Raw genomic sequence first — 56,175 nt, forward strand, 5'->3', positions numbered from 1 at the left:
CGACAGCTGGCCGCTGCCCTTAAAACGCTCCTTCTTCGAATATCATGCGCTGACCCGGCAGGAGCGCCGTGCGCCGGGCTCGGTACCGGCGATCTACCATTTCGACGAGACCCAGGCGCTGATCGTGATGGAGTATCTGGCGCCGCCGCACATCATCCTCAGGCGGGCGCTGATCGACGGCCGCGAGCTGCCGAACATCGCACGCGACATCGGCCTGTTCATGGCGCGCACGCTGTTCCGCGGCTCCGACCTGTCGATGGCAGCCAAGGAGCGCAAGGCCGATCTTGCGCTGTTCGCCGACAATGTCGAGCTGTGCGACATCACCGAGAACCTGGTGTTCTCCGACCCCTATTTCGACGCCAAGATGAACCGGCATACCTCGCCGCAGCTCGACGGCCTGGTCGCCGAGCTGCGCGCCGACCGCGATCTCAAGGTCGAGGCGCAGCGGCTGAAGCATCTATTCGCCGCCAATGCCGAGACGCTGCTGCATGGCGACCTGCATTCAGGCTCGATCATGGTGACAGACAGCGAAACCCGGATGATCGATCCGGAATTCGCCTTCTACGGCCCGATCGCCTTCGACGTCGGGATGCTGCTTGCCAATTTCTGGATGGCCTTCTTCTCGCAGCGCGGCCACGAGGAGAAAGGTAGCCGCGACTCCATGCGCGCCTATCTGCTCGGCGTCACGGCTGAGACCTGGGCGACCTTCCGCGCCGAGTTCTCGCATCTGTGGCGGACCGAGCGCAGCGGCATGCTCTACCAGCGGAGCCTGTTCGAGGATCAGGGCGACCTGCTCGGGTCCGAGCAGGCGCTCGACCATACGCTGCATTTGATCTGGACCGACCTGCTGGGCTTTGCCGGCATCGAGGTGCACCGGCGCATCCTGGGTCTCGCCCACAATGCCGATTTCGAGACCATTGCCGATCAAGACCTGCGCGCCAGATGTGAAGCCAAGGCTTTGCGCTTCGGCCGCCATATCGCCGTCAACCGCCGCCAGATCCACAGCATCGACGAGGTCAACAAGCTGGCCGCGCTGATCGAACAGGAGAAGAGCCTTTGAACGTCGGCGAACGCCACTATCGCACCATCTGGCTCAGCGACGACAAGCGCTCGGTCGAGATCATCGACCAGCGCTGGCTGCCGCATGAGTTCCGCATCGAAAAGATCGGAAGTGTCGCCGGCATCGCCACCGCGATCCGCGACATGTGGGTGCGCGGCGCGCCGCTGATCGGCGTCACCGCCGCCTATGGCGTCGCCATCCAGATGATGGACGACCCGTCGGACGAAGCGCTCGACGCGGTGTGGGAGACGCTGCACAGGACACGGCCGACGGCCATCAATCTGCGCTGGGCGTTGGACGAGATGCGCCGGCACCTCAAGCCGTTCGCGCCTGCAGAGCGTGCCGAAGCGGCCTACAGGCGGGCCGCGGAGATCGCCGATGAGGATGTCGGGCTGAACCGCGCCATCGGCGAGAACGGGCTTGCGATCATCAGGCAGATCGCGGCGAAGAAGAAGCCGGGCGAGAGCGTCAACATACTCACCCACTGCAATGCCGGTTGGCTGGCGACGGTCGATTACGGCACCGCCACCGCGCCGATCTACCTGGCGACCGAGGCCGGCATTCCGGTGCATGTCTATGTCGACGAGACGAGGCCGCGCAACCAGGGCGCCCAGCTCACCGCCTGGGAAATGGCGGGACACGGTGTACCGCACACGCTGATCGTCGACAATGCCGGAGGCCACCTGATGCAGCGCGGCGACATCGACATGGTGATCGTCGGCACCGACCGCACCACGGCCAATGGCGACGTCTGCAACAAGATCGGCACCTATCTGAAGGCTTTGGCCGCCGCCGACAATGACGTGCCCTTCTATGTCGCGCTCCCCTCGCCCACCATCGACTGGACAGTGGCCGACGGGCTGAAGGAAATCCCGATCGAGGAGCGCTCGGGCGACGAGGTTTCGCTGGTCTGGGGGAAGACGGCCGACGGAAAGGTCGCGCAGGTGCGCGTCTCACCGGATGCGACACCGGCGGCCAATCCGGCATTCGACGTGACGCCGGCGCGGCTGGTGACCGGGCTGATCACCGAGCGCGGCGTGGCGAAGGCCTCGCGCGAGGGGCTGAAGGCGATGTTTCCGGAACGGGGGTGATTAGCTGATCTCCCCAGCACGTCGTCATTCTCGGGCTTGACCCGAGAATCCATGCCGTGACCTCCGTCATCGAGCGCAACGGTGCAGAATTCTGTAACCGTTGCAACGCCTTAGCGCCACGGCATGGATCCTAGGGTCTGCGCGCGTCGCTTCGCTCCTTGCTCCGCCCTAGGATGACGACCGCGATGTCATCGCCAGTTGACACTATTGCCCTGCTCTCTCATAAAACCTGCGTTAATGTTCTCAGGGCGGGGTGAAAGTCCCCACCGGCGGTAAGGGCGATTTCGATCGCTCAAGCCCGCGAGCGCCTTCCAACCTATCGGAAGGGTCAGCAGATCCGGTGTGATTCCGGAGCCGACGGTTAAAGTCCGGATGGAAGAGAACGTACGCAAGATGGCTCGCTGGCGCGGGCCGTGGTTTTTGCGTCGTGCGTCCTGATTCTGGTTCGAAACAGAGGAAGGACCCCATGAATCAGCATTTCCCCAAAGGCCATACTGCCCGTCGTGTCGCCGTCATCCGGGCGCGCTGGCATGCCGATATCGTCGACCAATGCGTGACGGCCTTCGAGACGGAGCTTGCCGCGCTCGGCGGCTTTGCCGTCGAGGTCTTCGACGTACCGGGCGCCTATGAGATCCCGCTGCACGCCAAGACGCTTGCCGAGACCGGCCGCTACGCCGCGATCCTCGGCACCGCCTTCGTCGTCAATGGCGGCATCTACCGGCACGACTTCGTGGCGAGCGCCGTCATTGACGGCATGATGAATGTGCAGCTTGCGACCGGCGTGCCGGTGCTTTCGGCGGTGCTGACGCCGCACAACTACCATGACAGCGCCGAGCAGCATCGCTTCTTCCACGAGCATTTCGCCGTGAAGGGCAAGGAAGCGGCGAAGGCCTGCGTCGAGATCCTCGCCGCGCGCTCACGCATCGCCGCATGAAAGCAAAAACCTAAAGCGTGGGGCCTGAATCCGTTTCAGCGCAACGCGCTTTAGGCCCGGCCGCGGCCGGATTTCAGCCCTGCAACAAGAATTGCGGCCGAAAAGGCTCCGAAAGGTTGCGGTAGCTCCGAAATCCGGCCAGAAGCAACGGGGCCGCCCGACGCCCGGACGGCCTTTTCAAACACGGGCTCGAACCAGATACGGGAGACTATTCGTTGGCTCGCATCACACTGAGACAATTGCTCGACCATGCCGCCGAACATGGCTATGGCGTGCCTGCCTTCAACATGAACAATATGGAACAGGGCCTCGCCATCATGGAGGCGGCGGAGGAGACCAAGTCGCCGGTCATCCTGCAGGCCAGCCGCGGCGCGCGCGCCTATGCCAATGACGTGGTGCTGGCCAAGCTGATCGACGCGCTGGTCGAGATCCATCCCGACATCCCGGTCTGCATGCATCTCGACCACGGCAACAACGAAGCGACCTGCGTCACCGCGATCCAGTACGGCTTCACCTCGGTGATGATGGACGGCTCCCTGAAGGAGGACGGCAAGTCGCCGGCCGACTACGCCTATAATTCCGGCATCACGCGGCGCGTCGTCGACATGGCGCATTGGGGCGGCGTCTCGGTGGAAGGCGAGATCGGCGTGCTTGGCTCTCTGGAGAGCGGCGGCGGCGAGCAGGAAGACGGCCACGGCGTCGAGGGCGCGATCAGCCACGACCAGTTGCTGACCGATCCGGTGCAGGCCGAGCAGTTCGTGCGCGACACGCATGTCGACGCGCTGGCCGTCGCCATGGGCACCAGCCACGGCGCCTATAAATTCTCGCGCAAGCCGGACGGCGCGGTGCTGGCGATGAACGTGATCGAGGAGATCCATCGCCGCCTGCCCAACATGCATCTGGTCATGCACGGCTCGTCGTCGGTGCCGGAGGAACTGCAGGAGATCATCAACAAATATGGCGGCCAGATGAAGCCGACCTGGGGCGTGCCGGTGGAGGAGATCCAGCGCGGCATCAAGCATGGCGTGCGCAAGATCAACATCGACACCGACAACCGCATGGCGCTGACCGGCGCGATCCGCAAGGTGCTGACCGAGAACCCCAGCGAGTTCGATCCGCGCAAATATCTGACGCCGGCCATGGCCGCGATGAAGAAGCTCTGCAAGGAGCGCTTCGAGCAGTTCGGCACCGCCGGCAACGCCTCGAAGATCAAGCCGATCCCGCTGGCCGACATGGCCAAGCGCTACAAATCGGGCAGCCTCGACCCGAAATTCGGCTGAGCCAACTTTCCCGCGGCCGGTTTTCGGCCGGTCGCGGTAGCCGGCCCTGCCCTCGCCTCAGCATCCGCGTGGCGGAACTTCATGCCGGCCAAAACGGTTCCTGCTCTGACGCCTCCCGTGCCCGCTCACAGGGAAGGAGACAACCATGAGCAAGGACCGCGACAGCGAAGGTCCGGTGTTTCGGGGCAGGACGCGCGACAGGGCGAAATCATCCTGCGCACGCGCGCCCGTCGCATCATCTTCATCGCCGGACTGGTCGGTATCGTCGTGCTGGCGCTGGTGCTGAGCATTGCCGTCCGGTGAGGGCGATTCGCGCATGATGGAGTAGCGGCCAGGGAACCATCCGCGGCCAAGCCTAGTTGAGCATTCCAGACGCAACGGAGGGCGCGCTTAGGCTGCCCCGACGGACCATGCTCACGCCGCTTTGCTGCGACATGCCGCTTCATCCGACCTGGCCGGACCTCGTCGCGCGGCTGCTGGTCACGGTGCTTGCAGGCTTCCTCATTGGCCTGAACCGCGAGGCCCGCGGTCATTCCGCCGGGTTGCGGACGACCATCCTGGTCGGCCTTGCGGCCTGCGTCGCAATGGTCCAGGCCAACATGCTGCTCGGTGTCTCGGGCAAAGGACCGGACTCCTTCGTGCGCATGGATGTGATGCGTCTTGCCCTCGGCGTGCTCACCGGTGTCGGCTTCATCGGCGGCGGCGCTATCTTGCGGCGCGGCGATCTGGTCACCGGCGTCACCACCGCCGCCACGATGTGGATCATGACCATGATCGGCCTTGCCTTCGGCGGCGGTCAGTACGGCCTCGGCGCGATCGCAACCGTGCTGACGCTGGTGACACTGCAGGCGCTGAAATGGGTCGACCTCAAGATCCGGCGCGATCACAAGGCAATCCTTTCGGTCTCCTGGCCGAAAAACGCGCCGCCCGACCTCCAGGAAATGGTACGGCCGCTTGGCTACAGTGCCCGCTTCGTCGGCATGGAGCACGACGCAGACCGTGAGCGCTTTGTTTATTCCTTCAATATTCTGTGGAAGCAGCCGGACGCTATTCCACCTTCGACCGACGTGCTGACGCTTGTCGGCGAGCATTGCGCGGTCGAGCGCTTCGAGGTGATCAGCGAGAAGCCGTTCTAGTGTCGTAACGGAGGATGCTTGAAATCGTCCCGGACATGAAACTTTCCCGCCCGCAGATGGTTCTGGGCAAGATGGTACTTGTCCATGATCGGTAGGCATTGATGGCCGAACTTTCTCTGACGCGCGGCCGGATGGTCGATGTCCAGATCGCCCAGCGTGGAATTCATGACCGCCGGGTCCTGGAGGCCATGCGGGAGGTTCCACGCGAGGTCTTTGTCGACCCCGATTTCGAGGAATTCGCCTATGAGGACACCCCTCTGCCGATCGGCAAGGGTCAGACGATCTCGCAACCCTTCATGGTCGCCTACATGATCGAAGCCGCTGAGATCGATCCTGGCGACCGCGTTCTCGAGGTTGGGACGGGCTCGGGCTACGCGGCGGCGGTGATGAGTCGTGTTGCGGCCCGCGTTTACACGATAGAGCGCCATGCGATGCTCGCCGAAATCGCCCGGCAGCGGTTCGAACGCCTCGGTTACGACAATATCGAGGTTCGCGCCGGCGACGGCACCAAGGGATGGAGCGACGCCGCTCCGTTCGATGCCATATTGGTGGCCGCAGCCGGTCCCGGCGCGCCGCTGGCGCTTCAGGAACAGCTCGATGTCGGTGGCCGTCTGGTGATCCCCGTCGGCAAGGAGGTCGACGACCAGCGGCTGCTGAAGGTCACCCGAACCGGCGCAACGACCTACGAGGAGGAAGACCTCGGTGGCGTGCAGTTCGTTCCGCTCATCGGCGAACAAGGCTGGGCGGAACGGCCTCGATATGGAGCCGATCGACCGGCTGTGGTCACGCCGCAGCCGCGCGAAAGAAGCCTGCCGGAGATGATCGCGGCCGCCGCCGAGCCGCTGCGGGATTTCGAAGACCCGGCCTTCGGCGATCTGTTCGACCGCTTCGCGGACCGGCGTGTTGTCCTTCTCGGCGAGGCCAGTCACGGCACCTCCGAATTCTACAAGGCGCGCGGCGCGATCACGCGTCGGCTCATCGAAAAGCATGGCTTCAGCATCGTCGCGGTTGAAGCGGACTGGCCGGATGCTGCGGCCATTGACCGCCATGTACGCCATCGGCCGCCGCGCGCGGCCGCAGAGCCGCCGTTCCAGCGCTTTCCCACATGGATGTGGCGCAACACCGATGTCGACGCATTCGTCGGCTGGATGCGGGATCACAATGGAGGCCTCGACGATGTAAACCGCCGGGCCGGCTTTTACGGTCTCGACATCTACAATATGAGCGCGTCGATTGCGGCCGTCCTGCGCTATCTCGACCAGGTCGATCCGGAAGCCGCCGCCGCTGCGCGGCAACGCTATGGCTGCCTGACCCCGTGGCAGAAAGAGCCTTCCACATACGGGCGCGCCGTGCTCACCGCCGGCTATCGCAAATGCGAACAAGCCGTGCTGGAGCAATGTCAGGAGCTGCTTGCAAGACAGCTCGACTACGCTCGACAAGACGGCGCCGACTTTCTCGATGCCACGCAGAACGCAAGGCTGATCGCAGCCGCTGAACGCTACTATCGCATCATGTATTACGGCGGGGCGGAATCCTGGAATCTCCGCGACACGCACATGTTCGAGACGCTGGAGCATCTACTGGATGCGCGCGGCTCGGAGTCAAAGGCCGTCGTCTGGGCCCACAACTCGCATATCGGCGATGCCCGTTTCACCGAGATGGGAACGATCAGGCAGGAGTTGAACATCGGCCAGCTCTGCCGCGAGCGCTTCGGCGACCAAGTGGCGCTGATCGGCTTCGGCACCCATTCCGGAACCGTGGCCGCCGCTTCCGATTGGGACGATCCGATGCAGGTCATGCGGGTGCGCCCTTCGCATGTGGACAGCTACGAACGGCTCTGCCACGACAGCGGGGTGTCGCGGTTCCTGCTCGATATGGACCGCGACGCCGCACTGAGACATCGCCTGCTGGAGCGGCGGCTGGAGCGCTTCATCGGCGTGATCTACAGGCCGGAAACCGAACTGCGCAGCCACTATGCCGATGCCTCGCTGCCGAGGCAGTTCGACGCCTTCGTCTGGTTCGACAAGACGAAAGCGGTGACGCCGCTTGGGCCGGAGCATGCCAGGACCGGTGTACCCGAAACCTATCCGTTCGGACTTTGACGAAGTCGGAGTCTCGGAACGGGGCGGCGGCCAAACGCGCTCGGAACATTCGCTTCGGCCAATCAGTTCCTCATCCAGCAAATCTTGGAAGGAGCCTGTTATGAGCACCAAGCATCTCAAATCGCGCAAACCGAGCGACGCCGATCTGGAAAACAATCCAGGCATCGGAACGTCAAAGGGCAGTATCAAGGAAGGCGATGATCTCGAACTCGGCGAGAACACGACCGAAGGCGACGTCGAGAACGACACAACGGCCAGCGGCGGCATCAATCCGCGGCAAAAAATGCGCACGAACAAATAGAGTCTAAAGCCAGGCGAGTGCCTCACGCATCCGTTTTTGGCTCTTCCGCGTCGGCGCGAACGAGCTTGATGTCGACCCCTGCTGCCCAGGCGCCGATGTCCTCGCGGCGCAGCGCCGCCGCCATCATGTCGGGGAAGTGATCCGGCGTGCAGGCAAAGACCGGAATGCCCAGCGCCGCGACCGAGCCGGCCATGGAAGGGTCGTAGCCGGGACGGCCCTGGTCGGTGAGCGCGAGCAGCACGACCACGTTGACGCCCGACCGCACCAGCGTCGCCAGCCTTTGCAGAAGCTCCTTGCCGTTGCCGCCCTCGTAGAGATCGGTGATCAAGACGAAATGCGCCTTGGTCGGCCGCTCGATGCGCTCGGCGCAATAGGCGACGGCCTGGTTGATATCGGTGCCGCCGCCGAGCTGGACGCCGAACGGCACCTCAACCGGATCGCTGAGCTCTTCCGTCAGATCGACGATGGCGGTGTCGAAACATACGAGCTTGGTGCGCACGACCGGCAGTGACGCCATCACGGCGGCAAAAATCGAGGCGTAGATGACCGAGCTTGCCATCGAGCCGGACTGGTCAACGCAGAGCGTTACCTCGTCGAGATCGACCAGCCGCCGCTGGCGGCGCATGAAGCCGACCAGCTTTTCCGGCACGACGGTCTTGTGGTCCGGCTGGTAGTGGCGAAGGTTCGCCGTAATAGTGCGCGGCCAGTCTATGTCGCGCTGGCGCGGGCGGTTGGTGCGCCGCGACTTATCGAGCGCGCCACGGATCGCCTCCGCGGTCTTCTGCTCCAGACGTTGCATCAGCTTCGCGACAATATCGGTAATGATCGAGCGCGCGATGTCCTTGGTCTTGTCCGGCATAGCCGAGCGCAGCGAGATCAGGTCGGCGACGAGATTGACGTCGGCCTCGATCGCCTTGAGGAATTCCGGCTCCATCAGCATCTGCTTCAGGTTCAGCCGCTCGAAGGCGTCCTTCTGCACGACCTGCACGACCTGCTCGGGGAAGAAGGAGCGGATGTCGCCCATCCATTGAGCGACGCGCGGCGCCGAGCGGCCAAGCCCGCCACGCCGCTTACGCGGATCGCCGGCGGTGTCGCCGCTGCCGTCGCCATAGAGCGCGTCGAGCGCCGCAGACAGCCGCCGATCCTCGGCCGAGAGCGCCGACGATGTCTCCTCGTCGGCGCCGATCGCCAGCCGCCAGCGACGCTCCCGATTGTCCAGCGTCTGATCGAGCTCCGGCCCAGTCACTTCGTCAGCCATGGCGGGGCTCCCCTGCGAGCAGCTTTCCAAGAAGGGCAAAATGCCGGCGCCAAGCCTCGCCGCCGTCCGGTGCCGGCGTCCGCCCCGTGGGCAGGCTCGCTCTCTTGCCAAGCACGGCCTCGATCAGGCGCCGGCGTTCCATGCTGTCGAGGTTGGAAAAGACGCGGCGCAGCAGCGGCAGATGCGCCACGAAAGCTTCCTCTTCCAGCGAGGCCAACCAGGCATCGACGGCGCCGCGCAACCCCTCGTCATATATCAGCCTCTGGCCGGCGCCGCTGAAAAAGCCTTCGAAGAATGTCGCGGCATCGGCAACGGGCGTTCCCGGCGACAGACGCTTTGCGAGCAGATTGGCGGTTGCTTCGGCGGAGAGCCGGCCGTGCTCATAGAGCAGATGCGCGGCGCAACCGGCGACGAGCGCCGTCGAGCGCGATGAATCGAGCACGGCAGCCAGACCGTTGCGCCAGGCCTCCAGGACATGCTCGTCCGGTTCGACCAGCCTGATCGCCTCGTCGGCCTTGCGCAACGCGGCCATCAACGCCGCGGCGGCCTGCGCGTCGAGGTCGCGCGCCGCATAAGGCAGCGCGATCGATCCTTCGATGATCAACCGTTCCAAGAGGCCGGCGAGGCGTTCGGTCTCGGTTTTGCGCGCCTCGCCGTAGCGGATGATGTCGGCCAGCGGCGGCACCGAGGCCAGCAGCTCCAGGCACTCGCTGCTGTGCGCCGCCTTTTCCTCCAGCGTCGCGAGCCCGACGACGGACGCCTCGCTCAGCCCCGCCGTGATCGCGTTTTGCACCAGTGTGGCAAGCGTATCCAGTGTCGCGGCCGCGCCGATCATCTGGATCAGGCGGCCATTGGCGGCCTTCTCGATGGTCGGTCCATAGACCAGGTTCTCGACCAAGCGAACCGCATATTCCGGTTGCCAGGCCAACATCCAGCGCTCGCGGAACGTGCCGCGACTGCGGCCGACATCCGTCAGCCTGCCCCAGTTGACGCCAAGCACATTCAGCCGGTGCAGCAATGTCGAGCGGAAGAGCCCGCTCTCGCTGCGCAGGTCTACGGAAAGTTCCCGCTCAAGGGCCTCGGGCTTCAGCCGGGCCGCCTTCTGGTTGCGCTGCAGATCATCGATCAGTGGGGCAAGCGGCGTGTCTGGCGGAATCTCGCCGACATCGGCGCCGAGCAGCAGCTCGGCCTCGACCATCTTCCACAGCAAAGCCTCGCCGTTGAAGAGCGCTGAGACCGAGGCGTCGCGCAGTTCCTCGAAGCCGGGCTTCGGCCTGTCGCGGATGGCGGCGAGCGCGCGAGCCAAGCGTTCTGCCTCGATCAGAGAGGCCGTGGACACCATATGGCCCTTGCCCCTGAGCACCGCGGCGATCCGCGCCAGCCAAAGGACCGAGGCATCATCGCGCCCGCGCGTCGCCCACAGATGCTTACACCAACCGGGAGCGACGACGCCGGCGCCATAGCCATAGCCCAGCGCCAGGCGCGGTCCGGTCCATGGCGCGAAGGTCATCGTGGTCTTGCGTCGGCCGATGCCCTTGAGCAGCGCCTGGTCGCTCTTTTGCGTGTGCGCCGCCCGAAGGGCCGGCACGTGCCAGGCACCGCAGACGACGGCCAATGGTCCGTCGAATTCCTTTCGCACGGCGGCGATCTCGAGACGCATATGCGCCTCGCGCATCGCCTCGAAGTTGCCGATCGCGCCCCCGCCGTCGCGCAGCGTCGTCATCGCGTCGGCAATGGCCGCGAAGATCGGGCCGGGTGCAGGATTCTGCTCGATGATATCCGACCACCAGCTCTCGCCGTCCTCGTAGCCGGCGGCGCGCGCCAGGGTGCCGATCGGATCTCGGATGCGTTCGGCCTCCTCGCCCTGCTCTTCCGTCGCCTCCGCTTCGGCCCCATCGGCGTCCGTCGCACTTTCAGTCGTCTTCTCGGCCAGCCGCGCCGCCGACGGCAGGTCGATGAAGCGAAGCGCCGCTTTGTTGGCTACGGCCCACAGCGCCGCCTGGTACTCGGGCGAGAATTCGGCAAAGGGCCAGAAGCTCGTTGCCGCGGGATCATCCTCGGGATAGCAGAGCAGCGCCACCGGCGGCTTCATGTCGGGGCTGGCGAGCAGCGGCAGCAGCGGCGTGGCATCCACCGGCCCCTCGATCAGCACGGCGACGGGCCGCAATTCCTGCAACGCCTTGACCAGGCTCTCGGCGGAGCCCGGCCCGTGATGGCGAATGCCGAAATAGCTGATGCCGCCCTCAATCATCGCTCAGATGGCCGCGTTGAGCGCCGCGTAATAGCCGGCATAGTCCGGCCGCTTCTTGAGCACCGTCTCTAGATATTCCTCCAGCACCACCTTGTCCTGCACCGGATCCTTGACGATGGCGCCGACAAGGCTCGAGGCAAGGCCCGCGGCGTGAAGCTTGCCGTCGTCGAACCAGGCCGCCTGACTGAGGCCGCCGACCATCGTGGCGATCGCCTCGGCGGTGGACAGCGAGCCCGACGGCGTCTTCAGCGTCACCTTGCCGTCGGCGGTGGCGCCCGAGCGCAGCTCACGGAAGATGGTGAGCACGCGGGCGATCTCCTCGCCGACATTCTTCGGCACCGGCAGGTCAAGCCCACCGGCCATCTCGCCGACGCGCCGGGAGACGATGGAGACTTCCTCGTTCATGTTCTCAGGCAAGGGCAGCACCACGACATTGAAGCGACGCTTCAGCGCCGAGGAGAGCTCGTTGACGCCCTTGTCGCGGTTGTTGGCCGTGGCGATGATGTTGAAGCCGCGCTGCGCATAGATCGAAGTGTTCAATTCCGGCACCGGCATCATCTTTTCCGAGAGCACGGTGATCAGCGTGTCCTGGACGTCGGAGCCCATGCGCGTCAACTCTTCCAGGCGACAGAGCTTGCCGTCCTGCATGGCGCGGTAGAGCGGGGTCGGCACCAGCGCCTCCTGGCTCGGGCCCTTGGCCAGCAGCTGGGCATAGTTCCAGCCATAGCGGATCTGGTTCTCGTCGGTACCGGCGGTGCATTGCACGACCAGCGTCGAGTTTCCCATGATGGCGCCGGCGAGATGTTCCGAGACCCAGGATTTCGCCGTCCCGGGAACGCCGAGCAGAAGCAGCGCCCGGTCGGTAGCCAAAGTGGCGACCGCCGTTTCCATCAGTTGCCGGCGGCCGACATATTTCGGCGAAATCACCGTGCCGTCGCTGGCCTTGCCGCCCATCAGATAGGTGAGCACTGCTTTGGGCGACAGGCTCCAGCCGGCAGGCTTCTGACGGTCGTCGCCGCGCGCCAGCGCCTGCAGTTCCGACGCATAGATTTCTTCGACCGGAAGGCGGATGGCTGCGTTCATGCGATCGTCTCCAGCTTGATCATCTGTGGGATTGGTTCTGGGCAAGCGCCGCGTTGAGCCGCAGCAGACCGAGCGATGGGGATGCGGGCGGCAAGCCTGCGGCAACGACCTCGCCGATCAATTTTTCCGCCGTCGCCGCCGTGGCGAGAAAGCCCATGGTTTCGAGATACTGCTCGGCGCTTCGTTTCATGATGTCGTTGTCACCCGAGACGGCGGCACGCAGCGCCGAAAGCGTCTTGCCGCTTGTGAGGTCGCCCCATTCCAGCCAGCCTGCTTCCGCGCCTTCGACCTGGGTGAGCGCGGCCAGATTTTGCGCGTCATTCAGGATCTGCCTGATCAGGAGACGTTTCCTGCCGCCGTCCAAACGCAACATGAGCTGGAGGACGAGAAGCGCCAACCTGCCGCCAGCGGCGACGAGCAGGTCCGCCAAACAAGCCACCGCCGCGTCGCCGCCGGACGCCGAGACCATTCGAACGAGAAAGAGGTCGGCATTATCATCGACGCCAAACTGCCATGCCCCGATGAAATCGGACTCCGTCTTGCCGAAGTGAGCGACGAGATCGCCGAAATAACAGGACGCGAACAAGTCGGCGCGACGTGCCTGTTGCGCGGGCGACTTGGTTTTTGTCGGCGCATAGGTGGTGCGGCGCCGGATGAAGCCGGATTTGCCTTCCTCGATGAAAGCGGCGAGCTCGGCTATCGGATTTTCCAGTCCGCCATCAGTTGGATTGCCACGTTCGCCCAACCTTGCCAGGAGCCGGCCGGCCATTTCGCGCACTTTGCCGGAGCGATCGGCAGACAAGCTCTTCAGAAACGGAACGTCATCGGTACCAAGGCCGAAACGCATGAGTTCGACAAGTGGAAGCCTGACCTCCGCCGGTTCGCTTGTCCCTTTGGTCTCGATGAGAGTCCGCGCCAAGGCAGGCCTGGTGCGCCGTAAATCGATCAAGGCAATACGGCGCGCAGCTGGATAGAAGTCGTCCCAGGTTTCCGCCGTCAGTTGCTCGCGGCCGGACCGTTTTTCGCCTTCGGCGCCTGCCTGCCAGTCGACCCAAGGCGCATAGACATCAGGGCTTTCCTGATCCGTTACAGCGGGCATCCAGTCCATCGGATGCAGCACGAAGCCTCGGCTGGCGACGAGCGTGGCCACGCGGGTCTTGAGCCGCGCATCGGCTGCATATTTCAGTGCGGCACGCAGCGACGGCCGCAGCCGTTCGGGAAGCATCGGCAAGGCCAGCAATGGCAGTGGCGGACGGCGTTTCAAGGTTTTCGGCGCCGCCGGGCGAAGCGCGACATCCAGCGCCTGCGCGGCAATGGCCAGCAGCCGCCGCTCCTGCTCGTCCGGGTTGGCCGCCGCCGCGACTTCCTTCCATTCGGCGGGAGCAAATTCGAAAGCGGCGCCGCCGGAAATCCAGCCGTCGCGCAGCCTCGCCAGCCCTGCCTGCTCGAGCTCGTTCACGACAGGTCGAGCCTCCCCATGCTGCTTTGCGAAGCCAGAAGCTCGAGCCTCGCGCCGTTCCACAGCGCGGCCGTCGCCGCGAGGTCGAGACCGAGCAAGGTTTGATTGACCGAACCCGCGACAGGCAAGGCGATGCCATGCGGATCGTTCGCCGCCTGCCACCAGGCGCCGTCCCTTTCGTCCAGCGCGATCACGCCGGCCGGCAGGATGAGCGGGCAATCGGACAGCCAAGGCGTTTTGTCCTGGAATACGGAATAAGCGGCGAGCGGATCGGTCTCGGCGCCGCCGGCGAATGCGGGCCATGCGCCAGGCGACGCGTCGCCCAGCCGCTCCGCGACCAGCGCCCTGAGCGGATTGCGGGATGGGTAGAACACCAGCCTCGCCTTGAAGCGGTCCCCGGGGGCAAAAGCGCCGGAGCGCCGCCCCGCTGATGCCGGGAAGAAATCGAGCAGGAGTGCAAATCGTGGAGTTGGACTCCCGAGATCGAGCAACCAGGTGGCGTGGCTCACAAGGCCGTCGCGCCGCGTCTCGATCTTTTCGCCAAGCACCTCCCAGTCGCTCTCGACCTGGACGGCATCGGGGTCGGCGAGGATCTGGTCGCGCGTCTCCGACGTCGAGACCAGGCGCTTCAATTCGGCATCATCGGGCGCGGCACGCCAGGCCTTGCCGAGCAGCACCAGCTTGCCGAGCTCGCGGATCGCGGCATCCGGGCGCTCCTCGCCACGCAGCGCCATCAGCCGCGCCGGCAACTCGTCGATGCGCCCGGCGAGCGTCGTCGCCTTCAGATCGACAAGACGCGCCGCGATGCGGCGGCAGCGTTCACTGCTGGCGTTGACAAAACCGGCGAGACCGAGCCGAAGCTGGTCGGCGATCCATTGGTCGAGCTCATCGAGCGCCGCAGAAACCGCGCTGCGCGTGTCCTCGGCCCGCTTGCGCTGCGCGGCCTCGCGGCGTTCGGCGGCAGCAGCGTCCTCAACAGGAGCGATCTCTTCCGGCCGCGATGCCTCGTCGATGCTTTTGCCTTCCGAGCGCGCGGGCGCTTGCGCCGGCGGCTGTCCTGGCTTGCGGCGCCGGCCGAGCCAGTCGTTCACCCAGTCGGGCGTCTGGTCGACACGCGCGAAGCTGTCGGGCGCCGTGGCACCGATCCACGCCAACGCCAGTATGTGCTTGCACGGAAATTTTCGCGACGGACACGTGCATTTATAGCCGTGATCGGAGGTGTCGAATGCGACCCGGTACGGGTTGGATCCTGAGCCCTGGCATTCGCCCCAGATGAGCGGAAGCTGTTCATGTGCTTCAAGCCTGGGCCAGTTCGACCGCTTGGTCAGCTTGGCCGCGGCGCCAAGCGAAGCCTGATCGGGGGCCAATGCCTCGATTGTCTTCAAATCCAGCTGCAAGCCGCGCGCCTCTCACCACCCCGAAGCAATGACGTCGCAACGATTGATAGCCGTTTGCGGCGCGCCGGTGTAGCTCCAGCCGCCGTAAAATTTGAGAACCTGTCTAACGTTCCGTTGCTCTCCTGACAGCACCGGTCAGGCCATTTGTGAACATCGTTCATTTTTCTCTTGAACGTCGTTCACGATATGCTATAGTGCGTTCGTGAACAGCATTCAAGGCAAGTAGCCGGCCTGAAACAGACCGGCGCCGATCCGGCTTAACGCTGAAACGAAAGGATCATATCGATGCTCGCCGACAGCCAAGCCCGCAAACAGTCAGGTGCCTGGAAGGCCTGGAGACCGATCGTGGACGACAGATTCCAGGCGCCAAGAACAAGAAACAAATGGTTTGGATTGAATCGCAGTAACGAAGTTTAACGGCTTCCCGATAAACAAGGCTCAAACCGCGCAAGTGTCCGCTCAGTCCAATCGGATTGCCAGCCGGACTTGCCCAATGGAAATTGCCATGAACACCCATCTGATGATGTCGCGGCGCTTCGCGCCTCTCTTCTGGACGCAATTCCTCTCAGCCTTCAATGACAATTTCCTGAAGAACACGCTGGTGTTCCTCATTCTCTTCACGCTTGCCAAGGACCAGGCCGCGTCGCTGGTGACGCTGGCGGGGGCTGTCTTCATGGCGCCCTTCCTGCTGCTGTCGGCGCTTGGCGGCGAGATCGCCGACCGCTTCGACAAGGCGCTGATCGCGCGGCGGCTGAAGTTCACCGAGATCGCCGCGGCCGCCGTCGCCGTCGCCGGCATCGCGCTGTCGTCGATCCCGGTGCTGATGACGGCGCTGTTGATGTTCGGCACCATCTCGGCGCTGTTCGGGCCGATCAAATACGGCATCCTGCCGGATCATCTCGAACGCAAGGAACTGCCAAAGGCCAATGCCTGGATCGAGTCGGCCACCTTCGCAGCGATCCTGGGCGGCACCATCGCCGGCGGCGTCGTCTCCGCCGATGGCATCGGCGTTTGGGTGTTCGGACCGGTCATGATGGCGCTGGCCGTCGGCTGCTGGTTCGTCAGCCGCTATATCCCGTCCACCGGTTCGGCCGCACCCAACCTTGCCATCGACAAGAACATCTTCCGCTCGACCTGGCGGCAGGTCGCCGACTTGCGCACCGACACGCGCATCTGGCGTGCCGGCCTGATGACCTCCTGGTTCTGGCTGGTCGGCGCCATCGTGCTTTCGATCCTGCCGACGCTGATCAAGGATTCGCTCGGCGGCAACGAGATCGCCGTCACCGCCTATCTTGCGGTGTTCGCCGTCTCGATCGCCATCGGCTCGGCCATCGCCGCCTGGATGTCGCAAGGACGAATGGTGCTGCTGCCGGCGCCGGTCGGCACGGCGCTGCTGGCGCTGTTCGGCCTGCATCTTGCCTGGACCATCGGCAGCATGCAGCCTTCGCCCAAGGCCGAGACGCTTGCCGCCTTCTTCGCCGGCCCGAACACCATCCGCGTCGCCATCGACCTCGCCGGCATGGCCATCGCCGCCGCCTTCCTGGTGGTGCCGACCTTCGCCGCCGTGCAGGCCTGGTCGCCGGAAGCGCGCCGCGCCCGCGTCGTGGCCGCGGTCAGCATCGTCAATGCGGGCTTCATGACCGTCGGCGGCATTCTCGTCGCGGCCATCCAGGCTACGGGTGTCTCGATCGCCGGCATCCTGTTCGGCCTCGTCGCGGCCAACGCCGTCGCCGCCTGGCTGATGCTGAAATATCTGCCGACCAATCCGTTCCGCGACTTCGTCTCTATCCTCTTCCGCGCCTTCCTGCGCTTGGAGATCGAGGGCATCGAAAACCTCAAGGCGGCCGGTAAGGCGCCGATCCTGGCCCTCAACCATGTCAGCTTCCTCGACGGCCCGCTGGCCCTGACGCTGACCGACGAGGAGCCGGTCTTCGCCATCGACTATACGATCGCCCAGGCCTGGTGGATGAAGCCGTTCATGAAGCTTGCTCGCGCTTTGCCGCTCAATCCGGCGAAGCCGATGTCGACGCGCACGCTGATCAAGGTCGTGCAGGGCGGCGATCCGCTGGTCATTTTCCCGGAGGGACGCATCACCGTCACCGGCGGCCTGATGAAGGTCTATGACGGCGCCGCCATGGTGGCCGACAAGACCGGCTCGATGGTGGTGCCGGTGCGCATCGAGGGGCTGGAGAAGAGCTACCTCTCGCGACTGACCTCGCAGCATGTGCGCCGCCGCCTGTTCCCGAAGGTCAAGGTGACCATACTGGAGCCGGTGAAGCTCGAAGTCGCGCAGGAACTGAAGGGCCGCCAGCGTCGCGCCGCGGCCGGCTCTGCGCTCTACCAGGTGATGTCGGACCTGGTCTTCCGCACCCAAGACATCGGCAAGACGGTGCTGGAGAAGATCATCGAGACCGCCAACGAGCGCGGCATGAAGGAGCTCGCCGTGCAGGATCCGGTTACCGGGTCGCTGAGCTACGGCAAGCTGCTGACGGCCGCTGCGGTGCTCGGCGAGAAGTTCGAGCATCTCTATGCCGGCCAGCAGACATTGGGCATCATGCTGCCCAACGCCAACGGCGCCTGCGCGGCACTTCTCGGCGTGATGTCGGCCGGCAAGGTTCCGGCGATGATCAACTTCACCGCCGGTGCAGCGAACATCCTGTCGGCCTGCAAGGCGGCCGAGGTGCGGACCGTGCTCACCTCCCGCGCCTTCGTCGAACAGGCAAAGCTCGGGCCGGTGGTCGAGGAGATCGGCCGTTCGGTCGACATCGTTTGGCTCGACGACCTGCGGGCCACGATCGGCCTCAAGGACAAGCTGCTCGGCCTGTTGCGCAAGACGACGCCGCGGGTGGCGCGCAAGGCGGACGATCCGGCCGCGATCCTGTTCACCTCGGGCTCGGAAGGCACGCCGAAGGGCGTGGTGCTCACCCACCGCAACATCCTGGCCAATGCCGCCCAGGCCGCCTCGCGCATCGACTTCCACTCGGGCGACAAGGTGTTCAACGTGCTGCCGATCTTCCACTCCTTCGGCATGACGGCGGGCACGGTGCTGCCGCTGATCTCCGGCGTGCCGGTCTATTTCTACCCCTCGCCGCTGCACTACCGCATCGTGCCGGAACTGATCTATGCGTCGAACGCCACGATCATCTTCGGCACCGACACGTTCCTCTCCGGCTATGCCCGCACGGCACACCCTTACGACTTCCGTTCGGTGCGCTACTGCTTCGCCGGCGCGGAACCGGTCAAGGCCGCCACGCGCACGACCTATATGGAGAAGTTCGGCTTGCGCATCCTGGAAGGCTATGGCGTGACCGAAACCGCGCCGGTGATCGCCATCAATACGCCGATGTACAACAAGTCGGGCAGCGTCGGTAAAATCATGCCCGGCATGGAATACCGCCTCGAGCCGGTGCCCGGCGTCGACGAAGGCGGCCGGCTTTTCGTGCGCGGCCCGAACGTCATGGCCGGCTATCTGCGCACCGAGAATCCGGGCGTGATCGAGCCGCTCGCCGATGGCTGGCACGACACCGGCGACGTCGTGAAAGTCGACGACGCGGGCTTCATCTCGATCCGCGGCCGCGCCAAGCGCTTCGCCAAGATCGGCGGCGAGATGGTCTCGCTGGCCGCGGTGGAGGCGCTGGCCGGCGAACTCTGGAAAGGCTCGCTTTCGGCCGTCGCCACGCTGCCCGACGCGCGCAAGGGCGAGAAGCTGATCCTGATCACGGAAGCGCCCAACGCCACCCGCACCGACTTCCTGGCCTTCGCCAAGGCGAACGGGGCCATGGACCTGATGGTTCCGGCCGAAGTGCGCGTCGTGGCGAAAGTGCCGGTGCTCGGTTCCGGCAAGCTCGACTTCGCCGGCGTGACCAGGATGGTGCGCGGCGAGGAGGACCTGAAGGTCAAGGCCGCCTGACCCGCGCATGCGAACAGGCCGGCAACAAGCTCCGGCCTGTTCATTGCCAGTCCCTGGCGTTCACTCACATGTTGGCGGCGGTCGGGCGCACGATCACTTCGTTGACGTCGACGCCGTCGGGCTGTTCGAGCGCGAAGCGGATCGCGCGGGCAATGGCGTCCGGCTTCAGTGACTTTTGCCGCCACTCTTTCAACGCCGCTGCCACCTGCGGGTCGCTGATGTCGTCGCCCAATTCGGTCGCTGTCACCCCAGGCGAGATGATCGTGGCGCGGATGTCGTCGTGCTCCTGCCGCAGGCCTTCGGTGATCGCCCACACCGCATATTTCGTGCCACAGTAGACCGCCGCGGTGGGCAGCACGAGATGCGCGCCGACGGACGCCACGTTGACGACGTGACCGTTTTTCTGCGCGACGAAGCGCGGCAGCACCGAAGCGATCCCGTTCAGCACGCCGAAGATGTTGACGTTTATCATGCGCGCCCACTCATCGCGCTTCAGCGCGACAAGTGGCGACAGCGGCATGACGCCGGCATTGTTGACCAGCGCATCGATCTGCCCGAATTGGGCATGAGCGGCATCGGCGAAAGCCTCGAAGCTCTCGGCATCCGTTACGTCGAGCTCGCGCCAGGCGACGCGTTCACCGATTTCCTCGGCCAGCGCTTTCAGACGCTCGGCGCGCCGGGCTCCGATGAACAGTCTGGCGCCGGCCGCGGCAAGCTCTCGCACCGTCGCTTCGCCGATGCCGCTCGATGCGCCGGTGATGAGTACAACCTTGTCTTTCAGTCCCGTCATGATCGTTCCTTTTTGGCTTGCGGTGACGGGATGGAAAATGGCGCCGCACAGGCGAAGACCGGTAGCGCGATCGTCCAAAGAGTTTGCACAATCCTCCAAACGAGGCAGACAAGCCTTGCAACATTCCGCGTCATGCAGATTTATGCGGCATGGAAAAAATCACCGAACTGGCCGGGCTGATTGCCCGGCATGCCAGGGGTCCCGGCATTTCAAGCACCGCGATCCCCCGGCTGACGCTCATTCGTGCCGACCGGCCCAGCGCGCCGGTGCCGGCGGTCTATGAAGCCTCGCTTTGCATAATCGCCCAAGGATCGAAGCGCGTCTCGCTGGCAGACCAGAGCGTGGTCTATGATGCATCGAGCTATCTTCTTGTTTCGGTCGACCTGCCTCTGGTCGGCCATGTTCTCGAGGCCAGTCCGGCCGCGCCATATCTATGCTGCAAGATCGACTTCGACCTCGCGGCACTTGCCGATCTGCTGGTGACGGAGCGGCGGGCTTCTGGCGAAAAGGACTTGCCTGTGCTTGCGGTCTATCCGAGCGACCCGGACCTGATCGATGCCGCGAGCCGATTGGTGAAGCTGCTCGATCGCCCCGAAACCATCGATGTTCTGGCCCCGCTGATAGAGCGCGAAATCCTCTACCGTCTGCTTACCGGTCCGCATGGCGCAACGCTTCGTCAAATGGGAACCGTGGACAGCCACCTGAACCAGGTGAGCCGCGCGATCGCTACGATTCGGAACGGCTTCCAGGCGCAATTGCGGATCGACGAGATTGCCGCGGCGTCAGGCATGAGCGCGTCGTCGTTTCATGCTCACTTCAAGGCGATCACGCGCATGACCCCGCTGGAATATCAAAAGCAGCTACGCCTGCAGGAAGCGCGAAGGCTGATGCTGGCCGACGGGGCCAACGCCGGCACGGCCGGTTTCGCGGTCGGCTATGACAGCCCGTCCCAGTTCAGCCGCGAATATCGGCGTCTGTTCGGCGCCCCGCCCCGTCAGGACATCGAGCGTCTTCAGGCCATACCCGGCTCGGCCGCGGCCTATTGAGGCCTTGGCCGAACGGGGTGCAGCCTGTCAACAGGCCCTGGATCGCCGGAGACTTTGCGCCGGACCGATCGGCTCAGGCCGCGTATCTTGCCATGACGGGCTGCCTCGACCACTGGGCATACCAGGTGTCGAAGAGCTTGAGCTGCTGCTCGGCATAACCGCGTTGGCTGTCGCTCAGCGCGTCCGTCTCGTTGAAGTGCAACCTGTATTCGGGATTACCCTTCAGCACCATCATGTGCTTGAAATAGAGCACGAGGTCCGGTCCCTCGTCGAAAGAGGACAGCACGGCCAGTGCCGCGTCCAGTTCCTGCGCCAGCCGGCGCGCTTCGGCATCGCCTTGCGCCGCCGCCTGGCTGAGGCCCACCAGATGCAGCACTTCCTTGGGCAGGACATTGCCGATGCCGGTGATGGCGCCCGAAGCGCCGCAATTGACGAAGCCGTGGAAGACGGCGGTGTCGACGCCGATCATCAGCGCAACGTCGTCGTCGCGGCTGGTTATGTTTTCCGCCGCGTAGCGCAAATCCGCCGGGCCGCCGAACTCCTTGAAGCCGACCAGGTTCGGATGCTCGGCGCGCAGCGCGAAGAAGAGATCGGCGCGCGTGGCAAAGCCGTAATAGGGACTGTTGTAGATGACGGCCGGCAGGTCGGGCGCGGCGGCAAGGATCGCCTTGAAATGATGGCGCTGCGCCGTCACCGACGGCCCGCGCGAGAGCACGCGCGGTATCACCATCAGGCCCCGCGCGCCGACCTTTTGCGCGTGGGCGGCGTGCGCCACGGCGCTGGCGGTGTTGACCGCGCCTGTGCCGACAATCACCGGAACGCCGGCCTTCACCAGGCGCTCGACGCCTTCCATGCGCTGCGCGTCGGTCAGCAGCGGCCAGTCGCCCATGGAGCCGCAATAGACGACGGCCGACATGCCGGCGGCGATCAGCTCGCGTCCCTTGCGCACCAGCGCGTCGAAGTCGGGAAGGCGGTCATCGGTGCAAGGCGTCATCAGCGCCGGCATGCAGCCGGAAAAAACATTGGCGGTCATCTTCGAAGTCTCCTTGAGGCACGCATGCGGAACGACCAGTTTGGCCCGACGCAGCACCGCTTGCCAAGCAGATAGTCGCTTTTCCGGCTGAAGAGAGCCTCAAACGGTCACCACGATCTTGCCGAACTGTTCGCCTGCTTCCAGAAAACGGTGCGCCTCGGCGATCTTCTCGAACGGAAACGTCCTGGCGATGACCGGCTTCAGCGCGCCTGCGGCGAGGCCGTCGAGGATGAAGGCCTTGGCGGCTTCAAGCCGGGCGGGATCGCCGGTGATCTCGTGGACAAGGTAGCCGCGCAGCGTCAACGTTTTCGTCAGGACATCGAACAGTGGGAACGGCGTCGGCTCGGGGCTGAGGCCGCCATATTCGATGAGAATGCCGCCGCGCGCCATGGCGGCCGTAAGCGGCGTGAAGATCGGGCCGCCGACCGCGTCGAGAACGACGCGAACGCCTTGCGGTGCGATCTTCCTCAGCCTCGCTTCGATATCCTCCTCGGCCAAGGCCACCACATGCGCCGCGCCGGCATCGAGCAGCGCCGTCTTCTTGGCCGATGTTCGGGTGACGGCGATCGGCACCCCGCCAATTCTGTTGGCGATCTGGATGGCGGCCAGTCCGACGCTGCTCGACGCGGCGGTGATGACGACAGGCTCGTCAGGGCCGAGACGTGCGATATCGACCAGCGCGCCATAGGCGGTGAGATATTGCATCCATGTCGCGGCGGCGGCCTCGAACGAAAGCGATGGCGGATGTTTCACCACAAGCTCGGCGGGAAAATTCACGAGCTGGCCATAGGCCGGCCAGCGCGCCATCGAGCGCGGCGGGATGATGCTGACCGCATCACCCAATGCGAAGACTTCCACGCCGGCTCCCGCCGCCTCGACGATCCCCGCCGCTTCGAGGCCGAGGCCGGACGGCAGCGTCGGCGTCTCGATGTAAGAGCCGTTGCGCATCAAGGCTTCGGCGCGGTTCAAGCCCAACGCCCTGACGCGGATCCGCACCTCGCCGGGGCCTGGCCGCGGAACCTCCATATCCTCGATGCGAAGCACCTCGGGACCGCCGTGACTATGAAAGCGGACAACCCTTGCCATGCCTGCAACTCCGAACCCAACCGATGGAATTGACTATGCAGCGGTATCGAGAACGGATAAATCGCCACGCAGGCAGAACAGTCGAAACATTTGGTTTTGAATATGGATCGCCTCGAAAGCATGGAGGTCTTCGTCAAGGCTGTCGATCTCGGCTCGTTCGCGGCCGCCGCGGCGGCGCTCGACCTGTCGGGGCCGATGGTCGGCAAGCATGTCCGCTTCCTCGAAGAGCGGCTCGGGATGCGGCTCATCAACCGCACCACGCGCCGGCAGAGCCTGACCGACTTCGGGCGCGCTTATTACGAGCGCTGCCGCATCGTGCTGGCCGAAGCGCAAGCGGCCGATGCATTGGCAGCCGACCAGTTGTCCGAGCCGCGCGGAAAACTGCGCGTAACGATGCCGGCGCATTTCGGTCGCCATTGCGTCACGCCGATCCTAATCGAGCTGGCACGGCGTTATCCGACGCTGGAATTGGACTTGTCGCTCAGCGATCGCTTCGCCGATCTCTTCGAAGACGGTTTCGACCTGGCGATCCGCACCGGCACGCTGGACGACAGGGCCGGCATCATCGCGCGCCGCGTCGCGCGCCAGCGCATGATCGTCTGCGCGTCGCCGTTCTACATCGAAAGCTTCGGCCGACCGCTTCAGCCCGAAGACATCGCCAGCCATCAGGCTATCGTCTACCGGCGGCTCGGCCATGTGCTGCAGCCATGGCTGTTTACGCGCGACGAGGGTTCGGTCGACGAGATCGTCCCGGCCGGCCGGCTGCGGCTCGACGACCTCGACGCCATCGCCGATGCGGCAACCGACGGCATGGGACTGGCCTGGCTGCCATACTGGCTGGTGCGACAACGCATCGAGGGCGGCACACTGGTCCGCCTGCTGCCTGAGCGACGCGACTATCTCTATGACTGCCACGCGCTTTGGCTGCAGACGCCGCACCTGCCGCTGAAAGTGCGGCTGGCCATCGACGCGCTGGCGGCGGGATTGCCGAAGATGATGAGCTAAGTCCACGCCGGTTTCAGTCGCTGCATCACACCGAACCGCGTCAGCACCTTCGGCGGGAACAGATGATCGTAAGCCCCGAAACCTTCAGCACTGCGGCGGGTTCGACGGTCTATGCGCTGGAAGTCTCATGCCTTTCACACCGTAGAGCGCAGAATGGCCTGCATATGTTCTGGCAGGTCGAGCTCGCCGCGCGCCTCGATCTCCAAAAGGTATCGGGCCTTGGCCAGGCGGTCGCCTTGCTTGACCGCCCGATAGGCGCAGATGGCCAGCAGCGCCCTCTCCTCCTCTCGCCCGGCCTCGATGTGGTCACGGCTATGGCTGCCCCTTTTGTGGACGGCCTTGCCGAACGCTGCGTACGCTGCCTTGTGCGCCTCAATCAGGGCGAACAGGTCATTGGATGGTTGCCGGTCAGGCCTCGGCGCCTTCGTGCCGTGACCGTTTGCTGTGACGGTCGAGGCGACGACCGCGCAGCCGGAATGAAAGAGCAAGGCGCGGCGGCTGATCCTGGACGTGGCGAACTCTCCTCTTCACTTCACGGCAGCCCCGAGCGGATGCCGTGAACATCACCAACACCGTAACACAACGGTTCGCGCATTCATGTCAGGATGGAATAGCGAGGAAAACGCGCTTGAGGCTCGAGCGCGAAATATTCGAGCCGGCGGCGGCCGACCGGGACCGGAGCCGGTGAAGGGATCGACATCCAAATGCAGGCCGAGCGCTTCGCTGGTCTGATCGGCGGATTCCCGACGCAGATAAGAAAAAGGCCGGGCGCGAAAGCGGCCCGGCCAAAGTATGAAGGTCATAACCTTCAGAGGGGAACATCGCCCGGCGCAATGGGAGGAAAACACCGAGCGATGGTTCCTATGTGGGCCTGAAGCGGCATATTTTCCACGAACGGAATTCCAAAAAAGACGGGAAACGCGAAAAAATCTCCCTCAAATCCGACGAAATCGTCAGCCGATGGCCGCTGCTTTTTCCAGAAGGTCGGCATAGTGACGCCGCGCCACGTCGGGATGCGACCGCAGCCGGCTTTTCAGCACATTGGTTCCGACGTTGCGGAAGAGCGGATTGTCGGGATCGCTGGCCGGGCCGCGCGCTTCGGCCGCGAGCTCCTCCGGCAGGTCGAGCAGCGGGATCGTGGCATCGAGCCGGGCGCTGAAGAAGAACGGCACCGAAATCCGTTCGACGCCGGCCGGCGGCGTGACGACGCGATGCACGGTTGCCCTGAGATAGCCGTTCGAGGCGAGCTCCAGCAACTCGCCGATGTTGACGACGAGCGTTCGCGGGATCGGGTCGACATCGACCCAGCTGCCGTCATATTCGACCTGGAGGCCCTTGTTCTCGTCCTGCAGCAGAAGCGTGAGAAACCCGCCATCCTTATGCGCGCCGACGCCCTGGTCGTCGCCGGTGGCATTGCGGCCGGGATAGCGCACGATCTTCATGCGATGGTTCGGTTCGCCGCGATAGATCGGATCGAAAGCGTCCTCCGGCTGGTCGAGCGACAGCGCGAAGGCTTTCAGCAGCCGGATCGCCACATCGGTCGCCTTGGCCTGCCAGGCAAGCAGCGCGGGCTTGAGATCGGGAAGCGCGGCAGGCCACTGGTTCGGACCCTGCAGCCGCGTCCAGGCCGGCACGCCCGGCCCTTGCGCAATCGTCGTGCGCTCGACGCCGATGTCGAGCTGCTCGCGCCAGTCGGCCTTGCCTTTGGTCAGCTCGCCGCCGGCGCGCGTATAGCCGCGAAACTGCGGCGACTTGACCATTTCGATGTCGAGCTTGTCGGCCTCCGGCAAAGCGAAGAAGCGGCGCGCGGCGCCCAGCACTGCATCGATCTCCGGCTGGGTGATGCCGTGGCCGCTCAGATAGAAGAAGCCGACATCGCGCGCGGCGGTACGCAGATCGAACAGAAATGTCCGCAGTTCCGATGCGCCCTGCTCCAGGCGATCGAGATCGAGCACCGGGATTATTCTGGCCATGGACAGGCTCCTCTTGGCGGTAACTCTTTGTTTTTCGCAATCCCGGACGGAAAACTGCTGCGCACTTTCACGGAATTGCTCTCTTTAGTTTTGGCGCAATTCCGAACGGAAAACCGCTACGCACTTTTCCTGGAATTGCTCTAGCGACCCCTTGGCACGATGACATCAGCATCATCACGGGTGAAGAAACGCACCGCTCAATCTCGTTGCAAACGGAGCAAGCCGGCGCTCAATTCCCGTCTTTTGCGGCAAATTGCGTTCGCGCCGGCGCCCTTGCTCGCCCGGTCAGCGATGATCCAGCCGCGCGACGAGCCGGTCGCCGATCCACTGGATGCCGCAGACCAGCACGATGAGAACGACGACCACGGCGACCATGACGCTGGTCTCGAAGCGTTGGTAGCCGTAGCGGATGGCCAGGTCGCCGAGACCGCCGGCACCGATGGCGCCGGCCATGGCCGAGGCGCCGACCAGCGTCACCAGCGTCACCGTGAAGCCGGCGACGATGCCCGGCAGCGCCTCCGGCACCAGCACCTCGCGGATGATCGTCCAGCGATTACCACCCATGGCGCGCGCCGCCTCGATCAGCCCGTGGTCGACCTCGCGCAGCGACACTTCGGCGATGCGGGCGTAGTAGGGCGTGGCGGCGATCGACAACGGCACGATCGCCGCCCAGGTGCCGATCGAGGTGCCGACGATCAGCCGCGTCACCGGGATCAATGCGACCAGCAGGATGATGAACGGCACCGAGCGGAAGCCATTGATGATGGCGCCGAGAACGCGGTTCACCCAAATGTTCTCCGCAATGCCGCCACGATCGGTGGCGACCAAGGCAAGGCCGAGCGGCAGGCCGAAGACGAGCGATATGATACCGGACGCGCCGGTCATCAGCACCGTTTCCCAGATCGAGCGAAGCAGGAGTTCAAACAGGACCGGCGACATGGCCAAGCACCTCCACCCGCGCGCCGCGGTCCTTCAGGAATGTCGTCACCCGCGCAAGATGCGCGGCTTCAGCGCCGGCAACGGCCAGGAACAGCGTGCCGACAGGCTGACCTTGGACATGATCGACGCCGCCCTGCACCAGGCGGAATTGGCCTGGCACCGCTGCGGCAAGATCGGAAAGCAAAGCACCGCGCGCTGCCTCGCCGGCCACATCGATCCGGAGAATCGTTTCCGCGCCTTCGCCCGGAATCAATCGGCTGGCGATCTCGGGCGGCAATTGCGGCCGGATGCTGCCGAGCAGGCTGCGGGTGATCTCCGATTCCGGATTGGCGAAGACCTGCCAGACCGCCCCTTCCTCGACGATCCGGCCGGCATCGATCACCGCCACGCGGTCGGCGATCGAACGGATCACCTCCATCTCATGGGTGATGAGCAGGATTGTGAGACCGAGCCTGGAATTGATGTCCTTGAGCAGCGCCAGGATCGAGCGCGTCGTCTCCGGATCGAGCGCCGAGGTCGCCTCGTCCGACAAGAGCAGCGCCGGCCGCGCGGCGAGCGCCCTGGCGATCCCGACACGCTGCTTCTGTCCGCCCGACAGCGACGCCGGATAGGCCTTGGCTTTCTCCGACAGACCGACGAGCTGCAGCAGTTCCGCCGCGCGGGCCAAGCGCTCGGCGCGCGGGCGGCCTTCGATCTTGAGCGGCAGCGCGACATTCTCCTCGACTGTCTTGGCAGACAGCAGGTTGAAGTGCTGGAACACCATGCCGATGCGGCGGCGCAGCGGCTGCAGCTCGCGTTCGCTCAGGCGGCCGATTTCGCGGCCCTCGATGAAGACCTCGCCGGAATCGGGCCGCTCCAGCCCGTTCAGACAGCGGATCAGCGTCGACTTGCCGGCACCGCTGCGGCCGATGATCCCGAGGATCTCGCCCTTCTGAACGGTCAGCGAGACACCGTCCAGCGCCGCCGTCGCGCCGAAGCGGCGCTTCAGGCCGACGAGGCGGACAACGTCTTCCCGCCCGGTTGGCTGGTAGACCGGATCGGCGCGTTCGGCCGTGACATGCTGGTTCATTTCCATGTCCGTTTCTGTGCCGCGCAAACGCACGGCGGCCCGCTCAGCAGCGGGCCGCCTATTTCTGCCAGCCAGGCGCCGATCAATAGGCGCTGATCCCGGTGCCCTTGTAGACCTTATCGAACTCGGCCTTCACCGTTTCGTTCTGGTAGGAAGCGACCAGCGTCTTCACCCAGGGCTCGTTCTCGTTGCCCGCTTTGACAGCGATGAAGTTGCGGTAGGGATTGTCGGCGACCGGCTCCTGCGCGATGCGGTTTTCAGGGCCGAGGCCGCTCTTCAGCGCCCAGTCGGTGTTGACGACGGCAGCGTCGAGATCGTCCACCGAGCGTCCGACGATGCCGGCGTCGAGCTCCTTGATCTCGAGCTTCTTCGGGTTCTCGGCAATGTCGGCGGTGGTCGCCAGGATGCCGGTGCCGTCCTTGAGCTTGATCAGGCCTTCATGCTCCAGGACATGCAGCGCGCGCCCTTCGTTGGACGGGTCGTTCGGCAGGCCGATCACCGCGCCTTCCGGCAAGTCGGCGACCTTGGCATGCTTCTTCGAATAGAGGCCGATCGGCCAGACGCCGGTATAGCCGACCGGCACGATGTGATAGCCCTGCGTCTTGATCTGGTTGTCGAGATAGGGCTTGTGCTGGAAGGCGTTGGCGTCGATCTCGCCGCGCTCCAGCGCCTCGTTGGGCTGGGTGTAGTCGTTGAAGACGACGGTCTCGATCGTCAGCCCTTTCTTGGCCGCCTCGGCGGTGACGACGCGCCAGACATCCTCATCCTCGCCGCTGATGATGCCGACCTTGATCGACTTCTTGTCCTCGGCGAGGGAGGGCGACGGCGCGGTCAGGCCGATGACGGCCAATGTCGTGGCGAGAAGTGCCGCCAGTCCGGCGCGCCTGGTGATTGTCGTAACGAGAGAATTTGAAGCGTCGGACATGATGCGTTCCTTGCGTCCCTGAAATCATTGCGGCCTGGCGGGATGCGAAGCCTTGATCTCAGGATCACCAATGCTGCCTCATTGGGCAAAGAAGCGCTTTTCCTCTCAAACGAGAGGCGGAAAATATTCTCTCAAAGATTTTGTGACTTGGAGAACATCGGCTGCTGGTAAGCGGATATCGATGGTCAGGTGGTGGACGCTTGCGCGCCTATGAAGCCCGCCGGGCGACATGCAAGGACGGCCGGCGGTCTGCCGGCAGCGATGAGACGGTGGGCAGGCCTCGCGCTTCCTGTACAGAATAGCCCAACCGTTGCAGGCTGGCCCGCGCCAACGCCGCATTGCTGTCGATGACGACCAGCCCATTCGTATCGCCGAGGCTGGCCGCCACAACAGACAATTCGGTGCAGCCGAGAAGTGCTGCATCGGCGCCGGCCCGTTGCGCGAGATGAAGCGCGCGCCCGGTCTCGGTCGCGGCCTCTGCGATCGAACCGGCCTTGACGAGCATGATCGCGCTGTCGACTCGCTCCTGAAACTCGGCCTCCTGCGGGAGGCAGAGGTCGAACCCCGCCGCCGTTATCCTGTGCTGATAGAAGCCGGAAACCAGGGTGCCCCGGGTTGCGAGGTTAGCGACCCGGCCCCGGTCGAGGCCACGGCGGATCTCCGCCACCACCGCGTCGCCGATGTGGATGATCTCGGCTGGCGAGTTCGCCGCCAGCCTGTCGTACCAATGATGGGCGGTGTTGCAGGGCATCGCGATACAGGCAACGCCGAGCGCGTTGAGCGTCGAGACCGCAGCTTGCAGCGGCGCCAGCGGCCCGTCATGACCAGCCAGGATCGCTTCGGTCCTGTCGGGCAGTTGCGGCACGCTGAGGATGACGGAAGGCACATGCTCGTTGTCGCGCAGCGCCCCGGTCATCCGGGTCAGCTTGAAGTAGAAGTCGGCCGATGCGAGCGGCCCGAGACCGCCGATGATGCCGAGCTGCGGACGGATGCCGTCGTCGATCATCGGGCGGGCTCGGCTTCGAGCTCTTGTGCGACTGTTTCAGCGGCCTGCGCCGCTTCCCGGTGGCTGGGCGCGATCATTGCCGTGCTTGCGGCCACGGTGGAGACGCTGGACAGCGTCATCAGCGTGTCCACGGCCGCGTCCACCGCGACGAACAGGACGAACGCCGCCTCGAAGGGAAGCTTCAGATAGCCACAGACAATGGACATCTGCGACAGGATGAGCAGGCTGCCCATGCCGCCTGTGGTCAGCGCCAGAAGCGCGGAGACGACGCCGACAAGCAAGAGGTCCGGTATCGCCAGGGGATGGCCGTAGAGTTGGGCGATGAACAGGACGCCCGAGGTGTAGACCAGCGCCGGGCCGGTCCGCAGAAGCGCAGCCTGGAGGGGCACGAGCAGCTCGACGACCACCAGGTTGAATCTCAGGCGCTCTGTCAAAAGGTTGATGACCCAGGGCAGCGAGGCGACCGTGGAGCGCGTTGTGATGGCCACCATCAGAAGCGGCTGAAGGGTCTTGATCGTGGCCCAGTAGCTCCGCCGCGAGCGTATGGCGATGACGGCAAACGCGCCGGCGAGGAATGTCACGCAGGAAAGGCCCATCACCAGCAGGTAGCCGCCCATCAGCATCAGCGGCTTGATGCCGGTCGACGCGGTCTGGTCGGCGATCAGTATGAAGGTCGCGAAGGGCAATCCCCAGACGAACCAGTTGGTCAACACCGTGCAGGCCTTGTACACCGCGTTGAGCGCCTGTGAGAGGCTGAGCGACGAGGGCTGGGGAATCTTGCCCATCGCGAGGCCGAAAAGCAGGCAGAACAACAGGACCTGGATGGTCTGGCCCGAGGCCAGCGCGTTGAAGACGTTGTTCGGCACCAGATCCAGGAAGATCGAATGTCCGCTGTTCGGATCCCCGGTCGACGGCGGCGGCTGGAAGGGGAATGCGAGATCGGTGGAGACGCTGCCTTGCGAATTGATGAACTCGCCGAGCTCGATGCGCGACTGCGGGTTCTCGATCTGGCCGGGCTTGAGGATCAGCGAATATGTGCCGCTGACCAGCACGGCGAGGAACGACACGACCAGTACCGCTATGCCGACTTTGCCGAGATAGCGGACTGATTTCGGGTCCTGGACCATGGCGGTGATGGAGAAGATAACCGACGAGACCAGATAAGGCAGGACGACCATCTTGAGGAAATTCAGATAGACCTGCGCGATGGGGCTGATCGCATGGGCGAAGGCCGGGTAATAGAGGCCGCACAGGATCCCAGCCAGGATCATGATGATCGTCGTCGCCGGCGAGCGCAGGATGCGCTTTGCCGCCAGGCGCCAATCGAAAGGCATGGCTGCGGCTACATCCGAGACGGCCATTGTCAGACTTTGCTCCGCTGGCGATAACGCGCGATGATCTCGTCTGTGTTGAGGACCTGCTGGCCTCGCGCGAGATCGAGATAGAGATCGACGAAGGCCGCCAGATGCGGATTGTCCGGACTGATGCCGACGGCGATCGTGTCGACCTTGTCGGTCAGCGTGATCGAGCGTGCGACCACCGTCATCGACGGATCGTCGACCATCAGCTTCTTGATCTCGAAATCGTCGCGATAGGCGAGGTCGATCGTGCCGTTGCGGATTGCATCGATGACCATGTTCCAGCCGGCGAAGCGCTGGATCGTGGCGTGCGGAAACGTGGCGGCCGCGTAGGTGGCGAAGGACGAGCCTTCGATCACGCCGAGGTCGCCGGAGAAGTCGCGGATGATCTGCTCAGGCGGCTTGCCTTGCGTGATGCGGGCCAGGTTGACGCGGTTCGCCAGTAGCCCCTGGTGCAGCATGGCGTAAGGCCGCGAATAGAGGATCGAGCGGCCGCGCCGGAGGGTGCGGCTCAGCTTGCCGATCGCCAGGTCCGCCTGGCCGAACGTCAGCTGCTGCACCATGGCGTCGAAGGTCCCGGCTGATCGGTCGAACACCGGTTCGACGCCGAGTTCCGCGGCTATGCCACGCGCCAGGTCCATATCGATGCCGCTGTCCCCAGAGTCGTCGGCCGGGAAGAAGGGATCGGAAGCGAAAGCCGGCATGGCGATGCGTAGCTTGTTGTCGCTGACGATGGGTTTGGGAGCGTCTTGCGCCTGGGCCGGCGTGGCCAGGGCTTGCGCCTGCGCGAGCAGCAGCCCTCCGCCTCCGGCTGCAAACAGCGTGCGACGTGTAAGCGGCATGCGCATTTCTCTATCGTGCAGGAGAGCCGGACAACAATTCTGACCGATGCGCAGTATGCATGCCGAAGTTAAGTAAAGGTATCTTTTGTTTTGCGCTTTTTTACATTGCAGACGGCTGAAACGGCATCAGGAGACATGCATGATTTCTAAAATAAACGAGTCCGCGGCGGGGCGTGTTGTTGCCCGGTTCGTGCGAGGGATCGTCAGAACGTCTCGACCCAGGGCCTCAGCTCGACCTCGAAGCTCCACGCGCTGCGATGCTGGCGATGGACGGCGAGATAGGTCTCGGCGATCGCATCGGGCGAGAGGCGACGATCCGGCCGGTCGGACTCGGGCGCCTGTCCGGCCGGCTCGATCTGACCGTCGATGATGAAATGCGCGACGTGGATGTTCTTCGGGGAAAGCTCGCGTGCCATCGATTGCGCCAGCCCGCGCAGGCCGAATTTCGGCATGGCGAAACCGGCGGAGCCGGAGAACCCTTTCAGGCTTGCGCTGGCGCCGGTGAACAGGATCGAGCCGGAACCACGTGCAAGAAGCCGGCGCGCCGCCTGCTGGCCGACAAGGAAGCCACCATAGGCGCCGACGAGCAGGGCTTGCTTGACCGCTTGCGCGTCGAGTTCGGCGATTGGGCCGCGCGTGCGGCCGCTGGCGTTGAAGACGGCAATTTCGAGGGGCCCTGCCTTGTCGGCCGTCTCGAAGAGGCGCTCCACGGAGGCTGCGTCCGATACGTCTGTTTCGAGGGCCTGCGCGCCGGTTTCCTTGACCAGCGCGGCCAGTTTGTCGACGTTGCGGGCGGCAAGGACGACACGGAAATCCTGCTTGGCGAGAAGTCGCGCCAGTGAGGCGCTTAACCCGGAACCGGCGCCCGCGATCACTGCGACGTTGGCTGCCATGGCATTTTCTCCTTGCGATAGTCCATCCGGGCAGTCGCCCAGCCGATGGTCTTGTTCGCAGCCTCGCGCCTTCTTCGCCGAGAGGCAAGAACGGCGTTGCTCCGTTTTCACCATTCGATGCAAAAAGCCGTCGGTCTATGCGCCGCCTGCTCGGGTGTAGCGAGACACTTGCCTGCCGCGCCGATCCGTCCGACACGTGAATGAAGGGCGATTCGAGGAACGACCATGGAACCAATCTGGGCCGTCGGCCTGATGACCGGCACGGTGCTCGACGGCAATATCGACGTGGCGCTGATCAAGACGGACGGAGAGCGCATCGCCGACACCGGCACCTACACGCTGGCCCCCTATCCGCAATCGATCCGCGCCCTGCTGGAAGAAACGCTGCGCCAGGCGCGCGCCTGGAATTTCGAAGGGCCGGAGCCGGCGATTTTTCGCGAAGCCGAGGAGGCGCTGACGCGCGCGCAATCGGCGGCGGTCAGGGATCTGGTCGAGAGCCAGGGCGTGAGCATGGCCGATATCGGCATCGTCGGCTTCCACGGCCAGACCGTGCTGCATCGCGCCCCGCAGCCGGGACGCATCGGCCGCACCCGCCAGCTCGGCGATGGCGAGCTGATGGCCTCGCTGCTCGGCACCAAGGTCGCCTATGATTTCCGCTCGGCCGATGTCGCGGCCGGTGGGCAAGGCGCGCCTTTGGCCGCCGCCTATCATGCCGCGTTGCTTAAAGAGGCGGACGACGGCGGCGACACCGCGGTGCTCAATCTCGGCGGTGTCGGCAACATCACATGGTGGGACGGCAAAGACGCAATCGTCGCCTTCGACACCGGTCCGGCCAATGCGCCGGTCAACGATTTCATCAAGTCGAAAGGCCTCGGCGAGATGGACCGCGACGGCAGGCTGGCCGCCGCAGGCAAGGTCGACGAGGAACGGCTCGCCATGCTCTTGCAGCATCCGTACCTGACGAAGCCCTATCCGAAATCGCTCGACCGCTTCGACTTCACCGCGGCGATGGCCGAAGGGCTGAACGCCGAGGACGGCGCTGCGACGCTGACCGCCTTCACCGTCTCGGCCGTCGGCAAGGCGCTCGACCTGTTGCCGCGTCGACCGAAGCGGCTCGCGGTCAGCGGCGGCGGCCGTCACAATCCGACGATGATGGCAATGCTCGAGAGCCGCGCCGGCGTCGAAGTGGTGCAGGCCGAGACGCTCGGATGGAAGGGCGACGCGGTCGAAGCAGAGTGTTTTGCTTTCCTCGCCGTGCGCGTGCTGCGCGGCCTGCCGATCAGCTTTCCGAGCACCACCGGCGCGCCAAAGCCGATGCGCGGCGGAAAACTGGCGGGCTGATCAGGCCGACAGCTTCTTCTGCAGGAAGACACGGCTGTGGCCGATGGGGAAGTCAGGCAACGATCCGAACGGTTGGTAGCCCTGGCGCCGGTAAACCTTCTCGGCGATCGGATTGAAAGTGTCGATCCAGGCGCTGTGGCAGCCGCGCGCGGTAGCCTCCTGTTCGGCCGCGTCGAGCATACCGGCGGCAATGCCTTTTCCGCGCAGTCTTTCGTCGACCCACAGCCACTGCACGTAGAGCCAGCCCCAGGCGGTGTAGCCGGAAATACCGGCAACGAGGGTGCCGGTATTTCCGCGCACGAAAACCGCGAGCGACTTTCGGCCTGACGCTCCGACATCGGCATCGTTGAAAGCGGTAAGGCTTCCGCCCAGGAAAGCGAGGTCCTGCGGCGAGGGTTCGGCGGTGATCTCGAGACTCGTCTTCATCGGCTGCGACTCCGATTCGCAAGCCAGCCTTAGAGCAATTCCAGGAAAAGTGCGAAACAGTATTCCGGCCGCAAGCGAAGACTGAGGCCTGTTACCGAGGACCGACTGACCGCCACGCCGCTGCGCCCGCCGCCACCAGCATCAGTGCCGCCGCGATCAGCGCGCAATTGGCGAAGCCGAGGCTCGTGTAGAGCGGGCCGAAGCCTGCCGTGCCGACGGTGACGGCGAGATAGGTGACCGCGCTGTTCAAGCCCATGATGGTGCCGCGACGCGACGGGTCGAGCGCGGTGAGGCGCATGACCAGCACGTTCAGCCCGAAATGGTTGGCAAGGCCCCAGACCCCGATCGTCGCGATCAGCAGGCCGAAGCCGCCGCTTGCCAGGGCAATCGCGACATAGACGGCGGCGACCAGCAGATAGGCAAAGGGCATGACGCGACGGGCGCCGAGGCGATCGATAACGCCGTCGAGCAAGGCGGCCGCGCCGAAGCCGAGACCGTAGGCGACCGCCGCCAGGCCATTGGCGCTGACCGGCTCGCCGAGGGCTTGGTGGAGATGATCGCCGAGATAGCCGTAGACGCCGTAGAAGGCGGTCATGAAGGCGCCGCAGGCAATGAGCAGCGGCAGGATGCCGGGAACGGCGAGCGCGCCGAGCGGCGACGGCGCAGGGCCGCTTTCCCCGGTGTCGTGCAGCGAGCTCATCGCCAGGCCGGCAACGGCCGCTCCTGCGAGCAGCGCAACGGCGGCGAAGACGGCGCGCCAGTGGATAAGATCGGCAATCACGGCCGACAGCGAGACGCCGGCGACCATGGAAAGCGTCCAGCCGGTCAGCACGACCCCGATGGTGCCGCTTTCGCGGCCGGGCGGCGCGATCGCGGCCGAGCTGGCATAGATCGCCGGCATGGCGACGCCGGCGGCAATGCCGGCAACCAGCTGGGCGGCCACCAGCATCGTCACCGTCGGCGCCAAGGCGCTGGCGACCAGCGCGACGGCCAGCAGCAGCAATGCGCCCTGCAGCATGCGGCGCGCGCCGATCCGGTCGATGTAGCGGGCAAGGAAGAGCGCGCTGGCCGACGTGCCGAGGCCGAAGGCGGCGGCGGCCGTCATCACCGCTGGCACGCTGGCGCCGAACGACGCCGCGACGGCGGGCGCGATCGGTCCCAGAACCAGCGAGTTGGAACCGATGACGGCGATGCAGCCGGTCAGCAGATAGGCGGTGGCCGGGATCGGCGCGCGGGGCGCTTCGGTTATAATTGCTGATTGATTGCTGTTCGACATATCATCATAATGGCCGAATTAAATTCCGCATCAATGGAGAATTTCCATATGGACACAGAAACAGATGACATTCAGCGGAACAAGTATCCGGCCCGCGAGGTCGACCCTATCGACCGAAAGATATTAGGCGTCCTCGTCGAGGACGCGACCATTAGCTATGCCGAGCTCGGCGAACGGGTCGGCCTGTCGCCGCCGGCGGCGCATGAGCGGGTTAAGCGGCTGAAGCGCAGCGGCGCCATCCGCGCCACATCGGCGATCATCGATCCGAGGGCGGTGAAGAAGCCGCTGCTCGCCTTTGTGCATATCGACACCAGAGGCTGGGGCAAGACGCCGGAGCTGATGGCGGTCTCCAAATATCCGGAGGTCGAGGAGATCCACACGGTCGCCGGCGACACCTGCATGCTGCTCAAGGTGCGCACCGAGGATACGCGCGCGCTGGAGGGCCTGCTGGCCCGTCTCTACGATACGCCCGGCGTGACCTCGACGCGCAGCTATGTGGTGCTGTCGACCTATCTCGAGCGGCCAGTGCAGCCCGAGATCACGAACGAATGGCCGGCGCCGAAGCATATGGCGACGCCGGTTTATTAAGTCGCCGCGATCTGGTGGCGCCTGGAACGCGCCAGCAGATAGAACGCCGCGACATGCGTGATCATCAGCAGCGGCACGTAGAGGATCGGGATCGCATAGGTCGCGCCCAGCTGTCCGGCATGGCCAGGAAGGTCGAGCACCGTGCCGAGATAGTAGTCGCCGACAAGGTCCACCACGCCCGCAAGGTTGAAGGCGACGACCAACGGCCAGAAGAGCGCGGGCCTCGCCACAGTGAATAGCGCCAGCATGGCGAGCAAGCCGGTGGCGAAGTCGCCATAGGCGGCGAAGCTTGCGAAGGCAGGGGCAAGGTCGGGGCCCACGACGCCCGGCATGAGGAAGACGAGCCCGAAGAAGCGGAAGCTGTGCAGCGTTGCGATGGCGCGCTGCGCCTCTATCGGCTCCATCGACCTCAGCCTTGGCCAGATATAGGCGGCGAAGCAAAGCAGCCACGGCACGTAGCCGAGCACGAGATGGATGTTGAAGATCATCGCAGGTGACATCTTCGCCCCCTATCAAGCCTTGGCCGGAACCGCCTCGAACACTGCCGTCAGAATGCCCAGCCGTCCCTCCATGAGATTGCGCCCGAGATTGGTGGCGAAGTCGGCGAAACCCTGCCCCATGACGACCCCGAGATTGAGCGAAGGCGGCGGGCCGGAGGCACGGAGCTCGGCGAACCAGGCCTTGGCGGCAGCCGTGTCGTCGCGACGGACTAGCGTGCCGAAGCCGGCGGCTTCGATCGCCTCGCAGGTCGCCTCGGCCGTCAGCAGGAAGCTTTCGCGCGGCGTCTTCGCCCAGGGCACCGGATAGTGCGGATCGCCGCCATTGAGCACGACGTCGAAGGTCGCGAATTTTCCACCCGGTTTCAGCACGCGCCTGATCTCGCGGTAGAGCAACGGCCGGTCGGCGATGTTCATCGCCACATGCTGCAGGAGCGCGGCATCGAAACGGCGGTCTTCGAAAGGCAGCGCCAGCGCGCTGCCGGCTTCGAACGACACTTTGTCGTCTTGGCCGGTGCGCGTGGTCAGGTAGCGCGCGGCTTCGACGAAGGGTTCGCTGAGATCGACGCCGGTCACCGCGCAGCCATAGGTCTCGGCAAGAAACCTGGCCGGCCCGCCGACGCCCGATCCGACGTCGAGCACGGAGATATCGGCCTTGATGGCGGCAAGATCGGCGAGCTCCGCCGTCGCGGCCAGCCCGCGGGTATGGAACTGGTCGAGGGTCGCCAGTTGTTCGGGCTTCAGCCGCTGTTGCTCAGGCCCAAACACCGCCAGTGCGTTCTTCAATCGACCGGTCAAGCCGGTCGCGCGATAGTGATCGCGCACGCGATCGAGTTCATCGGTCATTGCCGCTTCCCTTCAGGCTTCCAAAGTCATGGAAGAAATACGGCCGCTTTCCGCGAACCACTATCCACGATAATGTCGATGGGTCATGAAGCAGAACTTCACAGTCAGGCACGGCGCGCTCGACGGCGTCGAAGCATTCCTGAGCGTCGCAAGGCATCGCAATTTCCGCAAGGCAGCGGCCGAGCTTGCCGTCACGCCGTCAGCGATCAGCCAGGCGATACGAACGCTCGAGGCGCGCATCGGTGCCGCGCTGTTCATCCGCACGACGCGCAGCGTCGGCCTTACCGAAGCCGGCGAGCGCTTCTTCGCCCGCGCACGGCCCGCCTTCGAGGAACTGATCGCGGCGAGCGAGATCGCGCGCGGGATGGGCCAGCGGCCGGCGGGGCTCTTGCGCCTCTCGGTACCGCCGGCCGTGGTGCCGATGCTGCTGGAGCCGATGGTCGCCTCCTTCTGCCAGACCTATCCCGAGATCGAGCTGGAGATCGTCGCCAGCGGCGAGCTCGCCGATCTCGCCGCCGAGGGATTCGACGCCGGCATCCGGATGGGCGACTTGATCGCGCCCGACATGGTCGCGGTCCGTCTGACGCCCTCCTTTCCGATGGCGGTCGTCGGCAGTCCGGACTACTTGCGCCAACGCGCGGCGCCCGAGCGCATCGAGGACCTGCGCGACCACGCCTGCCTGCGCCTGCGCCGCTCGAATGGTTCGGTCGCGCCCTGGTCTTTTGTCGACGGCAACAAGGCCGTCGAGGCAATCGTGTCGGGACCGCTCATCGCGCACGACTATCCGTCGCTGCTCGGCGCGGCGATCCAGGGTGTCGGGCTGGCACAGGTGCCGGGCCCGATCGCCGAAGCGCCGATCGCCGACGGGCGACTGCAGGCGCTGCTCGGCCGCTTCGCGGTAACCACGCCGGGCGTTTTCCTGTATTATCCGGAAAGGCACCAAGTGCTGCCCAAGCTGCGCGCTTTCATCGACCACATCAGGCAGCCGGGCGGCGCTGACGTCCCCCGAAGCGCTCGGGCAGGCGGCGGCAAAGCTGACGCTTCGAAGGCCCGTGAAGGCGGTTGAGCCAGGCAATAAGCCGCTCGACCGAACAGAGCGGCTTCGGCGATGCCGGCCGCATGCGCCGCGCCTTCATGAGGAGCTTCGGCCAACCACCGCAAGCGATCCGGCGTGCGGGGGCGCGAAGGTAACGCTTCTAAACCCTTATCCCTTGTGCCACGCAAGCATTCTGCGGATCTCCTCGCGTTTTTCTTGCGACAGACCCGAGAGTAAGTCCTCGTCCAGATATCCTTGCCGGATGAGAGTTGCGAAAACGACGGTCAGTTGCGAATAGCGATAGTCGAACGTCCGATCCAAATCGCGACGTTGCTCCTTCAGATAGTCCTCGACCTCCCACATCTCGGAGGGTGTGGTCGCGGCGTTCGCCCGTCTTTTGAATTCGGTCATGATGCTGGCCAGTGCCCTCTCAAGGGCCTTGTCATATGCGGCGCGGGCAACTTTCTTTTCAGAGGGCGACCAACTAAGCTCATTCAAGGTCATAGGACATCTTCCACGAAGGAGTCGGGCGGTGGATATTATCCTAACCGGGTCGCCTTTGTGACCTGTTTTCCGCTTCGCCGCACCTTGGCGGAACACCGCGCATGGCGGCCATCATTCTGCGGCGCGAGATGCGATCAGTGATCGAATACGTTCCGCATCCGACTGCGTGACGGGATTGTAGACGATCATGCCGAGTTCCGGGCGGCCGTCGACCGCGAAGACCGAGAACTCCAGCTCGATCAGTCCGATCTCGGGATGCCGCAGACGCTTCACGCCCTCGCCATGCGCCGCAACGACGTCATTGTCGCGCCACAGTGCCGCGAACTCGGGGCTGATCCTGGAAAGCTCCTCGACCAGTTCCGTGACCTCCGCGCCGGCGCCGGCGCGGACGGCGTCGGCTCTGAAGGATCCGACCACGAAACGCGCGACGCTCTGCCAGTCGTCCTGCGCGTCACGCACGCGCGAATTGCCGAACATCAGGCGCAGGATGTTGCGCTGCCCGCGCGGCAGCTTGGAATAGTCCGTCAGCATCGCGGCCGCCGCACGGTTCCAGGCAACCACATCCCAGGTCGCGGTCTTGATGATCGCCGGGCTGGGGTCCAAAGCGTCGAGGACACGCTGGAGTCGCGGCGTCACGCTGTCCACGTTTTTATAGCGAACTTCCGGAGGCCGCCCGAGACCCAGCATGAACAAATGCTCACGTTCGGGCTCGGTCAGCATCAGCCCGGTGGCGATGCGGTTGAGCACGTCGGCAGACGGCGCGCCGCCCCGCCCCTGCTCCAGCCAGGTGTACCAGGTCGGGCTGATATTGGCGCGCTGCGCCACCTCCTCGCGGCGCAAACCTTGTGTGCGCCGGCGCCCCGTGGCGAAGCCGAAGGCGGCGGGATCGAGGCGCATGCGGCGATCTCGCAAGAAAGTGCCAAGCTTGTTGGTCGTTTCGAGCGCCATCGGGATCCTGTTGGCCATTATACCATGATAAAATCACTACTTTAACAGAATGGTGTATAGCGCAAATAAGGCCTCCGAACAACCACAGGAGACCTTCCCATGCGTGTATTCCTTACCGGCGCGACCGGCTTCATCGGTTCCAGGATCGTGCCCGAACTTCTTGCCGCCGGCCATAAGGTGCTTGGCCTGACCCGCTCCGATGCAGGCGCGCGGTCGCTTGTTGCCGCCGGCGCCGAGCCGCATCGCGGCGACCTCGAAGACCTCGACAGCCTGCGCGACGGCGCGGCGAAATCGGATGCGGTGATCCACACCGCCTTCGACCACAATTTCTCGAATTTCGCGGCGAATTGCGAGAAGGACAAGCGCGCCATCGAAGCGCTGGGCGGCGCGCTGGCCGGCTCGGACCGGTTGCTGATCATCACGTCCGGTGTGGGCATGGGTTCCACCGAGCACGGACAGCCGGCGAGAGAAGACGTGTTCAACACCGACCATCCCAATCCGCGTATCCTGTCGGAGCTCACCGGCGCGGCGATGGCCGAGAAGGGCGTCAAGGTGTCGGTGGTGCGGTTGCCGCAGGTGCATGACACGGTGAAGCAGGGCCTGATCACACCGCTGATCGCGCAGACGCGCGCCAAGGGCGTGTCCGCCTATCTTGGCGAAGGCCGCAACCGGTGGTCGGCGGCGCATGTGCTGGACGTCGCGAAGCTATACCGTCTGGCGCTGGATAAGCAGGAAGCCGGCGTTCGCTACAACGCCGTCGCCGAGGAAGGCATCCCGGTGCGCGAGATCGCGGAAGTGATCGGTGCCGGTCTCAACGTGCCGGTGGTCTCGCTGTCGCAGGAAGAGGCTGCCGACCATTTCGGATGGCTTGCCATGTTCGCCGGCCTCGACATGCAAGCGTCGAGCGAATGGACGCGCGCGCATCTCGGCTGGCAGCCGACCGGACCCGGCCTCATCGCCGATCTCGAGCGAATGGATTACAAGCAGGCGGCCGCAGCCTAGACTGGTCCTCCGGCGGGTCAGCGACCCGGCTGAACCGCCGTTCGCTCTAAGCTCGAAGCAGATCCGCCAGGCTGTCGGACTTCTCCACCTTGTCGGTAAGGTCGAGTCCGGACAGCAGGTCGACCAGATGGCTGTTCATCAAGGCCGCGGCGTCGGCACTGTCGCCGGCCTCGATCGCGTCGACCAGCGCGTGATGGGCGTGCTTCTCGCAGGTGGCGTCGCGGCGCTTCCAGTAGAGCGCGATGATCAGCGAGGAGTGCGAGACGAGGTCGCGCACGAAGTTGGTGAATACCGAATGCGCGGCGATCTCGGCGATGCCGACGTGGAAGCGCGCCGACAGCATGATGGCGTCGCTGTCGCGGCCGGCATGCAGCGCGTCGTGCTCCTTCTCCAGGTGTGACCGCAATTGCACGATATCGGACGGCACCGCCGTCCTGGCGGCGAGCGCGGCCACCTTGGGTTCGATCAGCGCCCTCGCCTCGAACACCTCCCGGGCCTCGATCTTCGACGGCTGCGCGACAAAGGCGCCGCGATTTGGCTCCAGCCGTGCCAGCCGGTCATGGGCAAGGGCCTGCAGCGCGGACCGGACCACCGTGCGGCTCACCGAATAGATCGAGGCCAACTCGTCTTCCGGCAATTTGGTACCCGGCGCGAGACGATGGCTGACGATGGCGTCCCTCAGCCCATAATAGATCGGCGACCAGCGCGCAGCCGGCCTGTCGTCTCGATCTTCTTCCTTGAGTACCGTCAACATGCTTTCAATGCGCAGGCCCGAAATGGCCCGATCTGCCCCCCAAATCGCCGGCAGCCCGTCCAATCTAGTATCGCTCGCGCGGCGGTCAATCCCACCTGCCCGGGCGCCGGCCGGCCGTCCGCCAGCATGAAGCCGCCTAGACTAGACGACTTCGACTTCCGTGGGCGACAGCGGTGCGAACATGCCGGCGAACTGTTTGCCGCGCGGCGCGGCATAGCCGCCGATCTTCGATGTCCTCAAGCCCACCTTGCACAGGCTCTCGGCCAGCGTGACGGCACAGACGACGCCATCGAGCACCGGAACGCCATGTTCTTCCGAAAGGCTTTTGGCAAGGTCGGCCATGCCGGCGCAGCCGAGCACGATGGCTTCGGCATGATCCTCGCTTATGGCGCGCGCGATCTCCTGCGATATCTTGTGCCTTGCATTCGAGCCCGGACGTTCGAGCTCAAGCACGGCGACTTCCGACGAGCGCACCTTGGCGCAGCGCGAGGCGAGACCGTATTTCGCCAGATTGTGCTCGATTGCGGGCACCGAGCGGGCAAGCGTGGTGACGACGCTGAACTTGCCGGCGATCAGGCTCGCCATATGGAACGCCGCCTCGCCGATGCCGATAACGGGGGCTCCGCTGGCACAGCGCGCTGCGTCGAGCCCGGTGTCGTCGAAACAGGCAATCACATAGGCATCGGCCGCCGGCGCCTTGCTCATCTCGGCAATGATGCCCGGCACGGCGAAGACCTCGTCGAAGTAGCCCTCGATGCTTGGCGGACCGTCGGCCGGATTGACCGCCAGGATTTCGGTTCCCGCGGAGGCGACGCTTTGCGCCGCCTCGCCGATCTTGACGGTCATCGAGGCGGTCGTGTTGGGGTTGATGACGAGTATGCGCATTGAAATCAGCCTCAGATCTCGCCGCCGAGATAAAGACGCTTGACCCGGTCGTCGGTCAGCAATTCGGCGGAGTTGCCGCTCAGCGCGACGCTGCCGGTGGTGAGCGCATAAGCGCGCTGCGAGATACGCAGCGCCATGCGCGAATTCTGCTCAACCAGCAGCACGCTGACCTTCTCATCGCGGTTGATGGCGACGATCGAGCGGGCGATGTCCTGGACGAGTTTTGGCGCGACGCCGAGCGACGGCTCGTCAAGCAGCAGGAGCTTCGGCTTCGCCATCAGCGCGCGGCCGATGACCAGCATCTGCTGTTCGCCGCCGCTCATCGTGCCGGCGGCCTGCGAGAAGCGCTCCTTCAGCCGCGGAAAGCGCCCCAGAACCATCTCCATCGACGCGGCGATCTCGGATTTGCTGGTGCGGGTGAAAGCGCCCATCAGGAGGTTGTCCCTGACCGACATGAAGGGGAAGACGCGGCGTCCTTCCGGCACCATGGCGATACCCATCTTGACGATTTCGTCGGGGGCGGCGGCGTCGATGCGCTTGCCGCCATAATGGATCTCGCCTGACCTGATCTTGCGCAAGCCGGTGATGGCGCGAAGGATCGACGACTTGCCGGCGCCGTTGGCGCCGATCAGCGCGACGGTCTCGCCCTCGTTGACCTCGAGCGAGACGCCTTTCAGCGCATACACGTGATCGTAATAAAGCTCGACATTGGCGAAGTTCAGGATCTGGTTCATAGGCCGATCGCCTCGTCTTCGCTGCCCAGATAGGCTTCGATCACCTTCTCGTTGGCCTGGATTTCCGACGGCGTTCCTTCGGCGATCTTCTGCCCGAAATTGAGGACCACGATGCGGTCCGAGATTTTCATCACGGCCGGCATATCGTGCTCGACGAGCAAGATGGTGAGGCCGAGATCGCGCAGGCGCCGCACCATCGCCACCATGCGCATCGTTTCGTCGTGGTTCATGCCGGCGAAGGGCTCGTCGAGCAGCAAGATCGAAGGATCGGTGGCAAGGCCGATGGCGATGCCCAGCGCCCGTAAATGGCCGTGCGGCAGGTTGCGGGCGGTCTCATTGGCAAGCGAGGAGAGGCCGAGCAGCGCCAGGATTTCGTCGGCGGAGGCGCCGAAGGCCACCTCGTCGGCCTTCGCCACGCCGGTGCCGAGGAAAAAGCCGAGAAGGCTTGCCTTCGAGCGCAGGTGATGCGCGATGACGACGTTGTCGCGCACGCTCATGTTCTTGAAGATGGTGGTCTCCTGAAAGGTGCGCACGACGCCCTTGCGGGCGGCGATATGCGGCGCCATGCCTGAGATGCGTTCGCCCTTCAGGCGCACCTCGCCCGTCGTGGGCTTGAGGAACGACGAGATCAGCTTGAACAAAGTCGACTTGCCGGCGCCGTTCGGGCCGATCACCGACAGGATTTCCTTCTCGCGCACCGAGAAGGAAATGTTGTTGACAGCGACCAGACCGCCGAAGCGCTTGGTGATGCCAGAGACTTCGAGCATTTCGGCCATGGCTCAAGCCTTCTTCCGGATCGAAGCCGCGAGGCTGAGCAGGCCGTTGGGCAGCACCAGCATCAGGACGATCATCAGGCCGGAATAGATGAGCAGTTGGAATTGGCCCGTCTGGAACAAGAGGTCCCAGCCGAAATAGAGCACCAGCGTGCCAAGCATCGGCCCGAACACATAGCCGAGGCCGCCGAGGAAACAGTTCAGCATGAAGTTGACGGAATCGGTGACCGTGAAGCTCGACGGATAGATCGATTGCGAGATGGCGGCGAAGATGGCGCCGGCCACGCCGCCGAAGAAGGACGACACGGCGTAGGCGATGATGCGCAGATAAGCGATGTTGACGCCGATCGAGGAGGCCAGTTCCTCATTCTGCTGCAGCGACTGGCAAAGTTTGCCGATGCGCGAATTGACCAGCCGGTACATCACCCCGAAGCAGATCACCATCAGCGTGACCGCCAGAAGATAGAAGGCAAGCCGCGAATTCTGCAGCGTGGCGAAATCCGGAATGATGGTCAGGCCGAAGACCGACAGCGCGCCGGGCAGCGGGATGCTGACGATGCCCTTGGCGCCGTTGGTGATCGGCAGCGCCAGCGCGAGCAGCCGCGCCACCTCGGTCAGCACCAGCGTGACCATGGCGAAATAGACGCCACGCAGCCGCAGGATCGGCAGGCCGATCAGCACGCTCGCAGCGGCGCAAAAAAGTCCGGCCACCGGCAAGGTCAACCAGAACGACCAGCCATAGTTCATCACCAGTATGGCCGAGATATAGCCGCCCATCAGCGCGTAGGCGCCCTGGCCGATGTTGATGCGGCCGATATAGAAGGTGAGCCAAACACCGGCGCTGGCGATGCTGAGCAACGCCACCGAGGTCAGCGTGTAATAGAGGTCGAAGTGGCCGCTTGCCGAGATCGCGGCCGGCACGGCGATGAAGACGATCGCCAGGAAGGCCGCGACCGATGCGATTTTGATATTGCGATTGCGGGTCATTGCGCCATCAACCCCACGGCTTGCCCATCAGCCCGTTGGGGCGGATCGACAGGAACACCATCAGGGCGGCGAAGATGACGAGATAGGTGATGTCGCCATATTCGCGCAGCACGGTGAGGCCGACCGACTCCATCATGCCTAGGATGAAGCCGCCAGCGATCGCGCCGCCGACGACGCCGGCGCCGCCGATCATCACCATCAGGAAGGCCTTGATCGAGATCGGCCCGCCAATGCCCGAATTGACGCCGGTGATGGTGACCAGCAGCCCGCCGACGACGCCCGCGAGCATTGCGCCCATGGCAAAGCCGATCATCGAATAGCGATCGACGCGGACGCCCATCAGCTGGGCCGCGACGCGATCCTGGGCAAGCGCGCGCATGGCCCGCCCAACCCGGCTGTACTGCATATAGAGCACGAAGGCGGCGATGAAGACGATCGCCAGCACGCCGACGACCATACGATCGTAAGGCATGATGATGCCGGCATCGTTGAAGACGCCCTTGACTATCTTGGGAACGCCGCGCTGCTTTTCGCCGAACAGAAGCAGGATGACGGCGTCGAAGAAAAAGGCCGTCGCGGCAGCGAGCAGCATGGTGCTCTCCTCGCGATGGCTGCGCCTGATGACGGTGCGGAAGAGGAATTTCTCCATCAGCGCGCCGATGATGGCGAGCGTGACGCCAGAGGCGAGCAGCGCGACCACGAAAGGCAGGCCGAGCTGGCCGTAGACAGTGTAGGTGATGAACCCGCCCAGCACATACATCTGCCCGTGAGCGAAATTGAGCACGTTCATCAGGGCGAAGATCAGGGTCAAGCCCAGCGCGATCAGCGCGTATTGGGCACCGAGATACAATCCGTTGGCGATGACCTGTTCCATGGATACCTTCGATCTTCCGCGGGGTCCGGCCTATCGGACCCCGCGGCAAGCTGGAGGAATGACGCTCGAAGGTGGCGCTAGTCGACGGAACCGACGAACAAGGTCTGGAAAGCGCCGTCCTTATATTCATTGACCACCATCGGCACCGAAAGCTGGCGCTTCTGGCCGAAGGAGGTCATGCCGACATAGCTGAGCTTCGCGTCGCCCTTCAGGAAGGGATTGGGCGCCGAGAAAGTGTCCATGGTCTTCTTGAATTCCTCGACGTTGTTGATGGCCGCCGGATTGGCCTTCAAGGTCTCGATGATGTATTCGAGCGCATAGACCTTGGTGTTTGACTCGTCGTTGTATTCGCCGAACATCTTGGTGTAGCGGGCGACGAATTCCTTCATCGCGTCCGAGGCGATCTCCGGCGTGGAGGCGCCGCCGACGGAGATGAAGCCGTTGGCGTATTCGCCGGCGCCCTCCTCCAGGACCTTGGCGTCCTGCGCGGTTTCCGTCGAGATCAGGCCTTCATAGCCGAGCTCGCGGGCGGCGCGGATGAGCAGCGGCGCGTTGGCCGGGGCCACGCCGGACAGGACGAGCAGGTCGGGCTTCAAGGCGACGATCGGCGTCAGCACTGGCGTGAAGTCGCGGGTGTCATTCTGGTAGGTGTCGTTCTGGGCGACGACTTCCAGTCCAAGTGCCTTCGCCGCCTCGACACCGCTGTCGCGCTGGCTGAGCGGGTCGGATTCATTGGCCGCGACAAAGGCGATCTTCTTCACGCCTTTGTTTTCCTTGAGATATTTGTAGATCGCAGGGCCTGACTGATAGTTGGCGATCATCCCGAGCACCGCATTGGAGGCCGGCTTCTGGTAGAGCGCCTTGGGGAAAGCGTAGGGAAAATAAATGATGCCGTTGGCCTCGGCGACGGGGCGCACCGCGGCGGCGCCGTCATCGACATTCGGCCCGACGACATAGTGGATGCCTTCCTGCGCCATCTTCTCCATGCCGGCGATGGCGCGCTTGGGATCCTTCTGGTCGTCGAAGGTCACGATATTGATCTTGTAGGTGTCGTTGCCGATCTTGACGCCACCTGTCTCGTTGATCCAGGCGGCGCGGGTCTGCATCGAGCGCACATTCGACGTGCCCCAGGCGGCAGCGGGGCCGCTGGTAACGCCGACGAAGCCGATCTTCAGTTCCTTGTTTTCAGCCTGCGCGGACGAAATGCCGAGAGCGGCAAGCGCCAGGGTCGAGACGGCGCCGAGCGCCATTGATTTCAGAGTCGAGCGACGGTTGATCATAGTTTCAGTTCCCCTTGGTTATCGCGCTTTGTGTTTTGCTCGTAGGCTGCGCGTATAGCGTAAGGGAAACCGGCCGAGGTCGATTGTCAACATCTTTCTTCATTATTGTATACAATGTCTGGGTCGACTGTGTGCGATGACCCGCAGACCCGCGAGAGGATCGGTATTCAAAAGAGGCCACGTCCGGCCAACCACAGCCACCCCGGCGAACTCCGATAAGTTCGCAGAGACCATAACGCAAAGAGGGTCGAGGCTTGTCGAAAACGCTCCGAGGAACGCCGCCCCCAGGGAATCCTACTTCCCGCAATAGTTATCGTTGATGTAGTTCACCGCATTCGCGTCCGGTCCGACGCGGTGATACGCGCAGGCGCCCGCCGCCGTGGTGGTCATCTGCTGATCGTAATAGCGCGGACCGCCGAACAGCGTCTCGATGATGTCGTCGCTGGCTGGAACATAACGCTCCTGTTTGACGACGCGGTAGCGATGCTGTTCGCCAGCGGCGGCCGGGCCCGCCATCATGGCTGCTGCGGCAAGCACGAGCGCGGCGATTGCAAAATATTTCGTCATGGCAGCGACCTTCTGGCAATTCGGATCTGCAGCATAGCCAAAATCGCCAGTGGAACAAAAGTTCCCGTTTCGCACTCGCGGCCGGTGAGTTCCTCGACACAGAAATTTGTGCGATGCGCATCATGGATAGGGGAGCAGTTCGCGCTCGAGGTGTCGATCGATCGCCGCCACGTTCAGCAGCAGCATTTGAGCGACCAGCAAGGATGGGGTGCGACAAAAACCGCAGCCGAGACCAAGACTCCTGTATGTTCGCCCGATTGCGATCAAGGAATTAGGAAGGAGCTACCCCAATGGACTTGTTCAAACTAGATGGCGACGTCGCGCTGGTCACCGGCGCCGGCAGCGGCATCGGTCAGGCGATAGCGGTCGGCCTTGCGGAGGCCGGTGCCGACGTCGCGTGCTTCGGTCACGCCTCGAAGGGAGGGCTCGAGGCGACGGCGCAGAGGATCACCGCGCTCGGCCGCAAGGCGCTTGCGATAACCGGCTCGGTGACGTCGGAAACCGATCTTGCCGCCGCCGTCGAGCGTATCGAAAGGGAGCTCGGCGCGCTTACGGTTGCCGTCAACAATGCAGGTATAGGCGGCGCACACGCGGCCGAGACCTTGCCGCTGGCCACGTGGGAAGAACTTTACGGCATCAATGTCGGCGGTGTGTTCTTATCCTGCCAGGCCGAGGCTCGCGTGATGCTGCCGCGCCGCAAGGGATCGATCATCAACGTGGCCTCCATATCCGGCTCGATCGTCAACCGTGGTCTCCTCCAGACGCACTACAACTCGTCGAAGGCAGCGGTCATTCACATGACCAAGAGCCTGGCGATGGAATGGTCGGACCGCGGACTGCGGCTCAACGTGCTCAGCCCCGGATACACACTGACCCCGATGAACCGCAGGCCGGAAGTGGCCGAGCAAGTGAAGAACTTCGAGCGCGATACGCCCATGGGTCGCCTCGCGGCACCCGAGGAGATGATAGGCCCGGCGGTGTTTCTGGCCAGTCGAGCCGCGTCTTTCGTTACCGGCATCGATCTTATCGTGGATGGCGGCTTCGTGTGCTGGTAGCAGAAGCGAAGCGCGGCGCGCTTCGTACTTGAATCGAAGGACGTCGCGGCCCTTGCAAAGGGCCGCGGGAAACGCGTCGCGATCCGACCCGAAACCGGGATCCGCCGTTGCATTTGTGCCAGGTCGCCCGCCTTCTCAAGCGCAGCGGCCGGCAGTGGCTAGTTATGGTGGATTTCCGTGCCGAGCACCTTCAGACACTCACGAATGAAGGCAGCAAGTGCGGTCCACCCTTTGGCCGAAACCATCGTGCCGTCTACATAGGCGTCGGTGGGCGAGAGGTCGATATAGGTGCCGCCCGCAAGGGTGACCTCCGGCTCGCAGGCCGCCAGCGCACCGACCTTCTTGCCGCGCACGACACCATCCACCGCTATCAGAATCTGCACGCCGTGGCAGATCGTGAAGATCGGCTTGCCGGTCTCGTGGAAGTGGCGGACCATGGCCTGAACGCGCTTGTCGGTGCGGATGTATTCCGGTCCGCGGCCGCCGGCGCAGTAGACCGCATCATACTGGTCGATCTGCCTTTCCGCCTCCGAAAACGTCTTGTTGATCAGCGCGTAGTGTCCGGGCTTCTCGGTATAGGTCTGGTCGCCCTCAAAGTCGTGCAGCGAGGTCTTGATCCGGTCTCCGGCGTTCTTGTCGGGGCACACGACATGGATGGTGTGGCCTACGGCTTCCATGGCCTGCTGATAGACGAAGATTTCGTATTCCTCGGTGAACTCTCCGGTCAGCATCAGTATCTTTTTGGCTGGCATGGTCTTCCTCTCGGTTGCGTGGCAGTGCAAGGCGCGCCTTGGTTTTGGGCATCGGATTGTGGATGTCAGCAAAGGGCATGTTTCACCCGCTTGGAACGTCCGGCCGCCTATTCGAACGCAGGCAGGAGCCTGTCGCGCGAGTTCTCGATGTGCACCCGCATGGCCCTTCGCGCCGCGTTCGCATCGCCGGCTGCGAAAGCCGAGAGAATGGCTTCGTGCTCGTCGAGAGCCTCCTCGGTTACGCGCGAGTGGTACATCAGCCGGAAAATGTGAAAATGCGTGTGCTGGTGGTTCAGCGTCTCGCGGATGATCTCGTTCTGCGCGAACTCCATGATCTTGTCATGGAAGATCGCATCCTGGCGGGCGAAGTTGGAATAGCGAAGGCGCTCGTCCCTGCCCTCGCGGCGGGTCATGACCCCCGCCGCCTCTTGCAGGGCCGCCAGCCGGGCAGCGTCCAGGCCGGCCGCTGCCTTGGCCGCGGCGGCAGGCTCAAGCAAAAGGCGCAATTCGTAAAGCTCGTCAAAACGCCGGCGTGTGATCTGCGGTGCGGCGCGATAGCCGATCAGATGGGTCTTGATCACCAGGCCTTCGCCTTCCAGACGCCCGAGAGCCTCGCGGATCGGCGTATGCGAGACATCCAGCTCCCGGACGAGATTGTCCACGGTTATGCGGGACCCCGGCGCGATCTTGAGCGACATGAGCTGCTGGAAGATCGCCTCGTAGACGTCTCCCGCGAGGCTATTTGCGCGCTGGATTCTGCCCGTCGGCCGCGCGTCATCATCAAGCTTCACATCGGGGTTCTGCATCTTTTTGCCTCTTGACAGGAAGGACCACTAACACGATGCTCCGGCCAATTCAATCCTATATCCTATACGATTTTATAGCGGATACGCCTAAATGGAAGCGATGGATCGCCGATCCATACTGGAAGGGCTCGCTCGATGACCTTGTTCGCCGCAGCGCGATTGCCGCGTGAAATCTTATTCGGCAAAGGCCAGCGCCAGGTGCTGCCGCAGGTCGCATCTAGGCATGGCAAGCGCGCGCTCGTCTGCACGGACGAGCGCTTCGCGGCAACGGCCATATTCGGCGAGATGATGGCCGCGCTGAGGAATACCTCGGTTGAAATCCTTGTCCATGACCGCACTCTGCCGGACGTGCCTCGGGACAGCGTCGCGGTCTGTGTTGCCGAGGCGAAGGATTTCAAACCCGACATGGTCGTTGGGATCGGTGGCGGAAGCTGCCTCGACATGGCCAAATGCGCGGCGCTGCTGATCAGTCATGGCGGCAGGCTTCAGGACTACTATGGCGAGTTCAAGGTCCCGGGCCCAACGCTGCCGCTGATTGCCGTGCCGACCACCGCCGGCACCGGCTCGGAGGTGACGCCCGTAGCCGTCATCTCCGATCCGGAGCGCCTGCTGAAGGTCGGCATTTCAAGTCCTCACCTCATCGCCGCCGTCGCGCTATGCGACCCGGAGCTGACCGCGACTTGCCCGCCCGCGCTCACGGCAATTGCAGGCGCCGATGCCCTGACGCACGCCATCGAAGCCTTTACGGCGGCGAGACGCGGAACCGATCCGACACTGCCGCAGCAGCACGTTTTTGTGGGCAAGAGCGCTCTCACCGACCATTTCGCGCTATTGGCCGTCAAGCTTCTTGGCCGCAGCCTGGAAAGGGCCTACCGGGACGGTGCGGACGAGGATGCGCGCGCCGATGTGATGATGGGCGCCTTGGCGGCCGGCTGCGCCTTCGGCACGGCCGGGACGGCCGCCGCCCATGCCGTGCAATATCCGGTTGGCGCGCTCACCCACACGCCGCATGGGTTGGGGGTGGCGACCATGCTTCCCTATGTGATGAACTACAACTTGCCCGCCGCCGCCAGCGAGTTTGCCGAGGTTGGTGCAGCACTCGGTCTTCCCCATGCCGACATTGAACTCAAGGACAGGGCTTCCGCGACCATCGCAGAGGTCTCACGGCTTTTCGGCTCGATCGGCATCACACGGACGCTAGCCGAGCTGGGCTTGCCTGCCGGCAAGATCGAGTGGACCGCCGAGCAGGCGCTTGGCATCGACCGCCTGATCAAGAACAACCCCCGCCCTTTCGACGCCGCCGCGATGCGACGGCTGGTGCAAGCGGCCTATGACGGCGATATGCCCGCCAGTCTGATGTGAAACAGGAGGCACCTGATGAACGCTTCTCCAGGGCTTTTGGATGAGGAGGACGTCTCCGAATATGCCACGTTCTCACACGGGCTCTATATCGGCGGGCAATGGCGGCCCTCGTCGGACGGGCGCGTTATCGAGGTGGTCGATCCATCGACGGAATCCGTCATCGCGGCTGTTCCCGATGCTACGCTGGCTGACGCCGCCGCCGCCGTCGACGCCGCGGCCAAGGCGGCGGCTGCCTGGCGCGAAACCGCCCCACGCAAACGGTCGGAGATCCTGAGACGTTGCTTCGAACTGATGACCGAGCGGGCGGAGACGTTGGCCGTGCTGATTTCGTTGGAGAACGGCAAGGCGCTGCGCGATGCACGCGGCGAAGTCGCTTATGCGGCCGAGTTCTTTCGGTGGAACGCCGAGGAAGCGGTTCGCATCAGCGGCGAGTTCGGCCTTGCGCCTTCCGGCGCAAACCGCATCGTCATCGACTACCAGCCGATAGGCATATGTGTGCTCATCACGCCATGGAATTTTCCAGCTGCCATGGCCACACGCAAGATCGCGCCGGCGCTCGCAGCCGGCTGTACCGTGATCCTGAAGCCCGCCAGCGAAACGCCGCTGACTGCCTATGCGCTTGCCGCGCTGTATGAGGACGCCGGCGTCCCGCCCGGTGTCGTGAACGTTCTCACCACGTCCAATCCGGGACCGCTGACCGCTGCCATGCTCGCCGACCCGCGAGTGCGCAAACTCTCGTTCACCGGCTCCACCGGCGTTGGGCGCGTTCTTCTGGCCGAAGCCGCCAGGCACGTCATCTCCTGTTCGATGGAGCTTGGCGGCAACGCTCCCTTTGTCGTGTTCGACGACGCCGACCTGGAGGCAGCGCTCGACGGAGCGATGATTGCCAAGATGCGCAACGCCGGCGAAGCATGCACTGCCGCCAACCGGCTTTATGTCCAGGCGGGTATCCATGATGCTTTCGCGGAGGGACTGCGCAAGCGCATGGCCGCCCTCAAGGTAGGCCCCGGCACGGACGTCGAGACCGAATGCGGCCCGATGATCACTCGCAAAGCCATCGAGAAAATCGACCGGCTCGTCAAAGACGCGGTCCGTCGCGGTGCAAAGGTGCTGTGCGGAGGCGCAGCCTCGGATGACAAGGGCTTTTTCTACCCGCCGACGGTTCTTTGCGACGTTGCCCCGGATTCGGAGATGGCGCACGAGGAAATATTCGGTCCCGTCGCTCCAATCATGCGCTTCGACGATGAGGCCGAAGTCATCGCGCGCGCCAACGACACCGAATACGGGTTGGCGGCCTATATCTATACGCGCGATCTGGCCAAGGGCATGCGCGTGGCATCAAGGATCGAGTCGGGTATGATAGCGCTGAATCGGGGCCTGATGTCCGACCCTGCGGCTCCCTTCGGCGGCGTCAAGCAGAGCGGCCTGGGACGCGAGGGCGGGCAAAAGCACGGCATCAGCGAGTTCCTGGAAGCCAAATATATCGCCGTGACGATGTGAGGGCGCAGGCGTGACCAGGGATCCCTTTCGCATCCGCGACCACGTTACGGAGTTCGACGATATCGTCGCCGAGATCGTTCACCGCAGTGCGGAGACCCGGGCGAAAATCCCGATCGTCGCCGATGTCGCCTACGGACCGGACGCCGCCGAAACCGTCGATCTGTTCTTTCCCCTGGGAAAACGCGATCGCCTGCCGGTGCACATGTTCATCCACGGCGGCTACTGGCGCATGTTCTCCAAGCGCGATTATTCCTATGTCGCGGACACGGTGACGCGGGCGGGCGCGATCGCGATCATCGTCGACTATTCACTGATGCCCTCGGTGAGGATGGCCGCCATCGTCGAGCAGGTGCGCCGAGCCAAGCGTTGGGTGCTCGAGCACATCGCCGAGCATGGCGGCGATTGCGGCCGCCTGACGGTCAGCGGGCACTCCGCCGGCGCCCATCTGGCGACGATGCTGTTCAACGATGACGGCCGATCATCAAGCGTTAAAGGCGCGCTGCTGCTTGGCGGCTTGTACGAGCTGAAGCCTCTGCAGACCTCCTTCCTTGCCGCCGAGATCGCCATAACGGACGAGGAGGCCGCCAGCCTGTCGCCGCTGACACATCGCTTCGATCCCGCCGTAGAGGTCGAGATTGCTGTTGGAGCCGAGGAAACGCCGCCGTTCCACAGCCAGGCCGAGGCATTTGCGAAGCATCTGCGAAAACAAGGGCTGGCAGTCTCTCAAACCGCCCTCTCCGGTGCCAATCACATGAGCAGCGTTCGCGACCTTGGAGTGAGTGGAACCGAGGCATCGGATCGTCTGGCCAAGCTCATCGCCACATAGAGCCCTATCCAGATACCGCTGGCCTGCGAAGTGGAATGCTGCGCTCAATCCCGCTCAAGCGGCGCAGGCCGCAAGCGCGCCGGCTGCATGGGGCGGCTATGGCGACAAAAGCGTCAAACCGTAAGAGACCGTAGCCGCTCAAAAAGTTCCCCGCGTTGAAGGCTGCCGTCGCCCGAACCATCAGATGCGCAAGCGTCTCCGGCGACCTGCCGCGCGTCAGTCGCGCGATATGGACAGCCCGGCGAGAAGCGGCGCGTGCGCGGCAAGCCTGCGGGACATGAACTCGGTGAAGAGCCGCACGCGCTTCGTCTTGCGGGACTCCCCCTGCGTGAGAAGCCAGAGCGTTCCGTACATGTGCAGGTCGGTTCCCGGCACCCTCACCAGTAGAGGGTCGGCATCGCCCACGAAGCACGGCAGCGTGGTCATCCCGAGCCCTTGCCGGACGGCAACGATCTGCGCCTCGCCGTCCGTGGTTCTGAATGGAACCCCGGTGGTGCGAACCTCGCCGTCGCTCGCCCAATCCGGAATTCCATGAATGCTTATGACGATCCATCGGATCGGATCAGGCGCGCCCGCACGCCACGCGGCCAGCCGATCGCGAGACATATAGACGCCGCCGAACACCTCCGGCCCCTTCAGGCCGTGAAGATTGAGCGGCAGGGTTTTGCGGTCGTAGACGACGCGAATCGCGACGTCGGCCTCTCGGTTGGTCAGATTTGCCAGCTCGCCGGACGACAAGATGTCCATCTCGATGTCTGGATGCAGACGCGCGAACTCGGCGAAGTCCGGCATGAGCAGGTGTGTTGCGAGGGGCGGCGCCAGCGTCACCCGCAGAAGCCCGCGCACGCTCTGGTCGCGCCCAAAGATGCGCGTCTCCAGCAGGTGCGACGACGCTTCCATCTGGTCCGCGAACTCAAGGACCTCCTCGCCCGCAGCCGTCAGGCGGTAGCCCGAAGGCAGCTTTTCGAACATGTGCACCCCGAGGCGTTCCTCGAGCTGGGCGATGCGTCGCAGCACGGTCGAGTGGTTCACACCGAGGCGCTCAGCGGCAGCCCGCACGGAGCCTCCGCGCGCGACGGCAAGAAAGTGGCGAACGTCATCCCAGTCGATCATGGTGCAATCCAGCACCGCCGAGGTGCGCCTTCCAAAGCATGTGTCCAATACATCGAACAGCATCTCGTATTTGAGTAGCACGGGCGATCGTCATAGCCCACGCTGACAAGCGCGGCCCATTCCGAACAGCGGACACCGATCGTCGCGGCTGGCGTCAGTCGTCCAGCCGGATCGATTTCGCACCACCGATGTGCGCGCTTGTGCACTCAAAGCCCG

53 protein-coding genes, 1 pseudogene and 1 riboswitch (1 of these 55 running past the window's edge) are annotated in these 56,175 nt (G+C 64.3%); of the genes and pseudogenes, 20 read left to right on the plus strand and 34 right to left on the minus strand.

The window, feature by feature from the left end; translation table 11 throughout:
- The 8 genes from mtnK to CK219_RS21750 all read left to right on the plus strand — a co-directional run.
- Nucleotides 1-1,060: the 3' portion of an S-methyl-5-thioribose kinase gene (gene mtnK / locus CK219_RS21715; protein WP_095768793.1), read on the plus strand. The gene continues 209 nt to the left of window position 1, outside the view; the window shows 1,060 of its 1,269 coding nt (coding positions 210-1,269); the start codon falls outside the window, past its left edge; the stop codon is at nt 1,058-1,060.
- Entirely contained in the window at nt 1,057-2,151 is a 1,095-nt protein-coding gene (gene mtnA / locus CK219_RS21720; protein WP_095768794.1) for an S-methyl-5-thioribose-1-phosphate isomerase, read from the plus strand. The genes mtnK and mtnA overlap by 4 nt, the downstream gene beginning before the upstream one ends.
- A gap of 235 nt (nt 2,152-2,386) precedes the next feature.
- Nucleotides 2,387-2,539, plus strand: a riboswitch (FMN riboswitch).
- Between the two features lie 78 nt (nt 2,540-2,617).
- Nucleotides 2,618-3,085 carry a 6,7-dimethyl-8-ribityllumazine synthase gene (locus CK219_RS21725; RefSeq protein WP_095768795.1) on the plus strand — a complete coding sequence of 156 codons (468 nt, stop codon included), beginning with the start codon at nt 2,618-2,620 and terminating at the stop codon, nt 3,083-3,085.
- 215 nt (nt 3,086-3,300) lie between these two features.
- Nucleotides 3,301-4,365 carry a class II fructose-bisphosphate aldolase gene (fba, locus tag CK219_RS21730; RefSeq protein ID WP_095768796.1) on the plus strand — a complete coding sequence of 355 codons (1,065 nt, stop codon included), beginning with the start codon at nt 3,301-3,303 and terminating at the stop codon, nt 4,363-4,365.
- 81 nt (nt 4,366-4,446) lie between these two features.
- Nucleotides 4,447-4,668, plus strand: coding sequence for a hypothetical protein (locus CK219_RS21735; RefSeq protein ID WP_245340572.1), 222 nt, complete (start codon nt 4,447-4,449; stop codon nt 4,666-4,668).
- A gap of 107 nt (nt 4,669-4,775) precedes the next feature.
- Nucleotides 4,776-5,501 (plus strand): MgtC/SapB family protein, encoded by a 726-nt coding sequence (locus CK219_RS21740; protein WP_095768797.1) that lies wholly within the window; start codon nt 4,776-4,778, stop codon nt 5,499-5,501.
- Between the two features lie 101 nt (nt 5,502-5,602).
- On the plus strand, nt 5,603-7,603 hold the full coding sequence (locus tag CK219_RS21745; RefSeq protein ID WP_095768798.1) for a protein-L-isoaspartate(D-aspartate) O-methyltransferase: 2,001 nt from the start codon (nt 5,603-5,605) through the stop codon (nt 7,601-7,603).
- Between the two features lie 100 nt (nt 7,604-7,703).
- Nucleotides 7,704-7,904: a hypothetical protein gene (locus CK219_RS21750; RefSeq protein ID WP_095768799.1), complete on the plus strand. Its 201-nt coding sequence runs from the start codon at nt 7,704-7,706 to the stop codon at nt 7,902-7,904.
- A 22-nt stretch (nt 7,905-7,926) separates the two neighbouring features.
- Here the strand turns inward: CK219_RS21750 and CK219_RS21755 are convergent, their stop codons facing one another.
- From CK219_RS21755 to CK219_RS21775, 5 genes are read right to left on the minus strand one after another with little or no spacing between them, the layout of a single operon-like run.
- The gene (locus CK219_RS21755; protein ID WP_095768800.1) at nt 7,927-9,162 is read right to left on the minus strand and encodes a VWA domain-containing protein; all 1,236 of its coding nucleotides are present in this window, start codon (nt 9,160-9,162) and stop codon (nt 7,927-7,929) included.
- Nucleotides 9,155-11,413, minus strand: a complete 2,259-nt coding sequence (locus CK219_RS21760; protein ID WP_095768801.1) for a DUF5682 family protein — start codon at nt 11,411-11,413, stop codon at nt 9,155-9,157. The genes CK219_RS21755 and CK219_RS21760 overlap by 8 nt, the downstream gene beginning before the upstream one ends.
- A 3-nt stretch (nt 11,414-11,416) precedes the next feature.
- Nucleotides 11,417-12,496, minus strand: coding sequence for an AAA family ATPase (locus tag CK219_RS21765; protein ID WP_095768802.1), 1,080 nt, complete (start codon nt 12,494-12,496; stop codon nt 11,417-11,419).
- 19 nt (nt 12,497-12,515) lie between these two features.
- Entirely contained in the window at nt 12,516-14,018 is a 1,503-nt protein-coding gene (locus CK219_RS21770) for a DUF5691 domain-containing protein (protein WP_245340573.1), read from the minus strand.
- Nucleotides 13,952-15,352, minus strand: coding sequence for an SWIM zinc finger family protein (locus CK219_RS21775; RefSeq protein ID WP_095768804.1), 1,401 nt, complete (start codon nt 15,350-15,352; stop codon nt 13,952-13,954). The genes CK219_RS21770 and CK219_RS21775 overlap by 67 nt, the downstream gene beginning before the upstream one ends.
- A gap of 505 nt (nt 15,353-15,857) precedes the next feature.
- Between CK219_RS21775 and CK219_RS21780 the strand changes: the two genes are divergently transcribed.
- The gene (locus CK219_RS21780) at nt 15,858-19,262 is read left to right on the plus strand and encodes an acyl-[ACP]--phospholipid O-acyltransferase (RefSeq protein WP_095768893.1); all 3,405 of its coding nucleotides are present in this window, start codon (nt 15,858-15,860) and stop codon (nt 19,260-19,262) included.
- A gap of 64 nt (nt 19,263-19,326) precedes the next feature.
- Here CK219_RS21780 and CK219_RS21785 read toward each other — a convergent pair whose 3' ends face one another.
- Nucleotides 19,327-20,052 (minus strand): SDR family oxidoreductase, encoded by a 726-nt coding sequence (locus tag CK219_RS21785; protein ID WP_095768894.1) that lies wholly within the window; start codon nt 20,050-20,052, stop codon nt 19,327-19,329.
- 149 nt (nt 20,053-20,201) lie between these two features.
- Here CK219_RS21785 and CK219_RS21790 point away from each other — a divergent pair, with 149 nt between their 5' ends.
- A complete protein-coding gene (locus tag CK219_RS21790) occupies nt 20,202-21,098 on the plus strand; it encodes an AraC family transcriptional regulator (RefSeq protein ID WP_095768805.1) in 897 nt (298 codons plus the stop codon).
- Nucleotides 21,099-21,171: 73 nt separating this feature from the next.
- On the opposite strand, the gene CK219_RS21795 is transcribed toward CK219_RS21790, so the two are convergent.
- Entirely contained in the window at nt 21,172-22,131 is a 960-nt protein-coding gene (locus CK219_RS21795) for a dihydrodipicolinate synthase family protein (protein ID WP_095768895.1), read from the minus strand.
- Between the two features lie 99 nt (nt 22,132-22,230).
- Nucleotides 22,231-23,217, minus strand: a complete 987-nt coding sequence (locus CK219_RS21800) for a zinc-dependent alcohol dehydrogenase family protein (protein ID WP_095768806.1) — start codon at nt 23,215-23,217, stop codon at nt 22,231-22,233.
- A gap of 102 nt (nt 23,218-23,319) precedes the next feature.
- Here CK219_RS21800 and CK219_RS21805 point away from each other — a divergent pair, with 102 nt between their 5' ends.
- Entirely contained in the window at nt 23,320-24,222 is a 903-nt protein-coding gene (locus CK219_RS21805) for a LysR family transcriptional regulator (RefSeq protein WP_095768807.1), read from the plus strand.
- A 134-nt stretch (nt 24,223-24,356) separates the two neighbouring features.
- Here the strand turns inward: CK219_RS21805 and CK219_RS21810 are convergent, their stop codons facing one another.
- From CK219_RS21810 to CK219_RS21850, 9 genes are all read right to left on the minus strand, one after another.
- A complete protein-coding gene (locus CK219_RS21810; RefSeq protein WP_245340574.1) occupies nt 24,357-24,710 on the minus strand; it encodes a hypothetical protein in 354 nt (117 codons plus the stop codon).
- Nucleotides 24,711-25,175: 465 nt separating this feature from the next.
- Complete coding sequence (locus CK219_RS21815; protein WP_095768809.1) at nt 25,176-26,195, minus strand: isopenicillin N synthase family oxygenase; 1,020 nt, start codon at nt 26,193-26,195, stop codon at nt 25,176-25,178.
- A gap of 285 nt (nt 26,196-26,480) precedes the next feature.
- Nucleotides 26,481-27,134, minus strand: coding sequence for a methionine ABC transporter permease (locus tag CK219_RS21820; RefSeq protein ID WP_095768896.1), 654 nt, complete (start codon nt 27,132-27,134; stop codon nt 26,481-26,483).
- Nucleotides 27,115-28,203, minus strand: a complete 1,089-nt coding sequence (locus tag CK219_RS21825; RefSeq protein ID WP_095768897.1) for a methionine ABC transporter ATP-binding protein — start codon at nt 28,201-28,203, stop codon at nt 27,115-27,117. The genes CK219_RS21820 and CK219_RS21825 overlap by 20 nt, the downstream gene beginning before the upstream one ends.
- An 82-nt stretch (nt 28,204-28,285) precedes the next feature.
- Nucleotides 28,286-29,128 (minus strand): MetQ/NlpA family lipoprotein, encoded by an 843-nt coding sequence (locus tag CK219_RS21830; protein ID WP_095768810.1) that lies wholly within the window; start codon nt 29,126-29,128, stop codon nt 28,286-28,288.
- Between the two features lie 208 nt (nt 29,129-29,336).
- The gene (locus CK219_RS21835; protein WP_095768811.1) at nt 29,337-30,134 is read right to left on the minus strand and encodes an amino acid racemase; all 798 of its coding nucleotides are present in this window, start codon (nt 30,132-30,134) and stop codon (nt 29,337-29,339) included.
- Complete coding sequence (locus CK219_RS21840; protein ID WP_095768812.1) at nt 30,131-31,495, minus strand: cation:dicarboxylase symporter family transporter; 1,365 nt, start codon at nt 31,493-31,495, stop codon at nt 30,131-30,133. The genes CK219_RS21835 and CK219_RS21840 overlap by 4 nt, the downstream gene beginning before the upstream one ends.
- Before the next feature lie 2 nt (nt 31,496-31,497).
- On the minus strand, nt 31,498-32,334 hold the full coding sequence (locus CK219_RS21845; RefSeq protein WP_176477113.1) for a transporter substrate-binding domain-containing protein: 837 nt from the start codon (nt 32,332-32,334) through the stop codon (nt 31,498-31,500).
- A 203-nt stretch (nt 32,335-32,537) separates the two neighbouring features.
- Entirely contained in the window at nt 32,538-33,227 is a 690-nt protein-coding gene (locus CK219_RS21850; RefSeq protein ID WP_095768813.1) for an SDR family NAD(P)-dependent oxidoreductase, read from the minus strand.
- 225 nt (nt 33,228-33,452) lie between these two features.
- On the opposite strand from CK219_RS21850, the gene CK219_RS21855 reads away from it, so the two are divergent.
- Nucleotides 33,453-34,568, plus strand: coding sequence for an anhydro-N-acetylmuramic acid kinase (locus tag CK219_RS21855; RefSeq protein ID WP_095768814.1), 1,116 nt, complete (start codon nt 33,453-33,455; stop codon nt 34,566-34,568).
- Here the strand turns inward: CK219_RS21855 and CK219_RS21860 are convergent, their stop codons facing one another.
- Together CK219_RS21860 and CK219_RS21865 are read right to left on the minus strand one after the other, a co-directional pair.
- Entirely contained in the window at nt 34,569-34,994 is a 426-nt protein-coding gene (locus tag CK219_RS21860; RefSeq protein ID WP_095768815.1) for a GNAT family N-acetyltransferase, read from the minus strand.
- A 91-nt stretch (nt 34,995-35,085) separates the two neighbouring features.
- The gene (locus CK219_RS21865) at nt 35,086-36,270 is read right to left on the minus strand and encodes an MFS transporter (protein WP_095768816.1); all 1,185 of its coding nucleotides are present in this window, start codon (nt 36,268-36,270) and stop codon (nt 35,086-35,088) included.
- 48 nt (nt 36,271-36,318) lie between these two features.
- Here CK219_RS21865 and CK219_RS21870 point away from each other — a divergent pair, with 48 nt between their 5' ends.
- Entirely contained in the window at nt 36,319-36,858 is a 540-nt protein-coding gene (locus CK219_RS21870) for an Lrp/AsnC family transcriptional regulator (protein ID WP_095768899.1), read from the plus strand.
- Here CK219_RS21870 and CK219_RS21875 read toward each other — a convergent pair.
- Together CK219_RS21875 and CK219_RS21880 are read right to left on the minus strand one after the other, a co-directional pair.
- Entirely contained in the window at nt 36,855-37,358 is a 504-nt protein-coding gene (locus tag CK219_RS21875; protein ID WP_095768817.1) for a hypothetical protein, read from the minus strand. The two genes, CK219_RS21870 and CK219_RS21875, sit on opposite strands and share 4 nt — an antisense overlap.
- Nucleotides 37,359-37,370: 12 nt before the next feature.
- A complete protein-coding gene (locus CK219_RS21880; protein WP_095768818.1) occupies nt 37,371-38,201 on the minus strand; it encodes a class I SAM-dependent methyltransferase in 831 nt (276 codons plus the stop codon).
- A gap of 85 nt (nt 38,202-38,286) precedes the next feature.
- Between CK219_RS21880 and CK219_RS21885 the strand changes: the two genes are divergently transcribed.
- Together CK219_RS21885 and CK219_RS32250 are read left to right on the plus strand one after the other, a co-directional pair.
- A complete protein-coding gene (locus tag CK219_RS21885; RefSeq protein WP_095768819.1) occupies nt 38,287-39,267 on the plus strand; it encodes a LysR family transcriptional regulator in 981 nt (326 codons plus the stop codon).
- A gap of 23 nt (nt 39,268-39,290) precedes the next feature.
- Nucleotides 39,291-39,392: pseudogene (locus CK219_RS32250) on the plus strand (GlxA family transcriptional regulator); the annotation flags it as partial.
- Between the two features lie 13 nt (nt 39,393-39,405).
- Here CK219_RS32250 and CK219_RS21895 read toward each other — a convergent pair.
- Both CK219_RS21895 and CK219_RS21900 read right to left on the minus strand, forming a co-directional pair.
- Nucleotides 39,406-39,741: a hypothetical protein gene (locus CK219_RS21895; protein ID WP_176477114.1), complete on the minus strand. Its 336-nt coding sequence runs from the start codon at nt 39,739-39,741 to the stop codon at nt 39,406-39,408.
- 111 nt (nt 39,742-39,852) lie between these two features.
- Nucleotides 39,853-40,707, minus strand: a complete 855-nt coding sequence (locus tag CK219_RS21900) for a helix-turn-helix transcriptional regulator (RefSeq protein WP_245340575.1) — start codon at nt 40,705-40,707, stop codon at nt 39,853-39,855.
- An 81-nt stretch (nt 40,708-40,788) separates the two neighbouring features.
- On the opposite strand from CK219_RS21900, the gene CK219_RS21905 reads away from it, so the two are divergent.
- Nucleotides 40,789-41,691, plus strand: coding sequence for an SDR family oxidoreductase (locus tag CK219_RS21905; protein WP_095768820.1), 903 nt, complete (start codon nt 40,789-40,791; stop codon nt 41,689-41,691).
- Between the two features lie 46 nt (nt 41,692-41,737).
- Here CK219_RS21905 and CK219_RS21910 read toward each other — a convergent pair whose 3' ends face one another.
- The 8 genes from CK219_RS21910 to CK219_RS21945 all read right to left on the minus strand — a co-directional run bounded on the left by CK219_RS21910 (nt 41,738) and on the right by CK219_RS21945 (nt 48,545).
- Nucleotides 41,738-42,445, minus strand: a complete 708-nt coding sequence (locus CK219_RS21910; RefSeq protein WP_095768821.1) for a GntR family transcriptional regulator — start codon at nt 42,443-42,445, stop codon at nt 41,738-41,740.
- 141 nt (nt 42,446-42,586) lie between these two features.
- Nucleotides 42,587-43,330 (minus strand): aspartate/glutamate racemase family protein, encoded by a 744-nt coding sequence (locus CK219_RS21915; protein ID WP_095768822.1) that lies wholly within the window; start codon nt 43,328-43,330, stop codon nt 42,587-42,589.
- Nucleotides 43,331-43,341: 11 nt separating this feature from the next.
- Nucleotides 43,342-44,064: an ABC transporter ATP-binding protein gene (locus CK219_RS21920; RefSeq protein ID WP_095768823.1), complete on the minus strand. Its 723-nt coding sequence runs from the start codon at nt 44,062-44,064 to the stop codon at nt 43,342-43,344.
- Nucleotides 44,061-44,840 (minus strand): ABC transporter ATP-binding protein, encoded by a 780-nt coding sequence (locus CK219_RS21925; protein WP_095768824.1) that lies wholly within the window; start codon nt 44,838-44,840, stop codon nt 44,061-44,063. The genes CK219_RS21920 and CK219_RS21925 overlap by 4 nt, the downstream gene beginning before the upstream one ends.
- 3 nt (nt 44,841-44,843) lie before the next feature.
- Entirely contained in the window at nt 44,844-45,824 is a 981-nt protein-coding gene (locus CK219_RS21930) for a branched-chain amino acid ABC transporter permease (RefSeq protein WP_095768825.1), read from the minus strand.
- A 7-nt stretch (nt 45,825-45,831) separates the two neighbouring features.
- Nucleotides 45,832-46,698, minus strand: a complete 867-nt coding sequence (locus CK219_RS21935; protein WP_095768826.1) for a branched-chain amino acid ABC transporter permease — start codon at nt 46,696-46,698, stop codon at nt 45,832-45,834.
- Nucleotides 46,699-46,775: 77 nt separating this feature from the next.
- Nucleotides 46,776-47,978: an ABC transporter substrate-binding protein gene (locus CK219_RS21940; protein WP_095768827.1), complete on the minus strand. Its 1,203-nt coding sequence runs from the start codon at nt 47,976-47,978 to the stop codon at nt 46,776-46,778.
- Between the two features lie 294 nt (nt 47,979-48,272).
- Nucleotides 48,273-48,545, minus strand: a complete 273-nt coding sequence (locus CK219_RS21945; protein ID WP_095768828.1) for a hypothetical protein — start codon at nt 48,543-48,545, stop codon at nt 48,273-48,275.
- Nucleotides 48,546-48,835: 290 nt separating this feature from the next.
- Here CK219_RS21945 and CK219_RS21950 point away from each other — a divergent pair, with 290 nt between their 5' ends.
- On the plus strand, nt 48,836-49,600 hold the full coding sequence (locus CK219_RS21950; RefSeq protein WP_095768829.1) for an SDR family oxidoreductase: 765 nt from the start codon (nt 48,836-48,838) through the stop codon (nt 49,598-49,600).
- A 158-nt stretch (nt 49,601-49,758) separates the two neighbouring features.
- On the opposite strand, the gene CK219_RS21955 is transcribed toward CK219_RS21950, so the two are convergent.
- The gene (locus CK219_RS21955; RefSeq protein ID WP_095768830.1) at nt 49,759-50,352 is read right to left on the minus strand and encodes a DJ-1/PfpI family protein; all 594 of its coding nucleotides are present in this window, start codon (nt 50,350-50,352) and stop codon (nt 49,759-49,761) included.
- Between the two features lie 107 nt (nt 50,353-50,459).
- Nucleotides 50,460-51,158 (minus strand): GntR family transcriptional regulator, encoded by a 699-nt coding sequence (locus tag CK219_RS21960; protein ID WP_095768831.1) that lies wholly within the window; start codon nt 51,156-51,158, stop codon nt 50,460-50,462.
- Nucleotides 51,159-51,293: 135 nt separating this feature from the next.
- On the opposite strand from CK219_RS21960, the gene CK219_RS21965 reads away from it, so the two are divergent.
- Genes CK219_RS21965 through CK219_RS21975 form a run of 3 tightly spaced genes read left to right on the plus strand, consistent with a single transcriptional unit; the run spans nt 51,294 to nt 54,846 of the window.
- Entirely contained in the window at nt 51,294-52,520 is a 1,227-nt protein-coding gene (locus CK219_RS21965) for an iron-containing alcohol dehydrogenase (RefSeq protein WP_095768832.1), read from the plus strand.
- Between the two features lie 15 nt (nt 52,521-52,535).
- Nucleotides 52,536-54,020, plus strand: a complete 1,485-nt coding sequence (locus CK219_RS21970) for an NAD-dependent succinate-semialdehyde dehydrogenase (protein WP_095768833.1) — start codon at nt 52,536-52,538, stop codon at nt 54,018-54,020.
- A 10-nt stretch (nt 54,021-54,030) separates the two neighbouring features.
- Nucleotides 54,031-54,846, plus strand: a complete 816-nt coding sequence (locus tag CK219_RS21975; RefSeq protein WP_095768834.1) for an alpha/beta hydrolase — start codon at nt 54,031-54,033, stop codon at nt 54,844-54,846.
- Nucleotides 54,847-55,062: 216 nt separating this feature from the next.
- On the opposite strand, the gene CK219_RS21980 is transcribed toward CK219_RS21975, so the two are convergent.
- On the minus strand, nt 55,063-55,959 hold the full coding sequence (locus tag CK219_RS21980; RefSeq protein WP_095768902.1) for a LysR family transcriptional regulator: 897 nt from the start codon (nt 55,957-55,959) through the stop codon (nt 55,063-55,065).
- Between the last annotated feature and the right edge of the window lie 216 nt (nt 55,960-56,175).

Origin of the sequence: Mesorhizobium sp. WSM4313 (genome assembly GCF_002294725.1) — a bacterium.
Classification (GTDB): domain Bacteria; phylum Pseudomonadota; class Alphaproteobacteria; order Rhizobiales; family Rhizobiaceae; genus Mesorhizobium.

Bases quoted from the DNA above. Each gene is read 5' to 3' on its own strand.
- CK219_RS21725 (WP_095768795.1), top strand. From the start codon at position 2,618: ATGAATCAGCATTTCCCCAAAGGCCATACTGCCCGTCGTGTCGCCGTC.
- CK219_RS21735 (WP_245340572.1), top strand. From the start codon at position 4,447: ATGCCGGCCAAAACGGTTCCTGCTCTGACGCCTCCCGTGCCCGCTCAC.
- CK219_RS21740 (WP_095768797.1), top strand. From the start codon at position 4,776: ATGCTCACGCCGCTTTGCTGCGACATGCCGCTTCATCCGACCTGGCCG.
- CK219_RS21745 (WP_095768798.1), top strand. From the start codon at position 5,603: ATGGCCGAACTTTCTCTGACGCGCGGCCGGATGGTCGATGTCCAGATC.
- CK219_RS21750 (WP_095768799.1), top strand. From the start codon at position 7,704: ATGAGCACCAAGCATCTCAAATCGCGCAAACCGAGCGACGCCGATCTG.
- CK219_RS21755 (WP_095768800.1), bottom strand. From the start codon at position 9,162: ATGGCTGACGAAGTGACTGGGCCGGAGCTCGATCAGACGCTGGACAAT.
- CK219_RS21760 (WP_095768801.1), bottom strand. From the start codon at position 11,413: ATGATTGAGGGCGGCATCAGCTATTTCGGCATTCGCCATCACGGGCCG.
- CK219_RS21765 (WP_095768802.1), bottom strand. From the start codon at position 12,496: ATGAACGCAGCCATCCGCCTTCCGGTCGAAGAAATCTATGCGTCGGAA.
- CK219_RS21780 (WP_095768893.1), top strand. From the start codon at position 15,858: ATGAACACCCATCTGATGATGTCGCGGCGCTTCGCGCCTCTCTTCTGG.
- CK219_RS21785 (WP_095768894.1), bottom strand. From the start codon at position 20,052: ATGACGGGACTGAAAGACAAGGTTGTACTCATCACCGGCGCATCGAGC.
- CK219_RS21790 (WP_095768805.1), top strand. From the start codon at position 20,202: ATGGAAAAAATCACCGAACTGGCCGGGCTGATTGCCCGGCATGCCAGG.
- CK219_RS21795 (WP_095768895.1), bottom strand. From the start codon at position 22,131: ATGACCGCCAATGTTTTTTCCGGCTGCATGCCGGCGCTGATGACGCCT.
- CK219_RS21800 (WP_095768806.1), bottom strand. From the start codon at position 23,217: ATGGCAAGGGTTGTCCGCTTTCATAGTCACGGCGGTCCCGAGGTGCTT.
- CK219_RS21805 (WP_095768807.1), top strand. From the start codon at position 23,320: ATGGATCGCCTCGAAAGCATGGAGGTCTTCGTCAAGGCTGTCGATCTC.
- CK219_RS21815 (WP_095768809.1), bottom strand. From the start codon at position 26,195: ATGGCCAGAATAATCCCGGTGCTCGATCTCGATCGCCTGGAGCAGGGC.
- CK219_RS21820 (WP_095768896.1), bottom strand. From the start codon at position 27,134: ATGTCGCCGGTCCTGTTTGAACTCCTGCTTCGCTCGATCTGGGAAACG.
- CK219_RS21825 (WP_095768897.1), bottom strand. From the start codon at position 28,203: ATGAACCAGCATGTCACGGCCGAACGCGCCGATCCGGTCTACCAGCCA.
- CK219_RS21830 (WP_095768810.1), bottom strand. From the start codon at position 29,128: ATGTCCGACGCTTCAAATTCTCTCGTTACGACAATCACCAGGCGCGCC.
- CK219_RS21835 (WP_095768811.1), bottom strand. From the start codon at position 30,134: ATGATCGACGACGGCATCCGTCCGCAGCTCGGCATCATCGGCGGTCTC.
- CK219_RS21840 (WP_095768812.1), bottom strand. From the start codon at position 31,495: ATGGCCGTCTCGGATGTAGCCGCAGCCATGCCTTTCGATTGGCGCCTG.
- CK219_RS21845 (WP_176477113.1), bottom strand. From the start codon at position 32,334: ATGCCGCTTACACGTCGCACGCTGTTTGCAGCCGGAGGCGGAGGGCTG.
- CK219_RS21850 (WP_095768813.1), bottom strand. From the start codon at position 33,227: ATGGCAGCCAACGTCGCAGTGATCGCGGGCGCCGGTTCCGGGTTAAGC.
- CK219_RS21855 (WP_095768814.1), top strand. From the start codon at position 33,453: ATGGAACCAATCTGGGCCGTCGGCCTGATGACCGGCACGGTGCTCGAC.
- CK219_RS21860 (WP_095768815.1), bottom strand. From the start codon at position 34,994: ATGAAGACGAGTCTCGAGATCACCGCCGAACCCTCGCCGCAGGACCTC.
- CK219_RS21865 (WP_095768816.1), bottom strand. From the start codon at position 36,270: ATGTCGAACAGCAATCAATCAGCAATTATAACCGAAGCGCCCCGCGCG.
- CK219_RS21870 (WP_095768899.1), top strand. From the start codon at position 36,319: ATGGACACAGAAACAGATGACATTCAGCGGAACAAGTATCCGGCCCGC.
- CK219_RS21875 (WP_095768817.1), bottom strand. From the start codon at position 37,358: ATGTCACCTGCGATGATCTTCAACATCCATCTCGTGCTCGGCTACGTG.
- CK219_RS21880 (WP_095768818.1), bottom strand. From the start codon at position 38,201: ATGACCGATGAACTCGATCGCGTGCGCGATCACTATCGCGCGACCGGC.
- CK219_RS21885 (WP_095768819.1), top strand. From the start codon at position 38,287: ATGAAGCAGAACTTCACAGTCAGGCACGGCGCGCTCGACGGCGTCGAA.
- CK219_RS21895 (WP_176477114.1), bottom strand. From the start codon at position 39,741: ATGACCTTGAATGAGCTTAGTTGGTCGCCCTCTGAAAAGAAAGTTGCC.
- CK219_RS21900 (WP_245340575.1), bottom strand. From the start codon at position 40,707: ATGGCCAACAGGATCCCGATGGCGCTCGAAACGACCAACAAGCTTGGC.
- CK219_RS21905 (WP_095768820.1), top strand. From the start codon at position 40,789: ATGCGTGTATTCCTTACCGGCGCGACCGGCTTCATCGGTTCCAGGATC.
- CK219_RS21910 (WP_095768821.1), bottom strand. From the start codon at position 42,445: ATGTTGACGGTACTCAAGGAAGAAGATCGAGACGACAGGCCGGCTGCG.
- CK219_RS21915 (WP_095768822.1), bottom strand. From the start codon at position 43,330: ATGCGCATACTCGTCATCAACCCCAACACGACCGCCTCGATGACCGTC.
- CK219_RS21920 (WP_095768823.1), bottom strand. From the start codon at position 44,064: ATGAACCAGATCCTGAACTTCGCCAATGTCGAGCTTTATTACGATCAC.
- CK219_RS21925 (WP_095768824.1), bottom strand. From the start codon at position 44,840: ATGGCCGAAATGCTCGAAGTCTCTGGCATCACCAAGCGCTTCGGCGGT.
- CK219_RS21930 (WP_095768825.1), bottom strand. From the start codon at position 45,824: ATGACCCGCAATCGCAATATCAAAATCGCATCGGTCGCGGCCTTCCTG.
- CK219_RS21935 (WP_095768826.1), bottom strand. From the start codon at position 46,698: ATGGAACAGGTCATCGCCAACGGATTGTATCTCGGTGCCCAATACGCG.
- CK219_RS21940 (WP_095768827.1), bottom strand. From the start codon at position 47,978: ATGATCAACCGTCGCTCGACTCTGAAATCAATGGCGCTCGGCGCCGTC.
- CK219_RS21945 (WP_095768828.1), bottom strand. From the start codon at position 48,545: ATGACGAAATATTTTGCAATCGCCGCGCTCGTGCTTGCCGCAGCAGCC.
- CK219_RS21950 (WP_095768829.1), top strand. From the start codon at position 48,836: ATGGACTTGTTCAAACTAGATGGCGACGTCGCGCTGGTCACCGGCGCC.
- CK219_RS21955 (WP_095768830.1), bottom strand. From the start codon at position 50,352: ATGCCAGCCAAAAAGATACTGATGCTGACCGGAGAGTTCACCGAGGAA.
- CK219_RS21960 (WP_095768831.1), bottom strand. From the start codon at position 51,158: ATGCAGAACCCCGATGTGAAGCTTGATGATGACGCGCGGCCGACGGGC.
- CK219_RS21965 (WP_095768832.1), top strand. From the start codon at position 51,294: ATGACCTTGTTCGCCGCAGCGCGATTGCCGCGTGAAATCTTATTCGGC.
- CK219_RS21970 (WP_095768833.1), top strand. From the start codon at position 52,536: ATGAACGCTTCTCCAGGGCTTTTGGATGAGGAGGACGTCTCCGAATAT.
- CK219_RS21980 (WP_095768902.1), bottom strand. From the start codon at position 55,959: ATGATCGACTGGGATGACGTTCGCCACTTTCTTGCCGTCGCGCGCGGA.